This is a genomic window from Isoptericola nanjingensis, assembly GCF_050311635.1.
Lineage (GTDB): Bacteria > Actinomycetota > Actinomycetes > Actinomycetales > Cellulomonadaceae > Isoptericola > Isoptericola nanjingensis.
The window spans coordinates 275,302-330,259 of the sequence record NZ_JBNOZL010000003.1 but is presented as its reverse complement, the minus strand read 5'-3'; the positions used below and the strand labels follow the sequence as shown (position 1 = coordinate 330,259).

57 protein-coding genes and 1 pseudogene (2 of these 58 running past the window's edge) are annotated in these 54,958 nt (G+C 75.6%); 30 read left to right on the top strand and 28 right to left on the bottom strand.

Annotation, left to right across the window (positions count from 1 at the left end):
- From rpe to ACQP6G_RS07010, 4 genes are all read left to right on the top strand, one after another.
- On the top strand, positions 1-656 hold the 3' portion of the coding sequence (gene rpe, locus ACQP6G_RS07025) for a ribulose-phosphate 3-epimerase (RefSeq protein WP_429763525.1). It extends 7 nt beyond the left edge of the window; only the last 656 of its 663 coding nucleotides appear in the window; its start codon lies off the left edge, out of view; its stop codon occupies positions 654-656.
- Between the two features lie 136 nt (positions 657-792).
- Positions 793-1,056 (top strand): phosphoribosyl-ATP diphosphatase, encoded by a 264-nt coding sequence (locus tag ACQP6G_RS07020; protein WP_079575216.1) that lies wholly within the window; start codon positions 793-795, stop codon positions 1,054-1,056.
- Between the two features lie 101 nt (positions 1,057-1,157).
- Positions 1,158-2,006, top strand: a complete 849-nt coding sequence (gene hisG / locus ACQP6G_RS07015) for an ATP phosphoribosyltransferase (RefSeq protein ID WP_429763524.1) — start codon at positions 1,158-1,160, stop codon at positions 2,004-2,006.
- Between the two features lie 61 nt (positions 2,007-2,067).
- The gene (locus ACQP6G_RS07010; protein WP_429763523.1) at positions 2,068-2,514 is read left to right on the top strand and encodes a PH domain-containing protein; all 447 of its coding nucleotides are present in this window, start codon (positions 2,068-2,070) and stop codon (positions 2,512-2,514) included.
- 90 nt (positions 2,515-2,604) lie between these two features.
- On the opposite strand, the gene ACQP6G_RS07005 is transcribed toward ACQP6G_RS07010, so the two are convergent.
- Positions 2,605-4,491, bottom strand: coding sequence for a DEAD/DEAH box helicase (locus ACQP6G_RS07005; protein ID WP_429763522.1), 1,887 nt, complete (start codon positions 4,489-4,491; stop codon positions 2,605-2,607).
- Positions 4,492-4,726: 235 nt separating this feature from the next.
- Here ACQP6G_RS07005 and clsA point away from each other — a divergent pair, with 235 nt between their 5' ends.
- The 8 genes from clsA to ACQP6G_RS06965 all read left to right on the top strand — a co-directional run bounded on the left by clsA (position 4,727) and on the right by ACQP6G_RS06965 (position 10,890).
- Positions 4,727-5,338: a cardiolipin synthase ClsA gene (gene clsA / locus ACQP6G_RS07000; protein WP_429763521.1), complete on the top strand. Its 612-nt coding sequence runs from the start codon at positions 4,727-4,729 to the stop codon at positions 5,336-5,338.
- Positions 5,335-6,315, top strand: coding sequence for a DUF881 domain-containing protein (locus ACQP6G_RS06995; protein ID WP_429763520.1), 981 nt, complete (start codon positions 5,335-5,337; stop codon positions 6,313-6,315). Before clsA ends, ACQP6G_RS06995 begins: the two co-directional genes overlap by 4 nt.
- The gene (locus ACQP6G_RS06990) at positions 6,312-6,644 is read left to right on the top strand and encodes a small basic family protein (protein ID WP_079575212.1); all 333 of its coding nucleotides are present in this window, start codon (positions 6,312-6,314) and stop codon (positions 6,642-6,644) included. The genes ACQP6G_RS06995 and ACQP6G_RS06990 overlap by 4 nt, the downstream gene beginning before the upstream one ends.
- Before the next feature lie 7 nt (positions 6,645-6,651).
- On the top strand, positions 6,652-8,034 hold the full coding sequence (locus ACQP6G_RS06985; RefSeq protein ID WP_429763519.1) for a DUF881 domain-containing protein: 1,383 nt from the start codon (positions 6,652-6,654) through the stop codon (positions 8,032-8,034).
- A 185-nt stretch (positions 8,035-8,219) separates the two neighbouring features.
- Positions 8,220-8,696 (top strand): FHA domain-containing protein, encoded by a 477-nt coding sequence (locus ACQP6G_RS06980; RefSeq protein ID WP_429763518.1) that lies wholly within the window; start codon positions 8,220-8,222, stop codon positions 8,694-8,696.
- On the top strand, positions 8,693-9,436 hold the full coding sequence (ftsR, locus tag ACQP6G_RS06975) for a transcriptional regulator FtsR (RefSeq protein ID WP_429763517.1): 744 nt from the start codon (positions 8,693-8,695) through the stop codon (positions 9,434-9,436). The genes ACQP6G_RS06980 and ftsR overlap by 4 nt, the downstream gene beginning before the upstream one ends.
- A 117-nt stretch (positions 9,437-9,553) precedes the next feature.
- The gene (locus tag ACQP6G_RS06970; RefSeq protein WP_429763792.1) at positions 9,554-10,087 is read left to right on the top strand and encodes a bifunctional nuclease family protein; all 534 of its coding nucleotides are present in this window, start codon (positions 9,554-9,556) and stop codon (positions 10,085-10,087) included.
- A gap of 215 nt (positions 10,088-10,302) precedes the next feature.
- Complete coding sequence (locus ACQP6G_RS06965; protein WP_429763516.1) at positions 10,303-10,890, top strand: MerR family transcriptional regulator; 588 nt, start codon at positions 10,303-10,305, stop codon at positions 10,888-10,890.
- Between the two features lie 37 nt (positions 10,891-10,927).
- Here ACQP6G_RS06965 and ACQP6G_RS06960 read toward each other — a convergent pair whose 3' ends face one another.
- The 3 genes from ACQP6G_RS06960 to ACQP6G_RS06950 form a co-directional block, all read right to left on the bottom strand.
- The gene (locus ACQP6G_RS06960) at positions 10,928-12,205 is read right to left on the bottom strand and encodes a phospholipase D-like domain-containing protein (protein ID WP_429763515.1); all 1,278 of its coding nucleotides are present in this window, start codon (positions 12,203-12,205) and stop codon (positions 10,928-10,930) included.
- 14 nt (positions 12,206-12,219) lie between these two features.
- Positions 12,220-13,380 carry a tyrosine-type recombinase/integrase gene (locus ACQP6G_RS06955; RefSeq protein WP_429763514.1) on the bottom strand — a complete coding sequence of 387 codons (1,161 nt, stop codon included), beginning with the start codon at positions 13,378-13,380 and terminating at the stop codon, positions 12,220-12,222.
- A 248-nt stretch (positions 13,381-13,628) separates the two neighbouring features.
- A complete protein-coding gene (locus ACQP6G_RS06950; protein ID WP_429763513.1) occupies positions 13,629-14,186 on the bottom strand; it encodes a methylated-DNA--[protein]-cysteine S-methyltransferase in 558 nt (185 codons plus the stop codon).
- A gap of 1,228 nt (positions 14,187-15,414) precedes the next feature.
- Between ACQP6G_RS06950 and ACQP6G_RS06945 the strand changes: the two genes are divergently transcribed.
- Positions 15,415-17,244 carry a glycoside hydrolase family 3 protein gene (locus tag ACQP6G_RS06945; protein ID WP_429763512.1) on the top strand — a complete coding sequence of 610 codons (1,830 nt, stop codon included), beginning with the start codon at positions 15,415-15,417 and terminating at the stop codon, positions 17,242-17,244.
- Positions 17,245-17,310: 66 nt separating this feature from the next.
- On the opposite strand, the gene ACQP6G_RS06940 is transcribed toward ACQP6G_RS06945, so the two are convergent.
- From ACQP6G_RS06940 to ACQP6G_RS06930, 3 genes are read right to left on the bottom strand one after another with little or no spacing between them, the layout of a single operon-like run.
- The gene (locus ACQP6G_RS06940; protein WP_429763511.1) at positions 17,311-18,105 is read right to left on the bottom strand and encodes an SDR family NAD(P)-dependent oxidoreductase; all 795 of its coding nucleotides are present in this window, start codon (positions 18,103-18,105) and stop codon (positions 17,311-17,313) included.
- A 57-nt stretch (positions 18,106-18,162) separates the two neighbouring features.
- The gene (locus ACQP6G_RS06935) at positions 18,163-18,963 is read right to left on the bottom strand and encodes a hypothetical protein (RefSeq protein WP_429763510.1); all 801 of its coding nucleotides are present in this window, start codon (positions 18,961-18,963) and stop codon (positions 18,163-18,165) included.
- A gap of 52 nt (positions 18,964-19,015) precedes the next feature.
- The gene (locus ACQP6G_RS06930; protein ID WP_429763509.1) at positions 19,016-20,065 is read right to left on the bottom strand and encodes a nitronate monooxygenase; all 1,050 of its coding nucleotides are present in this window, start codon (positions 20,063-20,065) and stop codon (positions 19,016-19,018) included.
- Positions 20,066-20,208: 143 nt separating this feature from the next.
- Here ACQP6G_RS06930 and ACQP6G_RS06925 point away from each other — a divergent pair, with 143 nt between their 5' ends.
- From ACQP6G_RS06925 to ACQP6G_RS06915, 3 genes are read left to right on the top strand one after another with little or no spacing between them, the layout of a single operon-like run.
- Entirely contained in the window at positions 20,209-20,841 is a 633-nt protein-coding gene (locus tag ACQP6G_RS06925; protein WP_429763508.1) for an AAA family ATPase, read from the top strand.
- Between the two features lie 10 nt (positions 20,842-20,851).
- The gene (locus ACQP6G_RS06920; protein ID WP_429763507.1) at positions 20,852-21,304 is read left to right on the top strand and encodes a pyridoxamine 5'-phosphate oxidase family protein; all 453 of its coding nucleotides are present in this window, start codon (positions 20,852-20,854) and stop codon (positions 21,302-21,304) included.
- A 37-nt stretch (positions 21,305-21,341) separates the two neighbouring features.
- Positions 21,342-22,151, top strand: a complete 810-nt coding sequence (locus ACQP6G_RS06915) for an acyl-CoA thioester hydrolase/BAAT C-terminal domain-containing protein (protein WP_429763506.1) — start codon at positions 21,342-21,344, stop codon at positions 22,149-22,151.
- 43 nt (positions 22,152-22,194) lie between these two features.
- Here ACQP6G_RS06915 and ACQP6G_RS06910 read toward each other — a convergent pair whose 3' ends face one another.
- Positions 22,195-23,214 carry an LLM class flavin-dependent oxidoreductase gene (locus ACQP6G_RS06910; RefSeq protein WP_429763505.1) on the bottom strand — a complete coding sequence of 340 codons (1,020 nt, stop codon included), beginning with the start codon at positions 23,212-23,214 and terminating at the stop codon, positions 22,195-22,197.
- A gap of 113 nt (positions 23,215-23,327) precedes the next feature.
- Here ACQP6G_RS06910 and ACQP6G_RS06905 point away from each other — a divergent pair, with 113 nt between their 5' ends.
- On the top strand, positions 23,328-24,167 hold the full coding sequence (locus tag ACQP6G_RS06905; RefSeq protein ID WP_429763503.1) for an alpha/beta fold hydrolase: 840 nt from the start codon (positions 23,328-23,330) through the stop codon (positions 24,165-24,167).
- A 41-nt stretch (positions 24,168-24,208) separates the two neighbouring features.
- On the opposite strand, the gene ACQP6G_RS06900 is transcribed toward ACQP6G_RS06905, so the two are convergent.
- Positions 24,209-24,358 carry a hypothetical protein gene (locus ACQP6G_RS06900; protein ID WP_429763502.1) on the bottom strand — a complete coding sequence of 50 codons (150 nt, stop codon included), beginning with the start codon at positions 24,356-24,358 and terminating at the stop codon, positions 24,209-24,211.
- Between the two features lie 129 nt (positions 24,359-24,487).
- On the opposite strand from ACQP6G_RS06900, the gene ACQP6G_RS06895 reads away from it, so the two are divergent.
- Positions 24,488-25,003: a GNAT family N-acetyltransferase gene (locus ACQP6G_RS06895; protein ID WP_429763501.1), complete on the top strand. Its 516-nt coding sequence runs from the start codon at positions 24,488-24,490 to the stop codon at positions 25,001-25,003.
- Positions 25,004-25,012: 9 nt separating this feature from the next.
- Positions 25,013-25,936, top strand: a complete 924-nt coding sequence (locus ACQP6G_RS06890) for an alpha/beta fold hydrolase (protein ID WP_429763499.1) — start codon at positions 25,013-25,015, stop codon at positions 25,934-25,936.
- A 33-nt stretch (positions 25,937-25,969) separates the two neighbouring features.
- Here the strand turns inward: ACQP6G_RS06890 and ACQP6G_RS06885 are convergent, their stop codons facing one another.
- The gene (locus ACQP6G_RS06885) at positions 25,970-26,581 is read right to left on the bottom strand and encodes an Lrp/AsnC family transcriptional regulator (protein ID WP_429763498.1); all 612 of its coding nucleotides are present in this window, start codon (positions 26,579-26,581) and stop codon (positions 25,970-25,972) included.
- A 157-nt stretch (positions 26,582-26,738) separates the two neighbouring features.
- Between ACQP6G_RS06885 and ald the strand changes: the two genes are divergently transcribed.
- Complete coding sequence (ald, locus tag ACQP6G_RS06880) at positions 26,739-27,851, top strand: alanine dehydrogenase (protein ID WP_429763496.1); 1,113 nt, start codon at positions 26,739-26,741, stop codon at positions 27,849-27,851.
- Positions 27,852-27,890: 39 nt separating this feature from the next.
- Here the strand turns inward: ald and ACQP6G_RS06875 are convergent, their stop codons facing one another.
- The 6 genes from ACQP6G_RS06875 to ACQP6G_RS06850 all read right to left on the bottom strand — a co-directional run bounded on the left by ACQP6G_RS06875 (position 27,891) and on the right by ACQP6G_RS06850 (position 33,091).
- A complete protein-coding gene (locus tag ACQP6G_RS06875; protein WP_429763495.1) occupies positions 27,891-28,820 on the bottom strand; it encodes an alpha/beta fold hydrolase in 930 nt (309 codons plus the stop codon).
- A 9-nt stretch (positions 28,821-28,829) separates the two neighbouring features.
- On the bottom strand, positions 28,830-29,822 hold the full coding sequence (locus tag ACQP6G_RS06870) for a ribonuclease Z (RefSeq protein WP_429763494.1): 993 nt from the start codon (positions 29,820-29,822) through the stop codon (positions 28,830-28,832).
- 10 nt (positions 29,823-29,832) lie between these two features.
- Positions 29,833-30,099, bottom strand: a complete 267-nt coding sequence (locus ACQP6G_RS06865; protein WP_429763493.1) for a hypothetical protein — start codon at positions 30,097-30,099, stop codon at positions 29,833-29,835.
- A gap of 58 nt (positions 30,100-30,157) precedes the next feature.
- Entirely contained in the window at positions 30,158-31,180 is a 1,023-nt protein-coding gene (galE, locus tag ACQP6G_RS06860) for a UDP-glucose 4-epimerase GalE (protein WP_429763492.1), read from the bottom strand.
- 79 nt (positions 31,181-31,259) lie between these two features.
- Positions 31,260-31,910: an FMN reductase gene (locus tag ACQP6G_RS06855; RefSeq protein WP_429763491.1), complete on the bottom strand. Its 651-nt coding sequence runs from the start codon at positions 31,908-31,910 to the stop codon at positions 31,260-31,262.
- The gene (locus tag ACQP6G_RS06850) at positions 31,907-33,091 is read right to left on the bottom strand and encodes an LLM class flavin-dependent oxidoreductase (RefSeq protein WP_429763489.1); all 1,185 of its coding nucleotides are present in this window, start codon (positions 33,089-33,091) and stop codon (positions 31,907-31,909) included. Before ACQP6G_RS06850 ends, ACQP6G_RS06855 begins: the two co-directional genes overlap by 4 nt.
- A gap of 383 nt (positions 33,092-33,474) precedes the next feature.
- Between ACQP6G_RS06850 and ACQP6G_RS06845 the strand changes: the two genes are divergently transcribed.
- A complete protein-coding gene (locus tag ACQP6G_RS06845) occupies positions 33,475-33,819 on the top strand; it encodes an RNA polymerase-binding protein RbpA (protein ID WP_079575180.1) in 345 nt (114 codons plus the stop codon).
- A gap of 87 nt (positions 33,820-33,906) precedes the next feature.
- On the opposite strand, the gene lnt is transcribed toward ACQP6G_RS06845, so the two are convergent.
- From lnt to ACQP6G_RS06795, 10 genes are all read right to left on the bottom strand, one after another.
- Positions 33,907-35,739, bottom strand: a complete 1,833-nt coding sequence (lnt, locus tag ACQP6G_RS06840; RefSeq protein ID WP_429763488.1) for an apolipoprotein N-acyltransferase — start codon at positions 35,737-35,739, stop codon at positions 33,907-33,909.
- A gap of 126 nt (positions 35,740-35,865) precedes the next feature.
- Positions 35,866-37,530, bottom strand: a complete 1,665-nt coding sequence (locus tag ACQP6G_RS06835) for an amidohydrolase (protein ID WP_429763487.1) — start codon at positions 37,528-37,530, stop codon at positions 35,866-35,868.
- A gap of 114 nt (positions 37,531-37,644) precedes the next feature.
- On the bottom strand, positions 37,645-40,635 hold the full coding sequence (locus ACQP6G_RS06830; protein WP_429763486.1) for a DEAD/DEAH box helicase: 2,991 nt from the start codon (positions 40,633-40,635) through the stop codon (positions 37,645-37,647).
- Between the two features lie 135 nt (positions 40,636-40,770).
- On the bottom strand, positions 40,771-41,814 hold the full coding sequence (locus ACQP6G_RS06825) for a diacylglycerol/lipid kinase family protein (protein ID WP_429763485.1): 1,044 nt from the start codon (positions 41,812-41,814) through the stop codon (positions 40,771-40,773).
- 61 nt (positions 41,815-41,875) lie between these two features.
- Positions 41,876-42,616: a twin-arginine translocase subunit TatC gene (gene tatC / locus ACQP6G_RS06820; protein ID WP_429763484.1), complete on the bottom strand. Its 741-nt coding sequence runs from the start codon at positions 42,614-42,616 to the stop codon at positions 41,876-41,878.
- 36 nt (positions 42,617-42,652) lie between these two features.
- Positions 42,653-42,952 carry a Sec-independent protein translocase subunit TatA gene (tatA, locus tag ACQP6G_RS06815; RefSeq protein ID WP_429763483.1) on the bottom strand — a complete coding sequence of 100 codons (300 nt, stop codon included), beginning with the start codon at positions 42,950-42,952 and terminating at the stop codon, positions 42,653-42,655.
- Positions 42,953-43,085: 133 nt separating this feature from the next.
- Entirely contained in the window at positions 43,086-43,256 is a 171-nt protein-coding gene (locus ACQP6G_RS06810; protein WP_429763482.1) for a hypothetical protein, read from the bottom strand.
- A 117-nt stretch (positions 43,257-43,373) separates the two neighbouring features.
- Entirely contained in the window at positions 43,374-43,769 is a 396-nt protein-coding gene (locus tag ACQP6G_RS06805; protein ID WP_429763481.1) for a hypothetical protein, read from the bottom strand.
- Between the two features lie 5 nt (positions 43,770-43,774).
- The gene (locus tag ACQP6G_RS06800) at positions 43,775-44,818 is read right to left on the bottom strand and encodes a helix-turn-helix transcriptional regulator (RefSeq protein ID WP_429763480.1); all 1,044 of its coding nucleotides are present in this window, start codon (positions 44,816-44,818) and stop codon (positions 43,775-43,777) included.
- Entirely contained in the window at positions 44,811-45,956 is a 1,146-nt protein-coding gene (locus ACQP6G_RS06795) for a helix-turn-helix transcriptional regulator (RefSeq protein ID WP_429763479.1), read from the bottom strand. Before ACQP6G_RS06795 ends, ACQP6G_RS06800 begins: the two co-directional genes overlap by 8 nt.
- Before the next feature lie 34 nt (positions 45,957-45,990).
- On the opposite strand from ACQP6G_RS06795, the gene ACQP6G_RS06790 reads away from it, so the two are divergent.
- From ACQP6G_RS06790 to ACQP6G_RS06755, 8 genes and pseudogenes are all read left to right on the top strand, one after another.
- On the top strand, positions 45,991-47,283 hold the full coding sequence (locus tag ACQP6G_RS06790) for a DUF3866 family protein (RefSeq protein ID WP_429763478.1): 1,293 nt from the start codon (positions 45,991-45,993) through the stop codon (positions 47,281-47,283).
- Between the two features lie 9 nt (positions 47,284-47,292).
- Positions 47,293-48,030 carry a DUF4129 domain-containing protein gene (locus tag ACQP6G_RS06785; RefSeq protein ID WP_429763477.1) on the top strand — a complete coding sequence of 246 codons (738 nt, stop codon included), beginning with the start codon at positions 47,293-47,295 and terminating at the stop codon, positions 48,028-48,030.
- The gene (locus ACQP6G_RS06780; protein WP_429763476.1) at positions 48,027-48,581 is read left to right on the top strand and encodes a hypothetical protein; all 555 of its coding nucleotides are present in this window, start codon (positions 48,027-48,029) and stop codon (positions 48,579-48,581) included. Before ACQP6G_RS06785 ends, ACQP6G_RS06780 begins: the two co-directional genes overlap by 4 nt.
- Positions 48,578-49,591, top strand: coding sequence for an AAA family ATPase (locus tag ACQP6G_RS06775; RefSeq protein ID WP_429763474.1), 1,014 nt, complete (start codon positions 48,578-48,580; stop codon positions 49,589-49,591). The genes ACQP6G_RS06780 and ACQP6G_RS06775 overlap by 4 nt, the downstream gene beginning before the upstream one ends.
- A gap of 7 nt (positions 49,592-49,598) precedes the next feature.
- The gene (locus tag ACQP6G_RS06770) at positions 49,599-50,945 is read left to right on the top strand and encodes a DUF58 domain-containing protein (RefSeq protein ID WP_429763473.1); all 1,347 of its coding nucleotides are present in this window, start codon (positions 49,599-49,601) and stop codon (positions 50,943-50,945) included.
- The gene (locus tag ACQP6G_RS06765) at positions 50,942-51,529 is read left to right on the top strand and encodes a hypothetical protein (RefSeq protein WP_429763472.1); all 588 of its coding nucleotides are present in this window, start codon (positions 50,942-50,944) and stop codon (positions 51,527-51,529) included. The genes ACQP6G_RS06770 and ACQP6G_RS06765 overlap by 4 nt, the downstream gene beginning before the upstream one ends.
- 42 nt (positions 51,530-51,571) lie before the next feature.
- Positions 51,572-52,138: pseudogene (locus ACQP6G_RS06760) on the top strand (Dps family protein); the annotation flags it as partial.
- 204 nt (positions 52,139-52,342) lie between these two features.
- Entirely contained in the window at positions 52,343-53,041 is a 699-nt protein-coding gene (locus tag ACQP6G_RS06755) for a GNAT family N-acetyltransferase (RefSeq protein WP_429763791.1), read from the top strand.
- Positions 53,042-53,159: 118 nt separating this feature from the next.
- On the opposite strand, the gene ACQP6G_RS06750 is transcribed toward ACQP6G_RS06755, so the two are convergent.
- Positions 53,160-53,876, bottom strand: a complete 717-nt coding sequence (locus ACQP6G_RS06750; protein ID WP_429763471.1) for a tyrosine-type recombinase/integrase — start codon at positions 53,874-53,876, stop codon at positions 53,160-53,162.
- A 77-nt stretch (positions 53,877-53,953) separates the two neighbouring features.
- Here ACQP6G_RS06750 and ACQP6G_RS06745 point away from each other — a divergent pair, with 77 nt between their 5' ends.
- Complete coding sequence (locus tag ACQP6G_RS06745; protein ID WP_429763470.1) at positions 53,954-54,658, top strand: IMPACT family protein; 705 nt, start codon at positions 53,954-53,956, stop codon at positions 54,656-54,658.
- Between the two features lie 98 nt (positions 54,659-54,756).
- On the opposite strand, the gene ACQP6G_RS06740 is transcribed toward ACQP6G_RS06745, so the two are convergent.
- Positions 54,757-54,958, bottom strand: partial view of a UTP--glucose-1-phosphate uridylyltransferase gene (locus tag ACQP6G_RS06740; protein WP_429763469.1) — the final stretch only. The gene runs 1,214 nt beyond the window's last position; only the last 202 of its 1,416 coding nucleotides appear in the window; its start codon lies beyond the right edge, outside the window — the gene reads right to left on this strand; it ends in the stop codon at positions 54,757-54,759.

Sequence of the window (54,958 nt, the reverse complement as noted above, 5' to 3'; positions counted from 1 at the left end):
CGCTGATCAACCCGAGCATCCTGTCGGCCGACTTCGCGAACCTCGAGCGCGACCTGGGGGCCATCGCCACCGCCGACTACGCCCACGTGGACGTCATGGACAACCACTTCGTGCCGAACCTCACGCTGGGCCTGCCGGTCTTCGAGCGGCTCGCGCAGGTCTCGCCGGTGCCGCTCGACGCACACCTGATGATCGAGGACCCGGACCGCTGGGCGCCCGCGTACGCGGAGGCCGGGGCCGCCTCGGTGACGTTCCACGCGGAGGCCGCCACGGCTCCGGTCCGCCTCGCGCGGGAGCTGCGGCGCCTGGGGGCGAGGGCGGGCGTCGCGCTCCGGCCGGCGACGCCGGTGGAGCCGTTCCTCGACCTCCTGCCGGAGATCGACATGATCCTCGTCATGACCGTGGAACCCGGCTTCGGCGGGCAGTCGTTCATCGACGGCACGCTGCCGAAGATCCGGCGCGCCCGGCAGGCGGTGGGGGAGTCGGGGCTGGACGTGTGGATCCAGGTCGACGGGGGAGTGTCGCGCGACACGATCGAGCGCGCGGCGGACGCGGGGGCGAACGTCTTCGTCGCGGGCTCCGCCGTCTACGGGGCGGAGGACGTACCGGCGGAGATCGAGGCGCTGCGGGGTCTGGCGTCGGCGCACGCCCACTGATCCTCGGGGGGAGTGGTCCCGGGTCCGCTTCTCCTCACAAAAATAGTGTGCCAAGCGCCATGAACCACCAGAACTCACCGTCCCGAGGGACGAAACCGCGCCCAGAGCCCGGGGTCCCGGCGTCTAGGCTGAGCGGGTGAAGACGTTCGACTCCCTGTTCGCCGAGCTGACCGAGAAGGCCACGACCCGCCCCGCCGGGTCGGGGACCGTGGCCGAGCTGGACGCCGGCGTGCATGCGATCGGGAAGAAGATCGTGGAGGAGGCGGCCGAGGTCTGGATGGCCGCCGAGCACGAGACCGACGAGGCGGCCGCGGAGGAGATCTCGCAGCTGCTGTACCACCTGCAGGTGCTCATGCTGGCCAAGGGGCTGACGCTCGAGGACGTGTACGCGCATCTGTGAGCGCCCGGACCGGGGTCGCACCGTCACGGTGCGGCCCCGACGTCCGTCGCGCGCGCCCAGCCGCCCGACACGTCCCGACCTGATCAGAACGAGGTAACGCAGTGCTCCGTATCGCCGTCCCCAACAAGGGGTCCCTCTCCGTCCCGGCCTCCGACATGCTGCGCGAGGCGGGCTACCGCCAGCGCCGCGACACCCGCGAGCTCGTGCTCGCCGACCCGGACAACGGCGCCGAGTTCTTCTTCCTGCGCCCGCGCGACGTCGCGGTGTACGTGGGGTCCGGCACCGTCGACGTCGGCATCACCGGCCGCGACCTGCTGCTCGACTCGGGGGCGGACGCCGTCGAGCACCTGCCGCTGGGCTTCGCCGCATCGACGTTCCGGTTCGCCGCGCCGGCGGGCACCATCACCGACGTCGACCAGATCGCGGGACGCCGGGTGGCGTCCTCGTACGACACCCTGGTCCGGTCCTACCTGCGCGAGCGGGGGATCGAGCCGTCGGCGGTGGTGCACCTCGACGGCGCGGTGGAGAGCTCCGTGCGCCTGGGCGTCGCGGACGTCATCGCCGACGTCGTCGAGACGGGCACCACGCTGCGCGCGGCGGGCCTGGAGGTGTTCGGTGAGCCGATCCTGCGCTCCGAGGCGCTGCTCATCCGCCGCAGCGACGTCGCGGAGCCGGCCGGGCTGGACGTGCTCACCCGGCGCCTGCAGGGCGTCATCACCGCGCACGAGTACGTGCTCATGGACTACGACGTGCCGATGGAGCTCGTGGACGCCGCCGTGGCGGTGACCCCCGGCTTCGAGTCGCCCACCGTGTCGCCGCTGCACAACGGCGAGTCGGCGGCGGTGCGGTCGATGGTGAAGCGCTCGGAGACGAACCGCGTGATGGACGCGCTGTACGAGGTGGGGGCGCGCGGCATCATCGTGACCTCCATCCACGCCAGCCGCCTGTGACCTGGCGGGTCGGCGCCCGCCGGCCTGTCGAGCACGCGCGCGCGGTGGCAGCGTGGTCGGCATGAGCTCGTCACGCTTCCGCACGTTCCGCCCGCTGTGGGGCCAGGTCTCGGCCTGGTTCGTGTGGGTGGTCGCCGCGGTCGGGAGCGTCGTGGTCGGCCTCAGCTCGAACGGGCCGATGGGCGCGGCCGCGGTGAACAAGGTCTCCTTCATCGTCTTCGCGCTCGGCGTCACCTGGCTGCTGTGGCGGCTCGGCGGCGTGCATGCCGTCCCGTCGGAGGAGGGCCTGCGGGTCCGCAACCTCGTCCGCTCGCGGACGCTCGCGTGGGCGGAGATCGTCGAGGTGCGGCTCGGCCCCGACGACCCGTGGGTGCGGCTCGACCTCGCCGACGGCGGCACGATCGCCGTCATGGGCATCCAGCGCGCCGACGGCGAGCGGGGGATGGCGGAGGCGCGGCGGCTGAGGTCCCTCGTCGTGAGCCTCGGCGAGGCGCCGGACCGCACCTGACCGCCTTCGCCACCGCCGCGACACGACGAAGCCCCGCGAACCGCACGGCTCGCGGGGCTTCGTCGTGTCGCGGGCAGGCCGCCCGGTGCGTCAGGCCGTGCGGGCCGGACGACGGTCGGTGCGGGGCCGCTCCGTGCGCGGGGCGCGGCGCTCCGGCGCGCCCTTGTCGACGGAGATGCGGAGCGCCTTGCCGGCCACGTGGGCGCGGCCGATCCGGTTCATGTCGGCGTCGTCGAGCGGCCGCGTGATGTCGACCAGCGAGAAGTTGCCGAAGATGTCGATCTTGCCGATGTCGCTGCCCGACAGGCCGCCCTCGTGCGTGAGCGCCCCGACGATGCCGCGCGGCTGCGCGCCGTGCGTGTGGCCGACGGAGATGCGGTAGCGCGTGCCGGCGGCGGGACGGCGGATGCCGCGGCCGCGGTCGTCCCGGTCGCGGTCCGAGCGGGGGTGGCGGCCGGTGCGGTCGCCGTCGCGCTCGGTCCGCTCGGCGCGGTGCGTCTCGCGGGTGCGCCCGCCCTTGGCCTCGGCCCGCTCGCGCTCGTGCTCCTCCTGGGCTGCGCGCTGCTGGGGGCCGTCGTCCCCGACCGCGAGCGCCAGAAGGGCGGCCGCGACCTGCAGGGCGTCGTCGCCACCCTCGACGGGGGCCGGCGTGCCCTCGGCGTCCGCGGCGTCGGACGCGGAGCCGGCGCGCTCCTGGAGCATCCGGGTGTACAGGTCGAGGCGGCCGGCCTCGATGCGCGTGCCGACGGCGTCGAGGAGGCGACGGGCGCGGTGCTCCGAGACGTCGCGGGGCGAGGGGATCTCGACCTCGGCGAGCGTCGTGCGGATGGTCCGCTCGATGTGCTTGAGCTTGCCGCGCTCATGGGGCGTGACGAACGACAGGGCGCGGCCGGTGCGCCCGGCGCGGCCGGTGCGCCCGATGCGGTGCACGTAGGCCTCGGGCTCGCGGGGGATGTCGAAGTTGACGACGAGGCCGATGCGGTCGACGTCGAGGCCGCGGGCGGCGACGTCGGTGGCGACGAGCACGTCGAGGGCGCCGGACTTGAGGCGCTCGACGATCTTCTCGCGCTCCTTCTGGGCGACGTCGCCGGAGATGGTGGCGGCGGAGGTGCCGCGCTCCACGAGGGCGGCGCCGACCTCCTCGGCGTCCTTGCGGGTGCGGGTGAAGACGATGGTGGCGTCGGCGTCGGAGGTGGCGAGCACCCGGACGAGGGAGCCGATCTTGTGCCGGAAGGGCACGACGGCGTAGGTCTGCTCGACGGTCGACACGGTGGAGGACTGACGGGAGACGGCGATCGCGACGGGGTCGGTGAGGTGGGTCTCGGCGACGGCGCGGATCGCGGGAGGCATGGTCGCGGAGAACAGGGCGACCTGTCGCTTCGCGGGCGCCTGGCCGAAGATCGTCTCGACGTCCTCGGCGAAGCCCATGCGGAGCATCTCGTCGGCCTCGTCGAGGACGAGGAACTTGACGCCGTCGAGGGAGAGGGTGCCCCGCTCGAGGTGGTCCATGACGCGGCCGGGGGTGCCGACGACGACGTGCACGCCGTCGCGCAGGGCGCGCTGCTGCGGCTGGTAGGGGGAGCCGCCGTACACGGAGGTGACGCGCACCCCGGGCAGGTGGGTGGCGAACGACTCGACGGCCTCGGCGACCTGGAGCGCGAGCTCGCGGGTGGGGGCGAGGACGAGGGCCTGCACGTGCCCGCCGGCGACGGAGGCCTGCGGGTCGAGTGCGGCGAGCAGCGGGATGCCGAAGGCGGCGGTCTTGCCGGTGCCGGTCTGGGCGACGCCGGTGATGTCGCGGCCGGCGAGGAGCTCGGGGATGGCGCGCGCCTGGATGGGTGACGGCGTCGTGAACCCGAGGTCGTCGACGGCGGCCTGCAGCGGTGCGGGGAGGCCGAGGTCGGCGAACGTGGGGTCCTGCCCGGTGGTCTGCCCGGAGGTGGGCTCGGTGGGCAGGGTGGAGTCAGGGGTGCTCAAGAGGGGTCACCGTTCTGTGGGTGGTGGGGGAGGAGTCCTGTACCGCCGAGGAGGCGGCACGGTCGCTCGGTCCCGGACACACACCAGCCCCGCTCTGAGCGGGGCACAACGAACACGCGGGAGGCACGACGAACTCCGAAGGTGGTCCCAGTCTACCGGCCGGGGCCGGTGGTCGTCCGGCGGGTGCCGGTGAGTTCGGCCACTGGGCGCAGGCCGCGTGCGTAGGATGTGCCCCGTGCAGGAGGGCCAGGAGATCAGCAGCCGGGTCTTCACGATCCCGAACCTGGTGAGCTTGCTGCGCCTGGCCCTGGTGCCGGTGTTCGCGGTGCTGATCGTGGTGGGCGAGGACGTGTGGGCCCTCGCGGTCCTGGCCTTCTCCGGCTTCACGGACTGGCTGGACGGCGTGCTGGCGCGGCGGCTGCACCAGGTGACGCGGCTGGGGCAGATGCTCGACCCGGCGGCGGACCGCCTCTTCATCTTCGTCACCCTGATCGGCCTGACCTGGCGGGACGTGATCCCGCTGTGGATCCTCGTGGTGATCGTCGCCCGGGACGTGATGCTCGCGTGCCTGCTGCCGGTGCTCGCGCGGCACGGGTACGGGCCGCTGCCGGTGAGCTTCGTGGGCAAGGCCGGGACGTTCGCGCTCCTGTACGCGTTCCCGCTGCTCCTCCTGGCGACGGTGCCGGGTGGGGTCGGCGCGGCGGCGCACGTCGTGGGCTGGGCGTTCACGTGGTGGGGCGTCGGCCTGTACTGGGTGGCGGGCGTGCAGTACCTGCGGCAGGCGCGCGAGCTGCTGGTGGCCGCGAGCGCCGGGCCCGACGTCGAGGGCTCGGGGGGTGAGGCGTGACGGCGCCGGTGCGCGCGCCGGGGCGCCGTCGCCCGGACGAGTCGATGACCCTGCTGGTCGAGGTGATGGAGAAGCCTCTCGACCCGGGGTACGCGGAGGAGGCCGAGCGGCGCGCGGAGGCGGCGCGGGCCGGGCGCCCGACGGGACGCCGGGGGCTCTCCGTCGTGCTCCTGCTGCTGCTGGCCGCCCTGCTGGGTCTGCTGACCGTGTCCGCGGCGCGCCAGCTGCGAGCGCCCCAGGCCGAGGTGGCGGCGGCGCGCGAGGTGCTGGAGACGCAGATCGTGGACCGGCGCGACGAGGTGGACGCGCTGCAGGCCCGGTCGGTGGCGCTGAGCGACGAGATCGAGGCGTTGCAGCACACCGCTCTCGCCAGCGAGGACCCGGGCCTCCTGCAGACGCTCCAGCGCGACGGCGTGGTGAGTGGGTCGGCGGCGGTCAGCGGTCCGGGCCTGGTGGTCTCCCTGTCCGACGGTGACGCCGCGCAGTCCGAGTCCGACCCCGACGCGAGCGCCCGGGTGCGGGACGCGGACGTGCAGACCGTGGTGAACGCCCTGTGGGCTGCGGGCGCGGAGGCGATCTCGGTGGACGACCAGCGGCTGACGTCGCTGTCCGCGATCCGCAACGCCGGTGACGCCATCCTGGTGGACCTCGTGCCGCTCCCGGGGCCGACCTACACGATCCGGGCGATCGGTGACCCTGACGACATGCAGACCGCGTACGCTCGCTCCGGCGCCCCGGCGTACCTGCAGCTGCTGGGGTCGCGCTACGGGATCCAGTCGAGCGTGACCCCGCAGAGCGACCTGTCGCTGCCGGGCGTGGGGAACCAGACCCTGCGGTACGCGTCGCCGTCGGGTGCGGGGGAGTCCTCGCAGCCGGGCGACGACGCCCAGGGGGCACCGCAGAGCACACGTGAGAGCACATCGCCGGGGACGTCGCAGAGGACGTCGTCGTCCGACACCGAGGAGGAACGCTCATGATCGCCGCGATCGGGCTCGTGATCGGCGTGATCGCCGGGCTGGTGCTGCAGCCGACCGTGCCGGTGGCGTTGCAGCCCTATCTTCCGATCGCGGTCGTGGCCGCGCTGGACGCCTTGTTCGGGGGCCTCCGCGCCAAGCTCGACGGCCTGTTCGACGACAAGGTGTTCCTGGTGTCGTTCCTGTCGAACGTGGTCGTGGCGGCGTTCATCGTGTTCCTGGGCGACCAGCTGGGCGTGGGTGCGCAGCTGTCGACCGCGGTCGTGGTGGTGCTGGGCATCCGGATCTTCTCGAACGCGGCGGCCATCCGCCGCCACCTGTTCAAGGCGTGAGCGGCGGATGAGCGACCCGAAGGGCGACCGCCCCGACACCCCCGACGTCACCGACGTCGCCGGCACCGACGACGACGCCACCGCCGGGACCCCGTCGTCGGGCGCCGCGGATGGTGGCATCGACGACGGCGCGGGCACCGCCCCGAGCGCCGGGCCCTCCCAGGACCGCGACGCCCGCGAGACCCCCGGCGCGGAGGACGAGCAGTCCGACGTCGCGGAGGAAGCGGATCTCCCGGAGGAGGCCGCGCCCCTTGCCGTCCCTTCCGACGAGGCACCGGTCGACATCCCCTCCACGCAGGCCGACACCTCTGCGGAGGGCGCTGCCCTCGGTGCCGAGCCTGCGGACGACGAGGAACCGGTGACCAGCGCCGCGCCGCTCGTCGACGCGTCCGTGCCGCCTGCGGACGACGGCACGGACGACGAGACCGACGGGGCGCCGCCGCCCCCGATCGAGACTCCGGCCGTGATCGAGACTCCGGCCGTGACGGACGTCGGACCGGGGCACGACGAGCAGGGGCACCATGAGCCGGAGAGCGCGGACCTCGCCGACGAGAGCCCGGCCGGGGGCACCGAGGCGCCGGCTGGTGCGAGGCCCCTGACCGGGACTCCGACGAGCGAGCCGGCGACCGAGCCCACGGCCGACGGGACCGTCGGGACCGCGGACCCCGCACCGAGCGGCTGGCGCCGGCTCGGGGCGGCGCTGCGCCCCCGGGCGAGCCGGTCCCAGGTGCTGGCGGGCGTGCTGTGCGCCGCGCTGGGGTTCGCGCTGGTCGTGCAGGTGCAGCAGTCGGCGTCGGACCAGCTGTCGTCGGCCCGGCAGGAGGACCTGGTGCGCCTGCTCGACGAGGTCACGGACCGGGCGCAGCAGCTCGGTGACGAGGTCTCGGGGCTGGAGGCGACGCGCGACGAGCTGGAGTCCGGCTCCGGGCAGGCGCGGTCGGCCCTCGAGCTGGCGGAGCAGCGTGCGGAGTCCGAGGGCATCCTGTCGGGACGGCTGCCGGCGCAGGGCCCGGGCGTGCGGGTCACGATCCAGGACCCGGGCGCCGCGCTGAAGGCGTCACAGATGTTCAACGTGCTGGAGGAGCTGCGCAACGCGGGTGCGGAGGTCGTCGAGCTCAACGGGGTGCGCCTCGTCACGTCCACCTGGTTCGAGGACGACGGGAACGCGATCGTCGTCGACGGGACGTCCCTGTCCTCCCCGTACGAGTGGACCGTCATCGGCGACCCCGAGACGATGGACCGCGCGCTGGAGATCCCGGGCGGCGCGCTCGCGACGGTGCGCACGGCGGGCGCCGAGGCGTCGACGGCCCGCGAGGACGCGGTGAAGATCACGGCGGTCACGCCGCCGCAGGAGCCCGAGTACGCCCAGCCGGAGCGCGAGCGCGGCTGACGAGTCCGACGTGCGGTCGGGCGTGCCCTCCGGAGGTGGGCGGGCTTCCCGCCCGTGCCCCGGTCGGGGTAGGTTTGTCGGACGACGGCGCACGTCGGACGCACAGTCGGCCTTCCGGGGGCACCGGCCCTCGGGCCGGCCGGCAGCGTCGCCCGACCCACCGGCCCGACCTCACAGGAGGACTGATGACGGACCCCCGCTCTCTTCCGCCGCACCAAGCGGCCGCGGACACCACCGCGCACCTGGGGCGCGTGGGCGCGCCCGCGGAGGAGCAGGCGTTCCGGATCCCGCTCACCGCCGAGGAGGCCGCCGCCGTCGCGGCACTGCCGCGGCACTCGGCGCTCCTGGTGGTGCAGTACGGCTCCGGAGCGGTCGGGGAGCGTTTCCTGCTGGACTCCGACCGCGCGGTCACCGGCCGCAGCGAGCAGGCCGACATCTTCCTCGACGACGTGACGGTGTCGCGCAAGCACGCGGAGTTCGCCCGCGAGGGCGACCGCTTCGTCGTCCGGGACATCGGCTCGCTTAACGGCACGTACGTCAACCGGGAGCGCATCGACGCGGCGCCGCTGACCACGGGCGACGAGGTGCAGATCGGCAAGTTCCGCATGTCGTTCCACGCCAGCCCGCAGGCGCCGCGGGACCCGCAGGCGCCCGCGTCGTGACGGCGGCGCAGGCCGCGCAGGGCGAGGAGCCCGGCGGTGCGCCGGAACCCTGGCCGCGGGGGATCTCGCGCCAGGCGACGATGCGGATCTCCGACGTGCTCGCCCAGCTGGGCCCGGAGTTCCCGTCCGTCTCGCACTCCAAGCTGCGGTTCCTCGAGGACCAGGGACTGATCGACCCGGTGCGCACCCCGTCGGGCTACCGGCAGTACAGCCCCGCCGACGTCGAGCGCCTGCGGTTCGTGCTGACGGAGCAGCGGGACTCGTACCTGCCGCTGAAGGTCATCAAGGAGCGTCTCGCCGAGATGGACGCGGGGGAGCCCGCGCCCGGCCCGGCCCCCCGGCTCGCCGACGCGGGTGCCGCGACAGAGGTCGCCCGGCGGCGGTGGACGGTGGAGTCCGTCGCCGAGGCGACCGGCACGACGCCCCGTTTCGTGCAGGAGCTGGTGTCCGCGGGCGTGCTGCAGGCCCGGGCCGGCAGCCGGCTGGACGACGGCGCCCCCGACGTGGTGCGGATCGCGGCCCGGCTCGCGGAGCACGGCATCGAGCCGCGGCACCTGCGGTCGTTGCGCGCGTCGGCGGACCGGCACGTGGGCCTGGTCGACCAGCTGGTGGCGCCCTACCGCAGCCAGCAGACCCCGTCCGCACGCGCCCAGGGTGCGGAGCTGGCGGCCGAGGTGGGCGAGCTGCTCGCCCGCCTGCACTCGACATGGGTGCGCCAGGGGTCGAGCGACCTCGTCTGACCGGCCCGTCGGGGTCGCGGGCTGCGCCGTCGCGATCCGGCTCGCCCCCGGGCGACGTGCGGCACCGTGCGGACGTACCGTGGATCGGTGGAACCCGACGACGCGAGCGACGCCCCGATGGTCCCGGTGGAGGTCCTCGGGGTGCGGCAGCAGCAGCACGACCAGGAGATCGTCGTGCTGCTCCTGGACGCCGCCGCGAACCTCGCCGTCCCCATCGTCATCGGGGCGCGCGAGGCGTCGGCCATCGCGATGGCGCAGGCCGGGCTCGTGACCCCGCGCCCGATGACGCACGACCTGCTGCGGGACCTCCTCGGCGCGGTGGGCGTCGAGCTCGAGCGGGTCGAGATCGTCGCGCTCGACGGCGGGGTGTTCTTCGCCGAGCTCGTCCTGTCGAACGGCACCCGCCTCGACTCGCGCGCGTCGGACGCCATCGCCCTGGCGGTGCGGACGGGGAGCCCGGTGCTCTGCTCCGCCGAGGTGGTCGCCGTCGCCGGCGTCGAGGTGGTGGACGTCGAGCAGCAGCGCGAGGTGGAGAAGTTCCGCGACTTCCTGGACCACGCGACCGCGGCGGACTTCACGGCGCCCGGGGGACCGCACGAGCCGGGCACCCCACCGAACGGTGGGGAACGGCCTGACGACGCGCCCCCCTGACGTCGCCACGCCCGGACCGACCCTCGACCTCAGGTTGACGGTCGGACTCGGTTACCGTAGGAGCCGAACCCTCAAGTCGTGATCGACAGTTGAGGGACGGGCGCAGGCCCCGGCGCGGGGCGCACGGCAGCGCGACACGCGGTCCCGCTCGGCGCCGACGTCGTTGACGACCCCCCAGGGGCGTCCTAGCGTGGAGTCGAACACCAGGAGGCACAGTGAACAGCAGCGGTGAGGCAAGCGTCCCCACGGGTGCTTCGGTGCCGCACGGCGCCCAGGGGCTCCTCTTCGGCGAGGACCTCACGGAGCAGGACGCCGCGACCGGGTATCGCGGCACCACGGCGTGCCGGGTCGCCGGGATCACCTACCGCCAGCTCGACTACTGGGCCCGCACCGGGCTCGTGGAGCCGTCCATCCGGCCCGCGACCGGCTCGGGCACGCACCGTCTGTACAGCTTCCGCGACATCCTCGTGCTCAAGGTGGTCAAGCGACTCCTCGACACCGGGGTCTCGCTGCACCAGATCCGCAGCGCCGTCACGCACCTGCGCGAGCGCGGCGTCGAGGACCTGGCGCAGATCACGCTCATGAGCGACGGCGCGTCCGTCTACGAGTGCACGTCGCCCGACGAGGTCGTGGACCTCGTCCAGGGCGGCCAGGGCGTGTTCGGCATCGCCGTGGGCCGCGTGTGGCGCGACATCGAGGGCACCCTGTCCGAGATGCCGACCGAGTCCCTCGAGGACGAGGAGCCCGCCGCGCACGAGGGCGACGAGCTCGCCGCCCGGCGCCGCGCACGCACCGCGGGCTGACAGCGTCAGCGTCCGCCAGCCGCCCCCCTCAGCGGGATCAGAGGAAGGGGCGCAGCGGTGACATGAGCCGCTCGGCGACCTTCGAGAGCGGGTGCCGGCGCTGCCACTCCGCGAGGGTCAGCTCCCGCGAGTTCGACTGGTCCATGCGGAACGCGTCCTCGAGCTGCCCCGCGAGACCGTCGTCCACGACCTCGAGGTTGATCTCGTAGTTGCCCGTGAGGCTCAGCCGGTCGATGTTCGCGGTGCCGACCGTGGTCCAGCGCCCGTCGATCGTCGCGGTCTTCGCGTGGATCATCGCCCCCTGGTAGAGGAGGATCCGCACGCCGCCGCGCAGCAGCGTCGAGTAGTGGCCGCGGGCGAGCCAGTCGGCCACCACGTGGTTCGACCGTTCCGGCACGAGGACGCGCACGTCGACCCCGCGCGCCGCGGCCGCGAGCAGCCCCGCCTGGATGTCCTCGTCGGGGATGAAGTACGCCTGGGTGATGTACACGTGCGAGCAGGCGCGGTCGATCGCGTCGAGGTAGATGCCCCGGATGGGGAAGACGAGCTCCGAGGGCGCGTTGCGCGCCGCCCGCAGCTCGGGCAGCCACAGCGAGGAACCGACGTCCTGCAGGACCGGCAGGCGCGGCCCGCGCCACCGGTTCCAGAAGTCGACGAACGCGTTCCGCAGCTCCCACGCCGACGGGCCCGTGAGGCGCAGGTGCGTGTCGCGCCACTGCGTCGCGTAGAGGGAGCCGATGTTGTACCCGCCGACGAACGCGGTCTCGTCGTCGACGACGAGGATCTTGCGGTGGTCGCGGCCAGAGCGCCGCACGTCGAGCATCAGCAGCCCGGGCCGCATCGCAGGGAAGCGCAGCACGTGCACGCCGGGCAGGTCGTAGAAGCGCCGGGAGATCACGAGGTTCGCGAAGCCGTCGTAGACGACGTAGACCGCGACGCCGCGGGCCGCCGCCTCCACCAGCGCCTGCTTGAACTGGCGGCCGACCTCGTCGTCCTTCCAGATGTACGTCTCCAGGAAGATCTCCCGCTGCGCGCCGCGGATCGCCTCGAGCATCGCGTCGTAGAGGTCCGCGCCGTACGTGTAGAGCGTCGCGCTGGTGTCCTCGATCTCGGTCGACGACGGCGGGGCCGTGGGGAACGGCTCGTCGAGCGGGTACTGGTGGCGGCGGAACCGCTCCAGCCCCATCACCGTGGCCGCGGCCGCCACCGGGACCGCCGCGGCGAGCACCGCGCCGCGGGTCGCGTACCGGCGCAGGGCAGGCCAGTCGATCTGGACGCGGACGGGCTTGCGGAGGCGGCGGAAGCGAGGCGGCACGAGGCTCACCGTAGTCACGGGGCGTCGGCGCCGCGCGCCGAACTGTCGGGTACGTCGGTGATGTCACCCGCCGCCGCGGCGGTCGGTGCCTCTGCCGCGGTCGACGCGGGTGCGGCGAGGCCGGCCGAGAGCGGGTGCGACCGGATAGCCGCGGCGAGCTCGCCCTCGATCCGGTCGAGGTACACGCCGGTGGTGGCGATGGACCGGTGCCCGAGCAGCTCCGCGACGACCTTGACGTCCCAGCCCTCGGCCACCAGGAGGGTGGCCGTGGTGTGCCGCAGCGCGTGCGGCGTCGCGGGCCGGCGGTAGGGGGCGGGCATCCGCTCGACGGCGCGCGCGAGCAGGGCCCGCACCGTCTGCGTGTCGACGCGACGGCCGCGCCAGGTCAGCAGCAGGGCGCGCTGCGCGTCCGGGTCGTCGGCCCGTCGGGCCGCGAGCCGGGGCCGCAGCTCGTGCAGGTATTCCTCGAGCGCCGCGGCCAGGGGCGCGGAGAGCGCGACCGTCCGGATCGACCCGCCCTTGCCGACGATCCGCCACCGCGTCTCCTCGGGCTCGCGCGTGAAGTCCGCGACGTCCGCGCGGGCCAGCTCCGACACCCGCGGGCCGAGCACGAGGAGCAGCGCGACGACCAGGCGGTCGCGCAGCGCCAGCGCCTGGTCCGACCGCGCGGCGCGCGTCCCGGTCCCTGCCGCGGTCGCGGGCCGGTCGGGCACCGCTGACGCCTGCAGCAGGGCGCCCGCCGCCGACGCCGACAGCGCCGTCCGTTCCACCCGCAGGCGGTCGCGGGAGCGGGCGGGCGGCGCCGCCCACTGCATCGGGTCCGCCTGGACCCAGCACTGCCGGGCCGCGTGCGCGAAGAAGCGGCTCACCGACTGCCGGAACCGGTTGACCGTGGCGACCGAACGTCCGGGGGCACCCTTACGGCCCGGGTCGCTGTACCGGCCGTCGGGGCTGGCCTGGTAGCGCACGAGCGCGTCGTCGACGTCCTCGCCGGTCACGTCGTCGAGCACGCGGTCGTCGCCGACCAGGGCGGCGAACTCGCGCACGTCGCGCTCGTAGCTGCGTGCCGTGGCGGGCGAGAGGATCCCGCGCACGCTCTCCACCTGCACCGACGCGAGGTAACGGTCGGCGGCCGCGGCCACCGTGAGGCGGTTCAGACGGGGAGGGGCGACCACGGGACCAGGCTAGGCGGGCGCACCGACACGACCGTCGCACGGCGCCGAGCAGGGCCGCGAGCGCCGTGGGTCCCCGGGCAGGACGTCGCCGCGCCAGGCGACGTGCTGGTCCTGGCGTGCGACGCCGTACCGGGCGGCGGTGACCCAGTCCTCCACCCGGCGTCGTGCTGACCGGAGCGGCCCGGCCGCGACGAGTGTGTACCACGGGCCCAGCCGGCTCTCCTGGGCGTCGCGGGGGAGCGGCGGGCTCAGACGTCGAAGAGGGTGGGGTGCTCGAGGTGCACCCCCTCGGCCTCGAGCATGCGCAGCTTGGTGCGCCGCCCACCGCGCGCGGAGAACCCGCCGACCTGGCGGCCCGCGGCGAGCACGCGGTGGCACGGCACGATCGGCGGGAACGGGTTGCGCCCGAGGGCCTGGCCGACCGCCTGCGCCGCGCCGGGGGTGCCGAGCCGTGCCGCCACCTCGCCGTAGGTGAGGGTGTCGCCTGCCGGGATGGTGCGCACCACCTCGTACACGCGGCGGTCGAAGTCCGGGACGGCGGCGAGGTCGAGGTCGACGTCGGTCAGGTCGCCGGCGCCCGTCCCGAGCAGGCAGGCGACCTCGGCCACGACGCCGGCGATCGCGGGGTCCGGGTCGCTCTCGCGGGCGGCCGGGTACCACCGCGTGACGGCGGCGCGGGTGTTCTGCGCCGAGCCGTGGGGGAGTGCGGTGCCCACGACGGTGCCCGGCGCGCGCCACACGAGGGCGCAGTGCCCGATCGCGGTGGGGAAGACGCAGAAGGCGAGCCCGCCGGGGGGAGTGGCCATGTCGCTCACCGTAGTCACGCCGTCCGACACGACACCGGCGGGGAGCGGGAGGGCGATCCTGCGGGGGTGCGGGCAGCCGATGCCGTGATCCGCGCGAGACCACTGTGTTGTGTCATACACAATGGTTTGAGGTGTATGTCCGAATCATCCTACCGCGCACCATGGTGGATGGCGAGAGCCTTGCCGTCCGGTCGTCGTGAGCCCCGAGCGCACAAGGTCGGTGCGGCGCACCGTCTCGACGCCGCGGCGCGCCGCCGCCCGGGGGATCGGAGAGCGTTCGAGGACGAGGGGATCTCGTACGGCGTCGCCGGTGCGTATCGGACGCGCCGGACGAACGATCCGGACGGACGCGTCAGGAAGACTCTGTACGCGCCGACGACGTCGTCGATGTCGGCGTGCGACGTCGTCCATGCCGGCGAGCCGCCGGACCCGCGCCGTGCATCGCGGCGATGTCGTCATCGCGGTCGTCGCCGCGCGCCCTGCGTGCACCCGTGGCGCGAGCTGCTCGTGCAGCGGTGGTGGACCGCACGCAGACCTGCGGTGACGGGTGTCATGCGAGCCTTGTCCCACCGCCGCGAGGGAGGAGGTCCGGGCGGCTTCTTCTCGCGTAATGACATAATGTGCATTATCGGTTGACTGCATCGGGGCCTACGGACCCCGCTCGATCCCCAGAAACCGGCCCGGGACGGCGGCACCTCGACCGCGATGCGGGCGTCGGGACGCCGGCCGCTGTCGCGACTGTTCGGCGACTGAGGTCCAGACGTCCTGCGCGGGTTCGACGAGGATCGCCGCCGGCCTGATGAGCTTCGTTGCGGGACGGTCACCGTGACGCTCCAGCTGCGGCCGTCGTCGGCGTCAATGTCGCGAGGCTGGTCGTCAGGCCGCTCGGTACCCAGGCCACCGCCGATCCCCATGGCGGCCACGCCCCTCGTCGGTGCCTGATGCCCGGCTCTCATCGCGCCCCCTGACCCGCGTGCGACAGCCGCGTCGGCCCCCGGAGTGACTCCCCCACGAGGCGTCGTCGCAGGGCCTCTCCCCTGCCGTGCGGCCGTCGACTCCGCCTGCAGATCGGTGTGTGTTCCATATGAAAGTTCCTTCACCGCGCAGAGCAGACCGCGGCAACTCTTGACGCAGACCGGGGTCGGTCCTAGCGTCCAGCACAGGCGCACCTGGACAACGACGTCCAGCGGTCCCGCACCGTCGCGCCGTCCCCACCGAGGAGGACCTCGTGAAGGATCCACAAGAACGGCGCCTGGTGCGCGCCACGGCGGCGGTCGCGGGCGCGGGCCTGCTGCTCGCCGTCATGGCTCCCGCCCAGGCGGACACGACCGACACACCGGCGGGCACGTCGAGCGTCGACGTCGGCGCGATGGTCGACGCGATGACGCTCGATCAGAAGATCGGCCAGATGACGTGGACCCACGTCTACGGCTCGTCCGCCCACGACACCTCGATGGCGGCGAGCAACCGGGCCCGCTACGGCGTGGACACGCCGGCGCAGGTCGTCCAGAAGTACGACCTCGGCGGCGTGCTCTACTTCGCCTGGTCGGGCAACACGGCCAACCCGCAGCAGGTCAACGGCCTGTCGAACGGGCTCCAGGAGGCCGCAATGGACGACGGCGGACCCGGTGTCCCGCTGGCCGTCACGATCGACCAGGAGGGCGGGCTTGTGGCCCGCGTCGGGCCGCCGGCCACGGCGCTGCCCGGCAACATGGCCCTCGGCGCCACCTTCGACGCCGGGCTCGCCCGGGCGCAGGGCGACGTCCTCGGGTCCGAGCTGAAGGCGATGGGTGTCAACGTCGACTTCGCGCCGGTGCTCGACCTCAACACCAACCCGGACAACCCGGTCATCGGGATCCGCTCGATGGGCGCGGACCCCGACGCCGTGAGCAAGCTCGGCGTCGCGCAGATCGAGGGGATCCAGCGGCACATCGCGGCCACCGCGAAACACTTCCCCGGCCACGGCGACACCGAGACGGACTCGCACTTCGGCCTGCCCGAGGTCACCTACGACCGCGCCACCCTGAAGAAGCACCTGCAGCCGTTCCAGGCCGCGATCGACGCGGGGATCGACATGATCATGACGGCGCACATCGTCGTCGACGCGATCGACCCCGACCTGCCCGGCACCCTCTCCCCCAAGGTGCTCACCGGCCTGCTGCGGGAGGAGATGGGCTTCGACGGCATCATCACGACCGACGCGCTCGACATGGAGGCCATGACCGACAACTGGTCCCAGGAGGAGATGTCGGTCATGGCTATCCAGGCCGGCTCCGACATCCTGCTCAACTCCCCCGACGTCGACGCGTCGATCGCCGGGGTGAAGCAGGCCGTCGCGGACGGGACGATCACGGAGGCACGGCTCGACGAGTCCGTCACCCGCATCCTCGAGTGGAAGGCGGAGCGCGGCATCCTCGCCGACGCGTACGCCGACCCGGCCGAGGTCGGGACGGTCGTGGGGTCCGCGGACCACCTGGCCACGGCCGCGACCATCGCGGACCGGTCCATCACCATGGTGCGCAACGAGGACCGCCCGCTGCCGCTCCGCCCGGGCGAGGACTCGCTGCTGGTGGTGGGTGCCGGCGCGGCGTGGCCGGAGCGGCTCGCGCCGATGCTCGCCGACCGCGGGTTCGACGTCACGACGGAGCTCGAGAACGGCACCTCGCCGTCCGCTGCCTACCGGGCGCGGGCCGTGGCGGCCGCAGCGGGCGTCGACGCGGTCGTGTTCACGTCGTACAACGCGAGCGGCAACACGGCGCAGCAGGCGATGGTGGACGCGCTGGCGGCGACGGGCACGCCGGTGGTCGTGGTCGCGGCGCGCAACCCGTACGACGTCAACGTCTTCCCGACGGCCGACGCGGTGCTGAACAGCTACGGGTACGGCGTGGTCAACTACGCGGCGGTCGTGCGCGCGATCGCGGGCGACATCAACACGCTGGGCAAGCTGCCGGTGGCGGTGCCGACGGCGGACGGCGACGAGGTGCTGCTGTCGCTCCGGTTCGGGCACCGGTACCCGGGATGGCCGCACGTACCGGGGTCGGGCAAGCCGGGACGCTGAGGTGCTGAGCGCTCGCCGGTCGCCTCCTGCAGAGGCGATCGGCGGGCGCGGCCCAGCACGCTCGTCTCAGCGCTCTCCCCCGCCCCCGAGGGACTCGAAGCGTGCGAGCGGGCCGGCGAGGACGCCGCCGTCGACGGGCAGCGTGACACCGGTGATCCAGGCGGCGTCGTCGGAGCCGAGGAACGCGATGGCGGCAGCGACGTCCTCGGGCTCGCCGATCCGGCCGAGGGGGTAGAGCGCCGCGAGCCGGTCGGGGTCGGAGCGCTGGTCCCACGAGCGGGTGCGGACGGTCCCGGGCGCGACGACGTTGATCCGCACCCCCCTGCTCCCGAGCCGCACCGCGAGGTTCTGCGCGAGGGACACGAGCCCCGCCTTCGCGGCCGAGTAGTCCTCGTCCCCGAAGGCCTGCAGACCGTTGACGGAACCGACCAGCACGACCGATCCCCCCCGCGGCAGGTGCGGGGCCGCGGCCCGGACGCAGCGCGCCGGTCCGGCGAGGTTGAGGTCGACGCCGGCGGCCCAGGTGGCGTCGTCCATACCGTCCAGGAGGCCCGGGTGCACGCCCGTGCCGCCCGCCACGCCGACGAGCACGTCGAGGCGGTCGTGCCGGTCGAGCGTCGCGGCCACGGCGGCCTCCACCGACGCGGTGTCGGTGATGTCGCACGCGACGGCCGAGGCGGGCGGCCCGCCGGCGGGGAGGCCGTCCGCGGTCCGCTGCGCGGCGTCCGCGTCGAGATCGGCGACCACGACGGTGGCACCCTCCGCGTGCAGGCGTCGCACCGCGGCCGCGCCGATCCCGTGCGCGCCGCCGGTGACCAGCGCCACGCGGCCGTCGAAGCGTCCTGCCGAAGGTCCTGTCACGTCCGTCCTCCTCGTCGAGCCTGTGGTCGTCCCGGTCGCCGCCGCGTCAGAGCCGCGTCAGAGCGTGAGCCGGTAGTAGTTCTCCTCGCCGTACCGCTCGAACCCCGCCCGGCGCAGGAGCCGGGCGGAGGTGCTGACCCGGCCCTTGACGAGGGCGAGCGACGCGCCCGCGGCGGCCGAGAGGCGCAGTCGTTCCTCGAGCACGGCTCGGTAGGCGCCGCGGCCGCGACGGTCGGGCACGGTGCCCGCGCCCCACATCCGGGCGACGGTGCCCAGCTCGGGTCGGGGCGCCGGCGCCAGCGTGACCCCGGCGGACGCCACCGGCTCGCCGTCCTGGTAGGCCACGACACGGATCTCGCTGCTGTCGTCGGACAGCAGCGTTTGCGCGGCGGCGGCGAGCCGGTCGTCGTCCATGGGCTGCTGGTCCCACACCGCGGTGTCGACGCGGTCGGCGTCGCGCAGCCCGTCCACGTCGGTCACGCGTCGCACGACGAGGCGCCCGTCGCGTTCCGGCGGCTCGCGGAGCCCCTGGTCGAGGGCGCGTGCGAGCACGTCCACGGTGTCCTCGAGCAGGGCGCCGCGGGAGAGCAGCAGGTCGGTGAGGTCGGGGGTGCTGCTGGCCGAGACCCAGACGCCGAGGGTGTCGCTGCCCCAGGCGCGCGCTCGCTCGACGGCGTCGCGCAGGACGCCCTCCGGCGCGCGGGCGGACGCGAGCCCGGTGAGCACGACGCGGCCCTGCGCCCAGGCGGGCCACCGGGTGAGGGTGACGTCGGTGACGACACAGTCCGCGTCGGGCGGCACCCACGACCACTCGGCGGCGGCGCGCAGCACGGTCGGCGGGTCCCAGGCGTCGCTCATGACGGCAACCTAGCGAACCGGCGTGCGGCCGCGGCGGTGCCGCGCGCGGGCGTCACAGGTCGGCGGCGAGGGCGCGGACGACGTCGGCCGCGGGCCCGGTGGCGGCGCTGCGGTGGCCGGTCCCGGCCCACAGGTGCAACCGGTCGGCGTCCCCGGCGGCGGCCGCGCGTCGGCGCAGCTCGCGGGTGAGGTGGTGCACCTGCGGGTAGGCGACCGGGGCGTGCGCGTCGTGCCGGTCGAGGAAGCCGTTGCGCAGCGCCCGGGCGGGACGTCCCGTGAAGGCGCGCGTGACCGCCGTCGTCGTGAACCGGCGGTCGCCGAGGGCGTCCCGATGGGTCCGGGAGGTGCCGGCCTCGTCGGTGCGCAGCAGCAGCGTCCCGACGGCGACGGCCTGCGCCCCGGCCCACAGCAGCCGGGCGACGGCCGCGGGTCCGTCCACTCCCCCGGCGGCGACGACCGGGAGGCGCGAGCGCGCGACGACCGCGGCGACGGCGTCGTCGGTCGTGCCGTCGACGACGGTGCGGCCCGGGTCCCACGTGCCGCTGTGCCCGCCCGCGCGGGGCCCCTGGACCACGAGACCGTCGGCTCCGAGCGCCTCCGCGGCCGCGGCCTCCTGCGGCGTCGTGACCGTGACCAGGACGACGGACCCGGCGGCGCGCAGCGCCGCGACGTCGGCCGCCGGCGGGGGCCCGAACGTGCACGACACCACGGGCACGGGGTCGCGACGCAGCAGGTCGACCTTCGCCGCCCATCCGTCGTCGTCGATGGCCGGAACGGCGGCCAGCGCGGCGTCGAGGTCGACGCCGCGCGCCGCGGCGTCCGGCGCGATCCGTCGCGCGTAGGCCGCGAGCGCCGCGGGGTCGGGCGCGGGCGTGGTGGCGGGGACGAAGAGGTTGACGCCGAAGGGGTGTGCCCGCTGGTGGGCACGGTGGACCAGATCGGCGAGGGCGTCAGGTTCCTGGTAGCCCCCGGCGAGGAAGGCGAAGGCTCCGGCGTCGGTCGTGGCGGCGAGGAGGTCGAGCGTGGTGGCCCCGCCGGCCATGGGCGCGGCGGCGAGGGGCAGGTCGGTGCCGAGGAGCGTGGTGCGGGCCGTGTCTCGCATGTCTCGCATCGTCTCGCATCGTGCCACCGGCGGGCGCGGTCGTCGCGAGCCGGTCTCATCTGACGCTCATGCGGGCCTGGCACGCTGGGCGCCCCGCCGGACGGCGGTACGGGGATCGGTACGGAGAGGGGTGGGTGCGCCGCATGACGACGGTGGTACGCGAGCGCTCGGCGGTGCGGCCGGCGGGCGTGGCGACGTTCGTGCTGGTGGGCGGTGTGCCGGGGGCCGGCAAGAGCACGGCGCTCGCGCGGGTGGCGGGGTGCCGTTCCGGGGTGCGGGTGCTGGACAGCGAGGCGGCGCGTCGTGACCTGCGGGGGCGGGTGCCGCGCGGGGTGCCGTACGCGGTGTACCGGCCGGTGGTGCACGTGCGGCACCTGGCGGGGGTGGTGCGAGCGGTGCTGGGTGGCCCGCGGGACGGCGCGGGGGTGCTGGTGGTGCACGACCCGGCGACGTCACGGGTGCGGCGGTGGTGGTGGGCGTGCCTGGCGCGTCGGGCGGGGTGGCGTCCGGTGCTGGTGATGGTGGACGTGGGGCGCGGCGAGGCGTTGTCGGGGCAGGAGGCGCGGGGGCGGGTGGTGCGGGGACGGGCGTTCGCGCGGCACTGGCGGCGGTGGGCAGCGCAGCGTGCGGGCCTGGTGGCGGCGTCGCGCGGGTCGAGGGAGTGCACGGCCGACGGGTGGTCGCAGGTGCGCGTGGTGGGCCGGGGTGAGGCCGTGTCGGTGCTGGTGGGGCTGGTGGACGCGGCCTCGCCGGTCGGGGTGCGCGGTGCCCGCTAGGGTCGCGGTCATGACGTCGTCTGGGCTGTCGGGTGGTGCGCTGGAGCGGGTGGTCGCGCAGGTGCGTGCGGTGGGCGACGGCGTGGTGTCGTCGCTGGGCCCGGGCGGCGCCCCGCAGGCCGCGTACCTGACGCTGGCGGTCACGGAGCGGGGCGAGCTGGTCTTCGACGCGCGGGAGGGGTCGCGCAAGGTGGCCAACCTGCGCCGCGACCCGCGGGTGGCGGTGGTGGTGGGCGGCCCGGGCGGGACGACCCTGCAGGTCGAGGGCGTGGCGGACGTCCCGGACGGCGCGGACCGGGAGCGGTGCGCGGAGGCCTACCGGTCGGCGTTCCCGCACTTCGCGGCCTCGTTGGACGACCCGGGGATCGTGGTGGTGCGAGTGGTGGTGCGGTGGGCGCGCTGGGGCGACCACCGCACGTCTCCCCCGGTGGTCGTGGAGCTCGTGGGCGGTGGGCGTGCCTGAGCCGCCCCGGGTCGTGCGGTGGGTGGACCCTGAGGGGGTGCGGGTCCTGCCTCGGCGTCCGGTGGGGACGGGGGCGTTGGTGCTCGCCGGGTCGAGCGGCCGGGTCGACGAGGGTCGGGCACGCCTGCTGGCCGGACGCGGGGTGCTCGCGGAGTCGGTGCGATGGTTCGGTGGCCCCGGTCAGCCTGCGGGGCCGTGGGACGTCCCCGTGGAGACGTTCGTGCGCCGCGTCGAGGCGCTCGCGGCGGAGTGCGACCGCGTGGTGCTGGTGGGGACGCCGTTCGGGGCCGAGGCCGCGCCCGTCACGGGGGCGCTGGCCGCGGGGACGGGCGTGCCGGTGGACGCCGTGGTGGCCTTCGCACCGTCGGACGTGGTGTGGGCGGGGGTGGCACCGGGTGGTCGGGAGACGTCGCACTGGACATGGGGCGGGCGGCCGCTCCCGTTCGTCCCGTTCGTGCCGGGGTGGGCTCCGGTCGACGACCCGCCGGCGTTCCGTGACCTGTACCTGCGGTCGCGGGAGGCGGACGCGGCCCGCACGACGGCGGCAGGTATCGCGGTCGAGCGGATCGCGGAGGTGGTCCTCGTGGCGGGCGGGGACGACCAGGTGTGGCCCGCGGTGCGGCACGCGGAGGAGATCGTCCGGCGCCGGGAGGCGCACGGGCTGGCGACGACCCTGGTGACGGACCCGGAGGCCGGCCACCGCGCGACGCTGCCCGGGGAGCCGCGGGTGTCGGCGGGCATGGCGATGCGTCGTGGCGGCAGCGAGGCCGCCGACCGCCGTCTGGGCGAGGCGGCGTGGGCGGCGCTGTGCCGGGCGCTGCGCCTGCCGGACGACGCCGCCCCGTGACGTCCCTCGTGACGTCCCTCGTGCCGGCAGGCGGTGAGTGCGCTCAGCGCCAGCCGAGGGCCGGCGCGACGTGCCGGACGACGTTCTCGACGAGGTGCGCGTTGTACTCGACGCCGAGCTGGTTGGGCACGGTGAGCAGGAGGGTGTCGGCCGCGGCGACGGCCTCGTCCTCGGCGAGGTCGGCGACGACGTCGTCGACCTCGCCGGCGTAGGTCTTGCCGAAGCGGGCGCGGACGCCCTCGAGGACGCCGACCTGGTCGGTGCTGGCGGTCTCCAGGCCGAAGTAGGCGCGGTCGCGGTCGTCGGTGATCGGGAAGATGCTGCGCGACACGGACACGCGCGGCTCCCACCCGTGGCCGGCGTCCGCCCAGGCGTCGCGGAAGCGCTGGATCTGCTCCGCCTGCAGGCGGTGGAACGGGACGCCCGTGTCCTCGGACAGGAGGGTGGAGCTCATGAGGTTCATGCCCTGCGCGGCGGTCCACTCCGCGGTGGCGCGGGTGCCGGCGCCCCACCAGATGCGCTCGCGCAGGCCCTCGGAGTGGGGCTCGACGCGCAGCAGCCCGGGCGGGTTGGGGAACATGGGGCGCGGGTTCGGCTCGGCGAAGCCGTCGCCGTCGAGCACCTCGAGGAAGCGGGCGGTGTGCCGGCGGGCCATGTCGGCGTCGGACTCCCCCGCCCGCGGCTCGTGCCCGAAGTGGCGGAACCCGTCGATCACCTGCTCGGGCGACCCGCGGCTGATGCCGAGCTGCAGGCGGCCGCCGGCGATGAGGTCCGCGGCGCCGGCGTCCTCCGCGAGGTAGAGGGGGTTCTCGTAGCGCATGTCGATGACGGCGGTGCCGATCTCGATGCGGCTCGTGCGCGCGCCGACGGCGGCGAGCAGCGGGAACGGGGACGCGAGCTGGCGCGCGAAGTGGTGCACGCGGAAGTACGCACCGTCGGCGCCGAGCTCCTCCGCCGCGACGGCGAGGTCGATCGACTGCAGCAGGGCGTCGGACGCCGAGCGGGTGGCGGACTGCGGGTGCGGCGTCCAGTGGCCGAAGGACAGAAACCCGAGGTGCTTCACCTGCTCAGTCAAGCCCACGCGGCGAGGTCACGCGCGGTCGACCGGCAGGGGGGTCGGTCGGGGTCCCGGACCACCCGGGGTGGAGCAGGGCGACCGCCTGCAAGAATGGCCCCGTGAACGACACCGTCGGGGACTCCCCGCGCCCGCTGCCGTCCCTGGCCCACGACGTCGCCGGCGACGCTGGCGCCCCCGCCGTCGTCCTCCTGCACGCCGGGGTGGCCGACCGCCGCATGTGGGACGCCGTCGCCCCCGCCCTGGCGCACCGGTTCCGCGTGGTGCGGCCCGACCTGCGCGGCTACGGCGACTCCCCGCTGCCCACCGGCGGCGGCCCGTACACGAACGCGGGCGACGTCGCCGCGCTGCTCGACCAGCTCGGAGTCGCCGACGCCGCCGTCGTCGGGTCCTCGTTCGGCGGGAAGGTCGCGCTCGAGCTCACGACCGCGCACCCCGAGCGGGTGCGGGAGCTCGTGCTGCTGTGCCCCGCCGCCCCCGGCGTGCCCGACACGGAGACGTCCGACGCGTTCGACGCCGAGGAGGCCCGCCTCCTGGCCGCCGGCGACGTCGACGGCGCGGTGCGGCTCAACGTCACGACGTGGCTCGGCCCGGACGCCGACGACACCGCCGCGCAGGCGCTCGCCGTCATGCAGCGCCGCGCGTTCGAGGTGCAGCTCGCCGCCGACGCGGCCGCGAGCGCCGCCGGACTGCCCGAGCCCGGCCCGGAGGGCGTCGAGGTGGACCTCGCCGGCATCCGCGTGCCGACGTTCGTCGTCGAGGGGGCGCACGACATGGACGCGCTGCGGGCGTGCGCGCAGCACGTGGCGGCGTCGGTGCCGGGGGCCGAGCTGTCCCTGCTGGCGTGGGCGGGTCACCTGCCGGTGCTGGAGCGGCCCGACGCGATCCTGGCGCTGCTGCTGGACGTGCTGCGCGACGACCCCACCGTGCACACGCCCTGACCCGGGGCCGACCGTGCCCGGCGCGGGTCGCCCGGCCTAGGTCAGGCGGCGAGCAGCCACAGCACGTGCCCGAGCGCCCCGAACAGGGCGAGCGCGCCGAGGTCGCTGCCGATGCCGACGACCTTGGCCATCACGGATCCGCGCAGGAAGTCGGTGCCGAGCGCGCTGACGAACAGCGCGACCAGCAGCACGCCCGCGTGGAGCCGACCTCGTCCGGCCCCGCGCGGGCGCGGGTCCTCGAAGTGCTGGACACGAGCCGTCGAACGAGTGGCTCGGGTGCGTGACACGTGCGCGAAACACCGGGGCGCGAGGATGCCGGGGTGATCATCGCCCCGGAGTCCCCGGCCGCCGCCGACGTGCGCGCCCTGCTGGCCGAGCACCTCGCCGACATGTACGCCACGTCGCCCGCCGAGTCGGTGCACGCCCTCGACCTCACGGCGCTGCTCGCCCCGGCCGTGACCTTCCTGACGGCGCGCGACGACGACGGGACGCTGCTCGGCTGCGGCGCCCTCAGCGAGCTGCGGCCCACCACCGTGGCGTCCGCCGGGCAGGGCGAGGTGAAGTCGATGCGCACGGCGGGCCCCGCGCGCGGACGCGGCGTGGCGGGCGCCGTCCTGGACCGGCTGGTCGCCCTGGCCCGCGAGCGCCGGTACGCCTCCGTGAGCCTGGAGACGGGGCCGCAGGAGTACTTCGCGGCCGCGCGGCGCCTGTACGCGCGGCACGGGTTCGTGCCCTGCGGCCCGTTCGGCTCGTACTCCCCCGACCCGTGCAGCGTGTTCCGCACCCTCGACCTGACGGACGACCGCACGGACGCGGCTGTCGGCCCGGCCGCCTAGCCTCGCGGGATGACCGACACCCCGGCCCGGGACGCGCCGGAGACGGCGCCCCTGCTGGACCGGCGGTTCGCCTGGCGGGGCCGCGAGGTCGCGTGGACGGCGTTCGGCTCCGGCCCGCCGCTGGTGTTCTGCCACGGCACGCCGTGGTCGTCGTGGCTGTGGGAGCCGTACGCACGCGCCCTGGCCGGCGGGTTCACCGTGCACCTGTGGGACATGCCGGGCTACGGGGCGTCGTCGAAGGACCCCGCGCACGACGTCGACCTCGGGACGCAGGGCGAGCTGTTCGCCGACCTGCTGGAGCACTGGCGGCCCGCCTGGGCCACGACCGGACCCACCGGACCCACCGGGCCCGACGGCGAGGGCGACGGCGGCACGCCGCCGCTGCCGCACGTCGTCGCGCACGACTTCGGGGGCGCGGTGAGCCTGCGCGCCGCGGTCCTGCACGGCGCCCGGTACGCGTCCCTGTGCCTCGTGGACGTGGTGGCGCTGCGCCCGTGGGGCTCGCCGTACTTCGCCCTGGTGCGCGAGCACGCCGACGTCTTCGCGGCCACGCCCGCGGCCGTGCACCGGGGCGCGCTGGAGGCGTACGTGCACACGGCCGCGCACCGGCCGCTGCGTGAGGAGCACCTGGCCGCGCTCGTCGCCCCGTGGACGGGCGAGGCAGGGCAGGCCGCGTTCTACCGGCAGATCGCCCAGGCCGACGAGCGGTACACCGCCGAGCTCGAGCCGCTGCTCGGCGACCTCGACGTCCCGGTGCGCGTGCTGTGGGGCGAGGAGGACGCGTGGATCCCGCCGGACCGCGCGCGGCGGCTGGCGGAGGCGCTCCCGGACGCCGACGTGCGGCTGCTCCCGGGCGCCGGGCACCTGGTGCAGCTCGACGCACCCGTCGCGCTCGCCGTCGAGCTGCAGCGCTGGTTGTCCGCGACCCGCTGACGGTCGGTACCGGCCAATACCAGTCAGTACCGCTCAGTACCAGCTCGCCCGCGCGTGCTGGAAGATGAGGTTGGTCTCGGTGAGCGCCACGTCCGGGTCGGTCGACAGGTGCTCGATGACGAACTCGTTCAGGGCGTCGGAGTCCGCCGCGGCCACGTGCACGAAGAAGTCGTGCGCCCCGCCCAGCAGGAAGACGTTCAGCACGCCGGGCAGCTCGGCGAGGCGCTGCAGGTAGCCGCTGAGGCGGGTGCGCGCCGCGCCGCGCATCTGCACCGCGATCATCGCCTGCAGGGGGTGCCCCGTCCGCGCCGGGTCGACGTCCGCGTGGAAGCCGCGGATCACGCCGCGCTCGCGCAGCTGCCGCACCCGCGTCAGGCAGGTGGACGGCGCGATCCCCGCTCGCGCCGCGAGCGCGTTGTTCGGCAGCCGCGCGTCGTCGGCGAGCGCCGCGAGGATCCGCTGGTCGACGTCGTCCAGCCGTGCGGGAGCGGGGCCTCGCCGTTCGAGCCCCCACGACGGGTCCGGCCGGGCGTCCGCGGGCCGGACCTCCTGCGTGCGGACGTCCTGCCCACGCCTCTCCCCGGATCGAACATCCTTCGCGCGGGGCTGACGTGGCACGGGCTGAGCCGGGCGTCGTGTCGACATCCTGGCAATCTACCGAAGGATGTGCGGATTCGTGGCGTAGTGCCGAATCGGCCCGTCAGACTGGGACGTGAGCGGGGTCACATGCCCCGCGCCACGCACCCGCCGTCCCCCGGCCACGAGTCGGGGCCGGCGCCGAGCCACGAAGGCGGACTCACCCATGCGCATCGGCGTCCCGAAGGAAGTCAAGAACCACGAGTACCGGGTGGCGATCACGCCGGCCGGCGTGCACGAGCTCGTCGCCCGCGGGCACGACGTCGCCGTGGAGGCGGGCGCCGGGGCGGGGTCCGCGATCACCGACGACGAGTACCGCGCCGCCGGGGCGGAGCTCGTCGCCGACGCGGACGAGGTGTGGGCCGGCGCCGAGACGGTGCTCAAGGTCAAGGAGCCGGTCGAGCAGGAGTACCACCGGCTGCGGCCGGGGCTGGTGCTGTTCACCTACCTGCACCTCGCGGCCGACAAGGCGCTCACCGAGGAGCTGCTGGCCCGCGACGTGACCGCCGTCGCGTACGAGACGGTGCAGACCCCCGACGGGCGGCTCCCGCTGCTGGCCCCCATGTCGGAGGTCGCGGGGCGGCTCGCGCCGCAGGTCGGGGCCGCCACCCTGCTGCGCGCCGCGGGCGGTCGCGGGGTCCTGCTCGGCGGGGTGCCCGGCGTGCCCGCCGGGCACGTGGTGGTCATCGGGGCGGGCGTCTCGGGCATGAACGCCGCCCGGATCGCCGTCGGGCTGGGCGCCCGCGTCACCCTCCTGGACACGAGCGCCGACGCGCTCAAGGCCGCCGACCGGGAGTTCGGCGGCCGCGTGCAGACCCTCGCCTCGAACCGGCTCACCCTCACCGAGGCGGTGCTCGAGGCCGACCTGGTGGTCGGGGCCGTCCTGGTCCCCGGCGCCAAGGCGCCCGTGCTGGTGGCGAACGACGTCGTGGCGCGCATGCGGCCGGGCGCCGTCCTCGTGGACATCGCGATCGACCAGGGCGGCTGCTTCGAGGACTCCCGCCCCACGACGCACGCCGACCCCACGTTCCCCGTGCACGACACGGTCTTCTACTGCGTGGCGAACATGCCCGGCGCCGTGCCCCGCACCTCCACGTACGCGCTGACGAACGTGACGCTGCCGTACGCCGTGGCGCTCGCGGACCACGGCTGGCGCGAGGCCCTGCGCCGCGACCCGGCGCTGGCCCGCGGCCTCAACGTGCACGACGGTCGCGTCACCAACGCGGGCGTGGCCGAGGCGCACTCCCTCGACCACGTGGACGTCGCCGCCGTCCTCTGACACGCGCAGGAGGGTCGGTCGCGCCGCGAGGCGGCACGCTCAGCGGGCGAGGGCGGCGATCGCCCGCTCGAGCGCAGCGACCGACTCCGGGCCGCCGTGGCCCTCGTCGAGGACGACCAGCTCGCTGCCGGGCCACGCGCGGTGCAGCTCCCAGGCGGTGCGGGCGGGGCTCGAGACGTCCCTGCGGCCGTGGACGAGGACGCCCGGGACGCCGTGGAGGCGGTCCATCCGCCCGAGGATCTCGTCGCCGCCGAAGCCCGAGTGCGACCAGTAGTGGGTGACGAGGGTGGCCAGCACGTCGCGGGACGGGGAGGTGTGCCAGCGCGGGTCCGACCGCCAGCCGGGCCCGAGGGAGACGTGCACGTCCTCCCAGCGACCCCAGGCCGCCGCGGCGCGCGCCCGCACGCGCGCATCGGGGTCGCGCAGCGCCCGGGCGTAGGCGTCCACGACGCGCTCGCCCGGCGCGCGGTCCACGGCCGCGGCGAAGACCTCCCACTCCTCCGGGAACACGCGCCCCATGTCCTCGGTGACCCACTCCACCTCCGACGTCGACGTGGTCACGACGGCGAACAGGGCCAGCCCCGTGACGCGCTCGGGGTACGCCTGCGCGTACGCCAGCGCCAGGGTGCTGCCCCAGGACGCGCCGGTCACCAGCCAGCGGTCGACGCCCAGGTGGCGGCGCAGGGCCTCGACGTCCTCGATCTGCGCGGCCGTCGTGTTCTCGTCCAGCAGGTCGAGGCGTTCGGTGACCAGCGGGCGGCTGCGGCCGCAGCCGCGCTGGTCGAACGTGATCGCCTGCTGCCGTGCCGGATCGATGCGGCGGCGGTGGCCGGTCCCGGCGCCGCTCCCGGGCCCGCCGTGCAGCCAGAGCACGGCCGGGCCGTCGGGGTCTCCCACGGCCTCGTAGTACAGCTCGTTCCCGTCCGCCACGCGCAGGCGCCCCGTACGGGGCGGGGGCTCAGGAGGCATCCCGCGAGCCTACCGAGGCCGGGTGCGCGGCGGCACGGGCACCCGGTCGAGGTCTGCCGCGACGGTGAGGCCGCCGTCGAACACCTCGCGTGCCTCGCGCTCGAACTCGTCGGGCAGCTCGTCGGGCACGCGGTAGCGCTGGGAGAAGTGCGTGAGCACGAGGTGGCGCACGCCGGCGCGCGCGGCGACGATCGCGGCCTGCCGGCACGTGAGGTGCGCCCACCGGGCGGCCAGCTCGGCGTCGCGGTGCAGGAACGTCGACTCGACGACGAGCAGGTCGACGCCGTCGGCGAGCTCGAGGACGGCGTCGCACAGGCGGGTGTCCATGACGAACGCGACCGACTGCCCGGGCCGCGCCACGGAGACGGCGTCGCGGCGCACGGTGCGGCCGTCGTCGAGGACGAGGACGCCGTCGCGCAGCAGCCGCCCCACCGCCGGGCCGGCGGGGACGCCCGCGGCCGCGAGCGCCGCCGGGTCCAGGGACACGCCGTCCGGCTCGTCGAGGCGGTAGCCGACGGCGTCGACGCGGTGGTCCAGCGGCCGCGCGGTGAGGACCGGCGCGCCGTTCGTGTCACTGCCGGCGCCGCGCTCGCCGTCCACGCGGGGCAGCGTCACCACGGGCGACGCCGCGACGGGGAAGGCCACGGGCTGCAGCGCGACCCGCTCGTGGTGGTCGTAGGCGCTGGCGTCGAGCAGGTGGCGCACCCAGGGCTCGCCGGAGGCGGGGAACGAGATCGGCACGGTGTGGCGCACCTGGTCCCCCGACAGGCGCTGCACGACGCCCGCGAGGCCGAGGGAGTGGTCGCCGTGCAGGTGGGTGATCGCGATGCGGGTGAGGTCGGTGGCGGACACCCCCGCGAGCGTCATCTGTCGCTGCGTGCCCTCCCCCGGGTCGAACAGGATCGCCGCGTCGTCGAAGAACAGCACGTACCCGTTGTGGTTGCGGGTGCGCGTGGGCACCATGCTCGCGGTGCCGAGCACGACGAGCTCGCGTCGTGACACGCCGCCGCGCTCAGCGGCCGAGCGCGCGCCCGACGACGCGCACCAGCCCCGTGGTCACGTGCTGCACGGGGTGCCACAGGTCGCGGTCGAACACCGCCGTGCGGGTGGCGGGGCCGCGGCGCAGCCGCCCCGCGAGGCGGCTCGTGGCGGGCGCCGGCGCGGAGGGCGCGGGCCTCAGGGACGGCAGGCCGGCGAGCACGGACGGCCGGTAGCGGGCGCCCGGGTCCCACCGCGGGTGGGGGCGCTGCCTCGCGTCGTCGGGGGTCGGGGCCTGCATGAGGTCATCGTGGCGCGGCGGCGTGGCCGCCGCAAGGCCGGGGACTTCCCCGGGACGCTCAGGCGCCGGGGTAGCCCTGCGGGTTCTCGGACTGCCAGCGCCAGGTGTCCGCGCACATGTCGTCGATCGTCTTGACGGCGCGCCAGCCGAGCTCGGTCTGCGCGCGCGTGGGGTCGGCCCAGAAAGCCGCGAGGTCGCCCGCGCGGCGCGGCCCGACCTCGTAGGGCAGCTCGCGGCCCACGGCCCGCTCGAACGCGCGCAGCATCTGCAGCACGGACGTGCCGGTGCCCGTGCCGAGGTTGAAGGCGCGCACGGGCTCGGCCATCGCGTCCAGGTGGTTCAGCGCGGCCACGTGCCCGGCGGCGAGGTCCTCGACGTGCAGGTAGTCGCGCTCGCACGTGCCGTCCGCGGTCGGGTAGTCGTCGCCGAACACCACGAGCTTGTCCCGCTTGCCGACGGCAACCTGCGCCAGGAACGGCATGAGGTTGTTCGGGATCCCCTGCGGGTCCTCCCCGATCCGGCCCGACGGGTGCGCGCCCACCGGGTTGAAGTAGCGCAGCAAGGCGACCTTGAGCCCGCCGACCGCGACCGCCGCGTCGGCCGCGATGCGCTCGATCATCACCTTCGTCTGCCCGTACGGGGACGACGACGACAGGTACTCGTAGTCCTCGCGGTAGGGCACGGGCGCCTTCTCCCCGTACACGGTGGCCGAGGAGGAGAACACCAGGCGCGGCACGTCGTGGCGGCGCATCGCCTCCAGCAGCGACAGCGTCGAGTCGAGGTTGTTGCGGTAGTACTCCAGCGGCTTGGCCACCGACTCGCCCACGGCCTTGAAGCCGGCGAAGTGCACGACGGCGTCGAACCTCTCGTGCGCGAACAGCCGGTCGGTCTTCTCCGCGTCGGTGAGGTCGATCGCGTGCACCGGCACGTGCGCCCCGGACAGGGACTCCAGACGGCCCATCACCGTGGGCTTGCTGTTGGAGAAGTCGTCCACCACGACGACGTCGTGCCCGGAGGCGACGAGGGACAGGACGGTGTGGGAGCCGATGTACCCGGCGCCGCCGGAGACGAGAACGCGCATGGGCCCAGCCTAGGGCGTGGTCACGCCGTCCTTCGACGGCGTCCGCACCCCGGGCCGGGCCCGCGCGCGCCGGGTCGTGTCAGCTGCCGCCGAGGAGCTCCGTGAAGCTCGGCGTCGCGGCGAACGGGTCGACCGGGCCGTCGTTCTCGCGGCGCGCCACCCGCTGCGCCAGGTCGCGCCCGGCGCGGGCGATCCGCCTCGGCAGGCCGGCGCCCGGGTCGTCGGCGCTCGCGGCCCAGTCGTCGGTGGCGGCGAACACGCTGGTCGGCACGACGTCGGCGCGCAGGTACGTGAACAGCGGCCGCATCGTGTACTCCAGCGCCAGGGAGTGGCGGGCGGTGCCGCCGGTCGCCCCGAGCAGGACCGGCATGCCGGTCACCGAGTCGGGGTCGACGACGTCCCAGAACGACTTGAACAGCCCCGAGTAGCTCGTCGTGAACACGGGCGAGACCGCGATGAGCCCGTCCGCGCCCGTCACGGTCTCCAGCGCCCGGGCCAGGTCGCCGGTCGGGAACCGGGTGAGCATCGCGTCGACGACGGCGTGCGCGAGGTCGCGCAGCTCGATCGTCTCCACCCGCACGGTGTGGCCGGCGTCCTCCAGCTCCCGCACGGTGGCGTCCGCGAGCCGGTCGGCCAGCAGGCGCGTCGACGACGGCTGGGACAGTCCCGCCGACACGACGGCGAGGGTGCGGGTGGGGTGGATGCCCGAGGGCCCCGAGGACATGGTCATGCGCGTGCCTCCTGCGATGCGGCGGGCTGGGTGCCCTCGGCAACGGTACCGGTGTACGGGTCGGCGGTGTCGCCGACGTGGGTGGCGCCCGCCTCGCCCGCGGCCCGGGCGGCGGCGACGCGCTCGGCGTGCGTCGGCGGGTTCAGCGGGACGTCGTCCGCGGGGCGCTTGGCCTCGACGATCTTGCGCAGCTCGGGCACGACCTCCTCGCCGAGCAGGTCGATCTGCTCGAGCACGGACTTCAGCGGCAGGCCCGCGTGGTCCACGAGGAACAGCTGGCGCTGGTAGTAGCCCACCTCGTCGACGAACGACGCGTACCGGTCGATGACCTGCTGCGGCGAGCCGACCGTCAGCGGCGTCTCGCGCGTGAAGTCCTCCATCGACGGGCCGTGCCCGTACACGGGCGCCTCGTCGAAGTAGGGCCGGAACTCGTTCCACGCGTCCTGCGACCGCTTGCGCATGAACACCTGGCCGCCGAGGCCGACGATCGCCTGGTCCGCGCGCCCGTGACCGTAGTGCTCGAAGCGCTGCCGGTAGAACCGCACCATCTGCCGGGTGTGGTGCATGGGCCAGAAGATGTTGTTGTGCAGGAAGCCGTCGCCGTAGAACGCGGCCTGCTCGGCGATCTCGGGGCTGCGGATGGAGCCGTGCCACACGAACGGCGGCACGCCGTCCAGCGGGCGCGGCGTGGACGTGAAGCCCTGCAGCGCGGTGCGGAACTTGCCCTCCCAGTCCACGACGTCCTCGGTCCACAGCCGGCGCAGCAGCGCGTAGTTCTCGATCGCGAGCGGGATGCCCTGGCGGATGTCCTGCCCGAACCACGGGTACACGGGGCCGGTGTTGCCGCGGCCCATCATGAGGTCCATGCGCCCGTCGGAGATGACCTGGAGCATCGCGTACTCCTCGGCGAGGCGCACCGGGTCGTTGGTCGTGATGAGCGTGGTCGCCGTCGACAGGGTGATGTGCTTCGTGACGCCGGCCAGGTAGCCCAGCATCGTCGTGGGGGACGACGCCACGAACGGCGGGTTGTGGTGCTCGCCCGTGGCGAAGACGTCCAGGCCCGCCTCGTCGGCGTGCCGCGCGATGGTGAGCATGTTGCGCACCCGCTCGGTGTCGTCCGGGGTGTGGCCCGTCGTGGGGTCGGTGGTGACGTCGCTGACGGAGAAGATTCCGAACTGCACGGCTGCGCTCCCTGTTCGTGGTCTCTTGCTGCTGGGCTCTGACGTGAGGCCCAGGTTCATGCGTTTGCATGTACATGGCGGTGAACCGTGCACCACTCCCGGTTGTTCCCGGTTGTTCCCGGCTGTTCCCGGCCCTCACGCGGGCCGGCGGGTGACGTCGCGCACAAAGGGTGCCCGCAGGGCGGTCTCGAGTTGCGCACGGCGCGCCGACTGGCCAGCCTGGGTGCAACCGTCACGTCCCGCCACAGTGCCCGACCGCTCTCCCGGTCGGTGGCTCCGGTGTGGACCGTGCTTCACGGGACCTTCACGGACCGCCGGAACAACCCCCGGCAGGGCCGCGTTGGAACCTCAGGCCCCTTCCCACCGACCTCCAGGAGGACGACATGCCCGACCGGTCCCTGCGCGGCATGAGCATCGGCAGCAAGAGCATGGAGTCCGACGAGGGCGTCGACTTCGCCCCCCGGTTCCAGGCGCACTACGACTGCCCCAACGGCCACACCATCATCCTGCCCTTCTCCACCGAGGCCGAGGTGCCGCCGGTGTGGGAGTGCCGGTGCGGCGAGGAGGCGCTCCTGCGCGACGCCGAGCGCCCCGAGGTGAAGCCCGGCAAGCCGCAGCGCACCCACTGGGACATGCTGCTCGAGCGCCGCACCGTCGCCGAGCTGGAGGAGCTCCTCGACGAGCGCCTCGAGCTGCTGCGCGCCGGCAAGCTGCGCCGCAGCGCCTGACACGCGACACGCTCAGACCGCACGAAGGGCGGGCACCCCACCGGGTGCCCGCCCTTCGTCGTCCCCGTCGTGCCTGCTCGGCGGGTGTCAGCGCCGCCGGGCGCGCACCGCGGACACAATCCCGCCGACGACGAGCACGACCGCCGCCGCGCCGACCCCCCAGCCGGGCCAGTAGCCGGCCCGCACGGCCGGAGTCAGCTCCGTGCGCAGCGGCAGGTCCGCCACCCAGTGGTCGGCCGTGAAGAGCTGCGTGCGCGCCACCAGGGTCCCGTCCGGGGCGACGACGCCGCTCACGCCCACCGTCGAGACCTGCACCGCCGCCCGGCCCGTCGTGATCGCCTGCAGCCGCGTCATCGCGAGCTGCTGCGTCGACTCCGCCGTGTACCCGAACGACGCGTTGTTCGTCGGCACCACCAGCACCTGCGCGCCACGCCGCACGGCGTCGCGGATGATCTCGTCGTACGCCACCTCGAAGCAGATCACCGTCGCCATCGGCACCGTCGTCGGCCCGGCGCCGCGCCCGATCGCCGCGCCGTCCACCGGCAGGTCGACCACCGCGGGCTCGGTGCCGGGGATCATGTCCGTCGTCACCCGGTCCACCTGGGCGCTGAACAGCCGCACGAAGGAGCGGATCGGGATGTACTCACCGAACGGCGCCGGGTGCTGCTTCGCGTACCGCTGGGTCACGCCCTTCCCCGGCTCCCACAGCAGGGCCACGTTGTACCGCCCGCCCGTGTCCGGCCACTCCTGGGCGCCCACGAGGATCGGCGCGCCCACCGCCTGCGCCGCGTCGTCGATCGCCACGCCCACCTCCGGCGTCGTCTGCGGGTCCAGGTCCGAGCCGTTCTCCGGCCACAGCACCACGTCGACCGCGTCGCCCGGCTGGTCGCCGAACGCGCCGGACGCCTGCTCGTCCGCGATCGCGTACGTGCCCTCCAGGTGGTTGTTCAGCACCTCCGCCCGGTTCGCGAACGACCCCTCCCCCGGCTCCGACACGTTGCCCTGCACCGCCCCGGCGCGCAGCACGCCCGCCTCCGCGGTGCCCGTGCCCGCGTCCACCACCGTCCCTGCGCGGCCCGGGTCCTCCGCGTCCGTCACCTCGCGCGTGCCCGGGTCGTGCGCCAGGGGCAGCAGCAGCGGCGCGGTCACCAGGACGGCCGCGGCCAGGACGAGCACGGCGGCGCTCGCGGCCGAGCGCGCCCGGCGTCGGGCGTCGCGCCACGGCGTGCGCAGCAGGCGCCCGACGGCGAGCGCGAGCAGCACGCCCGCCGCAGCCACCAGCAGGGACACCAGCGTGGTGCCGCCGAGCCAGGCGGCGCGTCCGGTCGGCGCGCCCGCCATCGCCCACGCGAGGCGGCCCCAGGGGAACCCGCCGAACGGGATCTCGGAGCGCCACTGCTCCACCGCGACGAACACGACGGCGAACACGGCGGCCTGGGCGCCGGCGTGCCGCCGCACCCAGCCCCAGCGGCGCGCCCACGTCCACAGCGACCCGAACGCGGCGAGGAACAGCGTCTCCAGCACGGACAGCGCCACCCACGGCACGGTGTCCGTGGCGAAGTTCGCCCACCAGATGTGCGGCAGCCAGAACGTCAGCCCGGCGACGAGGCCGACGAGGAAGTTCCAGCCGGCGGCCCGGCGCCCGTCGCGGCGCAGCGCGGCGAACAGCAGCGCGACGCCGACGAACGCCAGCGGCCACGCCCCGACGTCCGGGAACGAGGCCCACAGCGCGGCCCCGGCCGCGACGGCGAGCAGCAGGGTCGCGGGACGGCTCGCCCACCGGTCGGCGGGCGACGTCCGGCGCGGGGTGGAACCCTCGTCACGGCTGACGTCACGGGTGACGTGATGGCTGTCGTCGACGCCGGGGGCGGCTGACCCGTCGGAGGGCTCCTCGACCGGGCCCGGGCTCACGTGCAACACCCCCGCAGGGTACGTGACCCGGCGCCGCGGCCGGGCTGCCGGGAGCCCGTCGAGCAGGCGATCCGACGCGGGAGCCGGGTGGTCGCCGCGCCGGGTCGCTTCCTCGAGGGCATGGGACGGCCGGGGTCAGTCGAAGGTGTCGTGCAGGACGACGCCGTCGCGCACGGTCTGCAGGCACACGGGGTCGGGCTCGCCCTCCGACAGGTCGGGCAGCAGCGGCTGGCCGGCGCGCGCCTCGGGGTTCCACGCCGACAGGCGGTCCCCCGGGGCCTGGACGGACAGGGTGTCCGCACGCCAGACGGCCAGGTGCGCGGGCGCGCCGACGCGCAGCTCGCCCGCGCCGGTGTGGTCCATCCCGGCGAGCCGCCACCCGCCGCGGGTGTGGGCGCGGAACGCGGCCCGCGCGGAGATGCGCTGCATGGTGTCCTCGTGGGTGAGGGTGGCGCGCACCGCCTGCCACGGGTCGAGCGGCGTCACCGGGGTGTCTGAGCCGAACGCGAGCGGCACGCCCGCCCCGGCGAGGTCGGCGAACGGGGACAGGGTCGACGCGCGGCCCGGCCCGAGCCGGGCCGCGTACATGCCGAGGCTGCCGCCCCAGGCGGCGTCGAACGCGGGCTGCACGGACAGCGCCACCCCGTACAGCAGCAGCGCGGCCAGGGCGGACGCGTCCACGAACAGGGCGTGCTCGAGGCGGTGGTGGCCCGAGCGCAGCAGGCTCGTGCCGTGCTCGGTGGCGGCGAGCTCCAGCCCGCGCACCACCTCGTCCATCGCGCGGTCGCCGATGACGTGAAACCCGCCCTGGGTGCCGGCGGTCGAGCAGGCGGCCAGGTGCGCGGCGATGTCCTCGCCCGTGAGGAAGAGGCGGCCCGTGGGCTCGGCGCCGCCCGGTGCGGCGAGCAGGTCGCTGTAGGGGTGGCGCAGCGCCGCGGTGCGGGAGCCGATCGACCCGTCCGCGCACAGGTCGCCGGCGATGCCGGTGAGGAACGGCAGCTCGGCGAGCATCTGCCGCGCGTCGTCCGCCGTCGCGCACAGCTCGCCCCGGTAGGCGACGACGTGCGGCAGCCCGCCCGCCGGGTCCGCGGTGAGCCCGACCAGCTCGGCCAGGCCCTCGCGGGTGTCCATGGTGGGCTCGCTCATCTCGTGCACGCCCACGATGCCGCGGGCGGCGGCGTCGGCGAGGGCGCGCCGGTAGGCGCGCGTCCGGCGCGCGGGCGAGACCTGGCGGACCGCGGCCGCCGCCGCGTGGTGGGCGTCCGACGTCACCATCCCCGACGCCTCCCAGCCGGGCGCGCGGTCGATGCCCACCGCGCGGGCGAAGGACCCGGACACGACGGCGGAGTGACCGTCGACCCGCGCCGCGTACACGCGCCGCCCGCCGCAGGCCGCGTCGAGCTCGTCCGCCGTGGGGGCACGCCGCTCCGGCCAGGTCTGCTCGTCCCACCCGAACGCGAGCAGCACCTCCTCGCCGCCCGGGTCCGCGGCGTCGAGCTCGCGAGCGCCGCGGGCGAGGGCGTCGAGCGCCGCCGCGAGCGACGTCGCCCCGCCCGACGCGGTGAGGTCGACCGACTCGGCCGCGAGGCCGGTCTCCAGCAGGTGGACGTGCGCGTCGACGAACCCGGGCGCCACGAGCGCGCCGTCCAGGTCGATGACGCGGTCGGCGCGGGCCGCGAGCCCGGCGGCGGTGTCCTCCGCGCCGAGCCAGGTCACGACGCCGTCGTCGACGAGCAGGGCCTCGGCGAACGGGTCCGCGGGCGAGTGGACGACTCCGTTGCGATACAGGGTGGACGTCACGGCCTGCACTCTATGGCACCGCTGCCCACCGCACCCCCACACCTGCCGCACGGATTCCTCACACCTGGCCTCACACCTGGCCCCGCACCCGGCGACGCGCGCGACCGCCGCCCGTCACACGCTGGAGTAGGCGACGACGCCGCGCAGCACGGCGGTCTGCGCCTTGCGAGCCGTGGCCCGCAAGGCGGGACGCGGAGCCGCCTTGGCCAGCTGGTCCAGCACGTCGAGCACCTGCTTGCACCAGCGCACGAAGTCCCCCGCCGCCACGTCCGTGCCGCGCAGCACCGCGTCGAGGTTCTTCCCCGACGCCCACCGGTGCACCGGTGCCACCAGGCCCAGGTCCAGGGGGCCCGTCGCCTCCAGGCGGTGCGCCGCCTCGAGGTCGGTGACCTCGGACCAGGCCCGCGTGGTGGCGTCCAGAGCGCGGGCGAGCCGCCCGTGCGGCCCGCCCGGCACGAACGGCTCGGACGCCTCCTCACGGCGCCCCGAGTACACGACCGTCGACACCGCCGCCGCCAGGCCGGGCGCGTCCAGGTCGTCCCAGATCCCGCGGCGCAGGCACTCCGCGAGCAGCAGGTCGTCCTCCGCGTACAGGCGACCCAGCCACCGCCCGTCGTCCGTGACCGCCAGGGTGCCCGGCGTCCCGCCGTCGGGGGGTGTCGAGGTGGCGTCGTCGGCGCGTGCCAGGTAGCCGAGCCGCTCGAGGACGTCGCAGGTGCGGTCGAACGTGCGCGCGATCGACCCGGTGCGCCCCTCGACCCGGCGCACCAGCTGCTCGTGCTCGGCGCGCAGCCGCTCCCACCGCTCCGCCCAGCGGGCGTGGTCGTCGCGCTCCGGGCAGCCGTGGCACGGGTGCGCGCGCAGCGCGTCGCGCAGGCGCTGCAGCTCGGCGTCGGACGCCGCGTCCGAGCGCCGCCCGCCGTGCCCGCCCCGGTGCCCGCCCGTGCGACCGTCCTGGTGCCCGCCCGCCGACGCGCCGCGCCGGGCGCCCGGGTGCCGGCCGGTCCCGCCGTCGCCCGAGAACGCCCCGAGCGCGTTGCGCAGGCTCGAGGCCAGGTCGCGCCGCTGGTCGGGGCGGCGCGGGTTGAACCCCTTCGGGATGCGCACGGTCGTCACCACCTGCACGCCGCCCGGCGCGTCCGCGAGGGTGAGCTTCTTGACCTGCTTCTCCTGGGTGAGCACGGTCGGCCGCGGCCCGTCGAAGCCGCGGTCGTCGCGGCCCGGGTCCAGGATGACGACGTACCCGCGCCGCCGCCCCGACGGCACCTCGACGACGTCCCCGCGCCGCAGCTTCTCGAACGACGCGACCGCGTCGGCCCGCCGGGCCCCGGACACCGCGCGCGACAGCTCCTTCTCCCGGTCCTTGATGGCCCGCCGCAGGCCCATGTACTCGGCGAAGTCGCCCCGGTCGCACGCCATCGCCTCGGCGTACCCCTCCATCGCCTCCGCGTGCGCCTGCGCCTGCTTCGCCAGACCCACCACGCCGCGGTCGGCCTGGAACTGCGCGAAGCTCGTCTCCAGCACGTCGCGGGCCCGCTCGCGACCCACCTGGCCCACCAGGTTGACCGCCATGTTGTACGTGGGCCGGAAGCTGGAGCGCAGCGGGTACAGCCGCTTGGACGCGAGCCCCGCCAGGGCCACCGGGTCCAGGCCCGTGTGGTCGACGACGACGGCGTGCCCCTCGACGTCGATCCCGCGCCGGCCGGCGCGGCCGGTGAGCTGGGTGTACTCCCCCGGCGTCACCGGCTGGTGGGCGGTGCCGTCCCACTTCACCAGCTTCTCCAGCACCACCGAGCGGGCGGGCATGTTGATGCCCAGCGCCAGCGTCTCGGTGGCGAAGACGACCTTCACCAGGCCGCGGGAGAACAGCTCCTCCACGGTCTCCTTGAACACCGGCAGCATGCCCGCGTGGTGCGCAGCGATCCCGCGCGACAGGGACTCGGCCCACGACCAGTACCCGAGCACGTCGAGGTCCTCGGTGGGGATCGTGGCGGTGCGCTCCTCCACCACCCGCCGGATCTGCGCCTCCTCCTCCCCGTTCGTCAGCCGCAGGCCGGCGCGCAGGCACTGCTGCACCGCCCCGTCGCACCCGGCGCGGGAGAAGATGAAGTAGATCGCGGGCAGCAGGGCGTCCGCGTCGAGGGAGTCCACGACGGCGAACCGCGGCGGCGTGCGGCGGTGCGCCACCGGCCCGCCGGCGCCCGGCCGGTTGCCGCCGCGACCCCGGTAGCCGCGGTCGCCCCGGCCCCGGTGCCCGTGCCGGCCGTGCGAGGACTCCGCCCGCGCCGCGACGCGGAACATCGCCTGCAGGTCGGGGTTGATCGGCGGGTTCGTGCCCGGGTCCGTCGGGTCGACGTGCCCCGCGTACAGGTCCATGAGGCGCGGCACGCCGCGCGGCTCGGGGGCCGAGACGACCACGTGCTGCCACAGCGGCACCGGCCGGCGCTCGCTGACCACCACGGCCGTGTCGCCGCGGACGGTGGCGAGCCAGTCGCCGAACTCCTCCGCGTTCGACACCGTCGCGGAGAGGGACACGAGCTGCACGTGGTCGGGCAGGTGGATGATGACCTCCTCCCACACCGGGCCGCGGAACCGGTCGGCGAGGTAGTGCACCTCGTCCATGACGACGTACGCCAGCCCGTCGAGGGCGGACGACCCCGCGTAGAGCATGTTGCGCAGCACCTCGGTGGTCATGACGACCACGGGCGCGCCCGCGTTGATGGACGTGTCCCCGGTGAGCAGGCCGACGTTCGCGACCCCGTGCCGGGCGACCAGGTCGGTGTACTTCTGGTTGCTCAGCGCCTTGATCGGCGTCGTGTAGAACGCCTTGCCGCCGCGCGCGAGCGCGAGGTGGACGGCGAACTCCCCCACGACCGTCTTGCCCGCACCCGTGGGGGCGGCGACCAGGACGCCGCGGCCCTCCTCGAGCGCGACGCAGGCGTCCACCTGGAACGGGTCGAGCTCGAACCCGACCACCTGACGGAACAGTCGCAGCTCACCCTCGGCGTCGGCCTTGTCGCGGGCGCTGCGGGACCGGGAGGCGGCGTACCGCTCGGCCGGGCTGAGGACGTCCTGGCCGGCGTCGGGGCGGGGGTGGGCGGTCATACCGTCAGCCTAGGCGCCGGAACCGACCCCTCGTCCTGCGGTGCCGGCCGCGTCCCGGGCCGGGTGCTGTCCGACGCACGGGGCACTCCGGCGACGCCTGTGCCCGACAGCTCGGCACACAGCTCGGCACACGCGTCAGCGGGGCTCGACCAGGACCTGCAGTGCGCGGGCCCGCACCTCGACGCGCAGCGGCAGGGCCCCGAGGCGCTCGCCGTCCGCGTGCGCGACCGGCAGGGGTCGCTCGCCCGCGACCCAGGCCTCCGGCCCGGGCTCGATCGTCACGGCGCGCGCCCGCACGACGTGCACCTTGCGGCGGCGCACGTGGCCGCCGGTGAACATGCTCGGGAAGACGGCGAGGGCGCCCGCCCTCGACAGGTCGGTGGCGACCAGCACGTCCAGCAGGCCGTCGTCGAGGGACGCCGACGGGGCGACGCGGATGCCGCCGCCGATCTGCGGGCCGTTGGCCGCGGTGACGAGCGCCGCACGGCCCGTCCACGTCGCGGTGCCGGCCGGGCCGGGCCGCAGCCGCAGCCCGGTACCGGCGTCGGTCGCCGCGCTCTCGGTCGCCGCTGCACCGGTCGTCACCCGGTCCACGGCGCCGTCGAAGGTGAGCCGGTACGACCAGGGCCGGTAGCGCACCAGCTCGAGCGCCGCGGCCACGGTGTACCGGGCGCTGCCGCGCGGGTGCCGCAGCAGGTTGGCGCGCGCGTTCACCGCGGCGTCGAGCCCGGCCGAGACGGCGCCGGCCACCCAGCGGGGGCCGGCGCCGGTGCCCGGGGCGAGGCCGGGGCCGGTGACGAGCGCCGCGTCGACGGGGCGACGTCCGGCGGGGCCGGCGTCCAGCGCCCGGCAGAGTGCGGCGCCCGCCGCCGCGGGGTCGCGCACGGGCAGCCCGAGCGTTGCCGCGAAGTCGTTGCCGGTGCCCACGGGCACGATCCCGAGCGGGACCTCGGTCCCTGCGACGGCCTGCGCCCCGAGGTGCACCATCCCGTCGCCGCCCACGACGACGAGCGCGTCGACGGGCCTGCCGGGCGCGTCCACGGCGGCGCGCGCCCGCGCGAGCGCGGCGTCCGCGTGCCGGCCGGACAGGTCGACGACGTCGTGCCCCGCCCGGCGAAGCCCGGCGAGCACGCCCTCGCCGGCGTACGCGGCCCGCCCCTTGCCCGCGGTGGGGTTCACGACCACGCCGAGGCGCAGCGGACGGCTCGCCCCGGCCGGACCTCGCCGCGACCGGTCCCGCTCAGACAGTGGGGGCGACCCTGCGCTTGTCGACGCGCCGGTCGTGCAGCACGCACAGCCCGAGGGCGCCGAAGTACAGCACGCAGATCGGCAGGGCCACGAAGATCATCGTCAGCGCGTCGGGCGTCGGCGTCATCACGGCCGCGAACACGAACGCGACGAGCACCGCCCACCGCCAGCCCTTGGCGAGGACCTCGTGCCGCAGCACGCCGGCCATGTTCAGGCCGACGAGGAACACGGGCGACACGAACGCGATGCCGAACGCCAGCACGAGGCGCATGACGAAGCTGAGGTACCCCTGCGCGTCGGTGAAGTTCACCGCCCCGTCGGGGACGAAACCCGCGAGGATGTCCACGGCGTGCGGGAGCACCCACCAGGCGAGCGCGGCGCCGCCGAGGAAGAGAGGCACCGCGGCGCCGAGGAACCCGTAGGCGTACCCCTTCTCCCGCCTCGTCAGCCCCGGGGTCACGAAGGCCCACAGCTGGTAGAGCCACCACGGGCACGTCACGATGACGCCGAGGAAGAGCGAGACCTTGATCTTCATGTCGAGCGCCGACGCCATGCCCGTGAAGTTGAGCGCGATCGTCTTGCCCTGCTCGAGCGCGGCGACCTTCAGGGGCGCCTGGAGCGCGGCGAGCAGCGGTTCGTACAGGACCCATCCGGCGGCCGCACCCACGACGAGGCCGCACGCGGCGAGGAAGAGCCGCTTGCGCAGCTCCAGCAGGTGCTCGCGCAGGGGCATGCGCCCCTCAGGGTCCCGGGTGTCTCCGGGCACCGACTACGCCCGCGGCTGCTTCGGGTCGATGAGACCCGGGATCTGCTCGCCGTCGCCCGTGCTCGTCGCGGTCGACGACGTCGTCGAGGAGGACGCGGTGCCGGTGGACGGCGACGTGGTGTCGGCCGGCGGCTCGTTCGAGTCGTTGAGCTTGCCGTCGTCCGTGAGGTCCTTGACCTCCTTCTTGAAGATCTTCAGCGACTGGCCGACGCTGCGCGCCAGGTCAGGGAGCCTGCGCGCCCCGAACAGCAGCAGGATCACGACCACCAGCACGATGATGTGCCAGGGCTTGAGCATGCCCATGAGAATGGCTCCTCGTTCTCGTCCGCCCGTGAGCGGGGGTGTGTCGGGGTCAACCCTAGTGGGTCCCCGGGGTCGCGGAGGTGACGTTCGGGTGACGACACGGCCCGATCGGCGCTCCGACCGGCGGATCCGGTCAGAACGGAGAGCCCTGCACCCGGGGCTGCACCATCACCCACTGCGTCTCGGTGAGGGCCTCCACGTCGGCGTCGTGGCCGCCGAACCGGGCGCCGGTGCCCGGGGCGCCGACCCCGAGCACCCCGGCCGGCAGGCCCGCCTCGTCCAGCACGGCCGCCCGCCGCAGCACGGCGGCCCGCTCCTCGGCGGGTCGCCCCGCCCAGTCGGCCTGGGCCGCGCGGGCCGTCCCGGCCGCCCGGTCGATGTCCGCCGGGGACGCCGGCGAGCGTAGCCCCCGTGGCCGGGGCTAGCGCCTCCGCGCCCGGGTGCGGGACCTCAGGTCGGCGTGCGCGGCCTTGTCGGCGGTGCGGGCGGCGAGCCAGCTCTCGTCCTGCCACCGGCGCCACGTCGCGGCCCGGCGCTCGCGGCGTGCCGCGGCCCGCTCGGCCGTGAGGCGGCGGCGCTCGGCCACGCGCTCGCGCAGCACGACCGGGTCGTCGAAGAGCGTGGGCGACGTGTCGACGCGGTGCGCCTCCGCCTCGGCGACGGCGGCGGAGATGCGGTCGGCGGCGGACCCGAGCACCTCCCCGGCGCGGGACGCCTCGCGCAGGGCGCGCACACCGGTGCGCCACAGGTGGCGTCCGAGGAAGAAAGCGCCCACGAGGGTCGCGACGACGAGCCCCGCCCAGATCCAGCCCCACATGCCGGTCAGCCTACGGTCTCGTCGGAGCTGGTCTCGTCGGTGCCGGACACGCTGCCGCCGGGCCCGTCCGCGGTGGTCGCGGCGTACGCGGCGAGCGCGGCCCGGGCGGACTGCGCGACGTCGTGCGCCACGTCGGGCGGGTCGACGGCGACGACGTCGGGCGCGTTGGCCAGCAGGAGCCGCCGCAGCCATGCGGGGTTCGTGACCCGCAGCCGCACCTCGACCGTGCCGTCGGGCAGGTCGCGGACCGACTCGGCGGGCACCTCCTCCGCGACCCACCGGGCCGCGGACGCGAGCCGCAGCGTCGCGGCCGGGGCGCCCCGGTGCGCGACGGACGCCCACACGTCGGCGCCCAGGTCGCCCGCGACGGCGACGTCGCGCTCGGCGACCGGCTCCTCCAGCACCTGGGCGTCGAGGATGCGGTCCACCCGGAACGTGCGGCGCCCGTCCACCCGCAGGCACCAGCCCACGAGGTACATGGCGCCGTCCTGGGTGAGCAGGCGCAGCGGGTCGACGTCGCGCTTCGTGGTGACGTCGGCGGCGTTGACGTAGCGCAGGTGCAGGCGGCGGCCCTCGGCGAGCGCGGTCGTGACGGCGGCGACCACCTGCGGGTCCCCGTCGCCCTCGAGCTGGACGTCGACGGCCCCCGCGGCCTCGCCGGTCGCGGCGGTCAGCTTGTCCAGGGCGGAGGCGACGACGGCGGCCCGCCGCCGGTCCGCCTGCACCGCGGGCGAGGCGTGCATCGCGCGCAGCGCGGCGACGAGCGCCACGGCCTCCCGGGTGCCGAGCCGCAGCGGGCGGGTCATGCCGCGCGCCTGCGTGAGGGTCACGACGCCGTCCTCCAGCGAGAACGCGTCGAAGTCGATGAGGTCGTCCGGCATGTACCCGGGGGTGCCGGACACCCACAGCGCGTCCACGTCCTCGCGCACCTGGCGCGGCGTCACGCCGAAGCGGTCCGCGAGCTCCTCCACCCGCACCGGCCCCGCACCGTCGAGGAACGCCACCAGCCCCAGCAGCCGCACCAGCCGGTCGTCCGCCCGCTCAGCCATCCGTCGTCTCCCCCGCCGTGTCCGTCACCCCGCCGGCCGAGCCCGAGACGCCCGCGGCGTCGAGCCCCGCGGCCGCCTCCAGGCGGCGCAGCACGTCCGCGCGCAGCTGCGGCGGCTCCAGCACCACGACCGCAGGCCCGTACCCCGCCACCTCGTCCGCGAACGCCGACAGGCTGCGGAACTCGACCTCCAGCAGGTCCCGCCCGTCGCGGCGGCCGCCCCGCCGCCCGCCGTCGCCACCGTTCTCATGGTCGGCAGCGTCACCGCCGTCGGTCGCGGGCACCGCGCGCGCCCGCAGCGCCTGCGCCCGCTCCGGCACCACGGCCAGCCGCGCCCGCTGCAGCGCCCCGACCCGCTCCCCGAGCATGGCGTCCACGTCCACCGCGTCGGGCACGTCGAACGCGCCCGCCTGCGACCCCACGCGCACCTTGCCCGAGATCCGCGACAGCCGGAACACCCGCGCCGCGCCGCGCGCCCGGTCGAAGCCCACCAGGTACCAGCCGCTGCCCCGCGCCGCGATCCGCCACGGCTCCACGTGCCGCGTCAGCTCCTGCCCCGTGCTCGCGGCCCGGTACCGGAACGACACGTCCCGCCGCTCCGAGACCGCCTCCAGCAGCGGCACGTACGCGTCGCCCGCCGCCCGCACCCGCGGCGCCAGCCCGGCCACCGCGTCCCCCGCGACCTCTCCCGCGCCCGCCGCCCGCAGCTTCGTCATCGCGCGCGACATGTCCGTGCGCAGCGTCTTGTCCGACCACAGCTGCGCCGCCAGCGCCACCACGCCCAGCTCCGCCGGCGTCAGGTCCACCGCGCCCAGCGCGTACGCGTCGTTGTCGATCCGGTACCCGACCTCGTCGCTGTGCCCGCCCGCGTCCACCGTGACGATCGGGATGCCGAGCGCCCGCAGCGTGTCCTTGTCGCGCTCGAACATCCGCTCGAACGCCTCCGTCGACGGCGCGTCGCCGTACCCCGCCACCCCCGCGCGCACCTGCTGCTTGGTCATCGACGCGCTCGTGTTCACCAGCGCGATGACGAGGTTCAGCAGACGCTCGGCCGGCGGGGTGCCCCGCGACGACGGCGCAGGGTCGGACGGCGCGGCGACGGGCGGGCCGGAGGCCGGTTCCACGGGGTTCGCAGGCATCGGCACCAACCTAGTCGCCGGTAGCCTCTCGTGGGTGACGACAGCGCCGAACCAGCCCCAGCCCCGCACGCCCCGCGACGCCCGGGACGACGCGCCCACCGGGCACGTCACCTGGCGCACCGGCACCGTCACGGCCCGCGGCGCCGGCTGGACCGGTGCCCGCGAGGTCACCCTCCGCCTCGACACCCCCCTGCCCTCGCGCGACCTCACCACCGCGCCCTGGGAGGTCCGCGGCCTCGCCTACACGACCCTCGTCGGAGACCCGGACGTCGGCGACCGCCTGCTCCTCAACGTCTCCGCGCTCGCCCGCGGCCTCGGCACCGGCGGGTACGCCCTCGTCGTCGGCCCCGCCGGGGACGCCACCGCCCTGCCCGCCGACCCCCACGCCGGCCCCGGCCACCTCGTCAAGGCGCGCTACACCCCCCTGCAGGCCATGGTCCTCGGCGTCGACGAGCAGGAGTCCGCCCACCACGACACCCTCCGCGACGCCGACGACCTCGCAGGCCTCCCCGTCGTCGTCGCCGACCTGCACTCCGCCCTGCCCGCCGTCGTCGCCGGCGCCCGCCACGCCGCCGACCTCGCCGGCCGGCCCCACCCCCGCGTCGCCTACGTGATGACCGACGGCGGCGCCCTGCCCGCCGCGTTCTCCCGCACCGTCGCCACCCTCCGCGACGCCGGCTGGCTCCACACCACCGTCACCGTCGGGCAGGCCTTCGGCGGCGACCTCGAGGCCGTCACCGTGCACACCGGCCTCCTCGCCGCCCGCCACGTCACGGGCGCCGACCTCGTCGTCCTCGCCCAAGGCCCCGGCAACCTCGGCACCGGCACCCGGTGGGGCTTCTCGGGCGTCGCCGCCGGAGAGGCCGTCAACGCCGCCGCCACCCTCGGCGGCCGCCCCGTCGCCTCCCTGCGCGTCTCCGGCGCCGACCCCCGCGACCGCCACCGCGGCGTCTCCCACCACAGCCTCACCGCCTACGGGCGCGTGGCGCTCGCGGCCGCCGACGTCCCCGTCCCCGACCCCACCGGCGACCTCGAGTCCCTGGCCCCGTGGGGCACCGAGCTCACCCGCCAGGTCCGCGACCAGGCCGGCACCCTCGCCCCCCGGCACCGCCTCGTCGACGTCCCCGCCGACACCGCCCTCCTCGACGCCCTGCGCGGCTCCCCCGCCCGCCTGTCCACCATGGGCCGCTCCCTCGACGGCGACCCCGCCGCCTTCGTCGCCGCCGCCGTCGCCGGCATGCACGCCGAGCACCTCACCCACGAGCACCTCACCCACGAGCACCTCACCCACGAGCACCTCACCCACGAGGACCCCGCCACCCGATAGCGTCGGCGCATGGCCCCACCGACGCGGACCCGGCACGCGGCACGCCGCGCCCTCGCACCCCTCGCCGGGGCCGCGCTCGCCCTCCTCGTCGTGCTCGGCGCCGCCACCGCCACCCCCTGGCGCTTCCGGCTCCCCGACGTCGCCCTCCCTCAGCCCGCGGCCTCCGACCCCGTCCAGCCCCAGATGCCCGGCGAGATCGTCCCCGGCGACCAACCCCCGCCCTCCTACGACGTCATCACCTGGATCGTCGTCGCCCTCTCCGTCGCCGGCGCCCTCCTCGTCGCCGTCCTCCTGTGGCTCCTCGCCCGCCGCGTCGTCCGCGCCCTCGCCACCCCCGAGGACGACGACGCCGACGGCCTCGCACCCGGCCACGCCACCACCGCCACCATGGCCGACCTCTCCCTGCCCGAGCTCCAGGACGCCGTCGCGACCGCCCTCGCCCGCATCGACGACGCCGCCACCCCGCACGACGCCGTCGTCGCCGCCTGGGTCGCCCTGGAGGACGCCGCCGCCCGCCACGGCACCCGGCGCGACCCCGCGCAGACCGCCACCGAGTTCACCGCACGGCTCCTCACCACCCGCCGCCAGGACGGCCGCGCCGTCCCCGCCCCCGACGTGGACACCCTCCGCCGCCTCTACCAGCACGCCCGGTTCACCGACCGGCCCGTGCACCCCGACGACGTCCACGCCGCCCGCACCGCCCTCTCCCGCATCGCTCGCGCCCTCGACCCCGCCCCGCACGCATGACCCCCACCCGACCGCCGCGTCCCACGCCGCTGCGCGCCCTCCTCGTCGTCGGCCTCCCGGCGCTCGCGGCCTGCGCGGCGCTCATCCTCTCTGGCGTGCTCGACCCGCTGCACGCCGCGCTGCTCGTCGTCGTGGCCGCGACGGCCGTCGCGCTGTGGCGACGCCTCGACGACGGCGACGAGGCCCCGTGGCCGGACGTCATCCAGGACCGCCGCGAGGGCGCGCGGAACGACGTCAGCGAGCTGGGCTGGGCCACGTTCACCCGCAGCGGCGCCGTCGGCGACCGCGTGCTGCGCCGGGTCCGGGACCTCGCGGCGGCACGGCTCGCCGAGCGTGGCGTCGACCTCGCCGCGCCCGGCGGCCCCGAGGCGGCCGCGCAGCTCCTCGGCACCGACGTCGTCGACGGGCTGGTCGCCCGCCGCGCGGTGAGCAGGGTCGACGTGCACCGCTGGCTCGACGCGATCGACACGGTGCCGGCGACCACCGCTCCCGCCACCGCTCCGTCACCCTCCCCGTCCCCCGACCGTCCCGCAGGAAGGCCCCCGAGATGACCGTCGACCCGCCCGACGCCCCCACGCCGAGGACTCCGGTGCACCCCCTCCCCGTCGCCGAGGTCGCGGCCCAGGGCCGGCGCGTCCTGGACGAGGTCGGGACGGCCGTCGTCGGCATGCGCGGCACCCTCGAGCTCGCCCTGGCCACCGTGCTCGCGGGCGGGCACGTGCTCTTCGAGGACGTGCCCGGGCTCGGCAAGACGCTCGCCGCACGCTCGCTGGCCACCGCCCTCGGCCTCGACTTCGCGCGGCTCCAGTGCACCCCTGACCTACTGCCCAGCGACATCACGGGCTCGTCGGTGTTCGACCCCGCGAGCCGCGAGTTCGTCTTCCGCCCCGGCCCGGTGTTCACCGGGCTCTTCCTCGCGGACGAGGTCAACCGCACGCCGCCGAAGACGCAGTCCGCGCTGCTCGAGGCGATGGCGGAGCGGCAGGTGTCGGTCGACGGCGCCAGCCGGCCCCTGCCGCGCCCGTTCCACGTCATGGCCACCTCCAACCCCGTGGAGTACGAGGGCACCTACCCGCTCCCGGAGGCGCAGCTCGACCGGTTCATGGTCCGGCTCGAGGTCGGCTACCCGGACCGGGCCCAGGAGCGGGACGTGCTGCTGCGCCGCGTCGCGCGGCGCGAGGAGGCGGCCCCCGTGCGACCCGTCGTCGACGCCGCGACCGTCCTCGCCATGCAGGCCGGCGTCGAGACGACCGAGGTGGACCCCGACGTCGCGGGCTACTGCGTCGACATCGCCACCGCCACGCGCACCCACGGGGCGCTCGAGGTGGGCGCCTCGCCCCGCGGCTCGCAGAACCTCCTGCTCCTGGCCCGCGCGGTCGCCGTCCTCGACGGCCGCGACTTCGTGCTGCCCGAGGACGTCAAGCGGGTCGCGGTCCCGGTGCTCGCGCACCGCCTCACCCTCACGCCGACCGCGTGGGCGTCGGCGGTCCGCGCCCAGGACGTCGTCTCCGAGCTCCTCGGCTCCGTGCCCGGGCCCGCCACGGTGGGCCGGCGGGGGTGACGAGCGCATGAGCGGGCCCACCACCACGAGGGCGGCCGCGGCCGTCTGGCGACGCAGCCCTCAGGCCGCCGCCGGGCTCGGCACCGGGGTGCTCGTGCTCGGCCTGGGACTGCTGGCGGGCCGGGCCGACGTCGCCCTGCTCGGCGTGGCCCCGCTCCTCGGCGCGCTGTGGGCCGGCCGACCCGGGTCATGGCGCTCGGGCGCACCGCGACGGGGCACCGGTGCCGTGATCGTCCCGACCTCGGCCGCCGCCGCGCCCGGGGAGCTCACCGCCGTCCTGCGCCTCGACCCGGCACCCGGGACGGAGCTGGTGCACGCGCGGGTCTCCGCGCCCGGGCACCGCACGGCCGGGGTCGTGGTCGCCGCCGGCCCGCGGGACCTGTCCCTCACCCTGAGCACCGTGCGCACCGGCCCGCAGCGCACCTTCCACGTCGACGCACGCGGCTACGGCGCCGGCGGAGCGAGGACCGAGGACCCCGTCTCCGTCACCGCGCCCGACCGGCTCGTGCTCCCCACGGCGATGCCGCTCGGTCGCGTGCCCGTGCCCCGCCGCCTGCGAGGGCTCACCGGTCCGCACACCTCCCGGCGGCTCGGCGACGGCGACGAGCTGCGCGACGTGCACCCCTTCGCGCCCGGCGACCGGCTGCGTCGCATCGACTGGCACACCAGCGCGCGGCGCTCGCCCGACCTGTCCACCCTGTACGTCCGGCGCACCTACGCCACGGCCGAGGCGACCGCGGTGCTCGTCGTCGACTCGCGCGACGACGTCGGCCCCGACCTGCGCACCTGGCGCGGCACCGGCCCGCAGCGCGTCGACGAGCCGACGTCCCTCGACCTCGCCCGGCACGCCGCCGCGTCCGTGGCCGGCGCGCTCGTCGCCGCCGGCGACCGCGTCGGGGTGGACGACCTCGGCCGGCGCCGTCGCCCGCTCCTGCCCGCCGCGGGCCGCCGACAGCTGCGCCGCGTCCTGCACGCGCTCGCACTGAGCAGCCCGGTCGGGTCCCCCGCCCGGCGGCTGCGCGCGCCGCAGGTCCCCGCGGATGCCGTCGTGTACCTGTTCAGCACCGCGCTCGACGACGAGCCGCTCGCGCTCGTGCGGGCGTGGCGCGCCGTCGGGCACCCCGTCGTCCTGGTCGACACGCTGCCCGACGTCCGGGGGGCGCACGAGGAGCACATGCGGCTCGCGTGGCGGGTCACCCGGGCCGAGCGGGACGACCGGCTGCGCCGCATGGCGGCCGAGGGCGTGCCGATCGTGCGCTGGGCAGGCGACGCCCGCCAGGACGCCGCCCTCCGCTTCGAGGCCCTGGTCCGCGCCGACGAGCGCCACCGGCGGGGCGCGGTGGGGGCGCGATGAGACGCTCCCTGCCCGCCCGGGTCCGGGCCTGGTGGCGGTCGCGGTACGAGACGGGGCGCCCGCTGCCCGTGGTCGGCGTCGAGCTGGGACGCCGGCTGCCCGGCGTGGTGCTCCGGGTCGCCTTCGTCGTCGCCGTGGCCGCCCTCGTGGTCGCGGCGGGCGCGCGGACGGACCTGATCGCCGAGGTGGTCGTCCTTCTCGCAGGCGTCGTCACCGTCTGGGCCGCGGTCCGCCCGGGACCGGCCCCCGCGCACGTCGCCCTCGTGACGGCGGCCCTCGAGCTGCTCGGCTCCGGCGCCGCGCCGTTCGACCCGGCCGTGCTGTGGCTCGCCCCGCTCGGGTACGTCGTGACGCGCCTCGGGTGGTGGGCGTCGCACGTGACCGCGACGGACCGCGTGGAGCTCGCGGCGCTGCGGCACGGCCTGGCGCGCGACGGCGTCGTCGTCGCGGCCGCGCTCGCCGTCGGGGGCGCGGCGTGGGCGCTGGCGGGGCGCCAGGTGTCCTGGCTCGTGGCCCTCGGGGTCGTGGCTCTCGCCGCGCTCGCGTGGATCGCCGTCCGGCGTGACGATGACGAGGCGCGCTGACCTCCCGGCCGCGCCGACCCCGACGAGGACGGAGACCTCCCGATGGCTGACCGCAACACCCCGCGCTACACGGTGCCCTCGCTCACGCCGCAGCAGGGCGCGAAGGTGGCCGCCATCCTGCAGGAGCGGCTGAACTCCCTGACCGACCTCCACCTGACCCTCAAGCACGTGCACTGGAACGTGGTGGGTCCGCACTTCATCGCGGTGCACGAGATGCTCGACCCGCAGGTCGACGCCGTGCGCGCCATGACCGACGCCATCGCTGAGCGCATCGCGACGCTCGGCACCTCGCCCGTCGGCACCCCCGGCGCGCTCGTCGCCGCCCGCACCTGGGACGACTACTCGCTCCGCCGTGCGTCCGCGATCGAGCACCTCGGCGCGCTCGACGAGGTCTACGAGGGCGTGATCACCGCGCACCGGAAGGCGGCGAAGGACACCGAGTCGCTCGACGACGTGACGAACGACCTCCTCATCGGTCATCTGCACGAGCTCGAGCTGTTCCACTGGTTCGTCCGCGCCCACCTGGAGAGCGCCGGCGGCGAACTCTCGACCGCGGGTGCCACCACGGAGAAGGGCGCCGCGCAGAAGGCGGCAGCCGGCGCCCGGGCGACCTCGACCCGCAGCGCGGGCGCGAAGGCCGCACCGAAGACGGCGCCGAAGACCGCATCGAAGGCGCCGGCGAAGACGGCAGCGGCCAGGACGTCGTCCGCCAAGACCACGACCGCGCGGAAGAAGAAGTAGGCGCAGCACCCGCCGCGTGCCCGTCCCCGCAGGGGTGTCGTCCGCTCCGGTGGACGACACCCCTGCGGCATGATGACCCCCGTGATCCGCCTCTACCGCGACACCGACCGGGCCGCCGTCGCCGAGATCTGCGTCCGCACCGCCGCCGCCGGCTCCGACGCCCGCGGCCTCTACTCCGACGACCTCCTCATGCCCGAGGTGTTCGCGCTCCCGTACCTGGAGTACGCGCCCGAGCTCGCGTTCGTCGTCGTGCGCCCCGACGAGGAGCCGGCGCGCGACGCCGCCCCCGCAGACCCCGCGGACGACGTCCTGCGCGTCGACGACGGCCGCCTCACCGGGTACGTCATCGGCGTCGCCGACACCCGCGACTTCGTGGCGTGGTGGGAGCGGGCCTGGGGCCCCGGGTTCGCCGAGCGCCACCCGGGGGCCGGCGCCTCGCCGTCCGGGCGCCAGCCCGGGTTCTCGGAGGCCGCCCTGCTCGACGCCGGGAAGGACCCCGGCCGCATGGTGCGCGGCATCACCGCCGGCGAGCTCGACCGGTACCCCGTGCACCTGCACATCGACCTGCTGCCCGAGAACCAGGGTCGCGGGCTCGGTCGCGCGCTCATGGACACGCTGCGCGCGGCGCTCGCCGCGCGCGGGGTGCCCGGCGTGCACCTCGGCATGGACCCGAGCAACACCCGCGCCCGCGCGTTCTACGACCGGTACGGCTTCCAGGAGCTGCCGTCGCACTCCCCCGGTACGCCGCTGCTGGGCATCGCCACCGCCTGACGCACGGCCCGCGTCCTCGCGCCCACGGGCCGGCCTCGTACGCCGCGGGGCCGGCCCGCTCGCCCCTGCCCCGTGAGGTCTTCGCGGCCGCATCTCCTGTTTCGAGACGCCTGGCACACTATTTTTCAGAAGAGTCCGTGGATTCCGGAGGGTCCGAGGCCGGCGCCAGGTCCCGACCGAGGTCCGGCACGCCCGCGTCCACCCACGCCCGACGCACCTGCTCGAACCGCGTGGGCAGCGGCGCCCGCACCGCCCCGTAGCGCGCGTTGGTGCGATGGACGAAGCGCCGCCAGGACAGCACCAGCCCCTGCCGCGTGATCGGCAGCCCGCTGGAGACCGTCGTGCCGTGGTCGTGCGTGTGGTGCACCGTGAGCAGCAGTGCGCGCGGCACGGAGCCCTCGAGCTCGGCGGCCAGCTCCTCACGCACCACCATCCAGTGCCGCAGCAGCAGCACCACCTCCGGCGGCAGGCGGTGCTCCCGGAGGGTCCGGTGCTTGCCGTGCCGCAGCAGCACCCTCCCCTCCCCCGGGTCCCGCGTACCCCCGACCCGCCCGCGACGCGCGGCGGCGTCCGGCTCCGGACCCAGGTCGAGGTCCTCCGCCCGCACGCGCAACAGGTCGCCGTAGCGCGCCCCGGTCGCCCGCGTCAGCCCGGCGATCACGGCCAGGCGCACGACCTCCGGCTTCCCGCCCGGGCGCAGCGCCTCCACGGACAGCTCGCGCCACACCCACTCCGCCTCGTCCAGCGTGACCGTCGGCCGTGGGTACCTGGCGACCGGCGTGGCGTCGGCGCCGTCAGCCTCTGGGGCGGGGGGCTCCCCCGTGCTCTGGGTCATGGGCCCATCCTGGCGCTTGGCACACTTTTTCTTCGGAGGGGCGCTCGGCGTGTCGGCGGGCGTCGTAGCCTCGTGCGGTGAGCCGAACCGCCAGCCCCGCCCCCACGACGCCGCAGGGTGGGCCCCGGGGCGGGCTCCCCGGCACGCTCGCCGCCCCCGTCGACCACGAGCTCGTGGTGAAGAAGTCGCGCTTCCTCGCGCACCTGGCCCCTGCGCCGTCGGTCGAGGCGGCGGACGCCGTCGTCGCCCGCCTCCGCAAGGAGCACTGGGACGCCCGCCACCACTGCCTGGCGCTGGTCGTCGGCACGCACGCCGACCAGCAGCGCTCCTCGGACGACGGCGAGCCCTCCGGCACCGCGGGCGTGCCCATGCTGGAGGTGCTGCGCCGCCGCGAGCTCACTGACGTCGTGGCGGTCGTGACGCGGTACTTCGGCGGCGTCCTGCTCGGCGCCGGCGGCCTGGTGCGCGCCTACTCCGGCGCCGTCGCCGAGGCCCTGGACGTCGCCGCGGCCGACGGGCTGCTACGCCGGCGCGAGGTGCTCACGGAGGTCACCGTCGACGTGCCGCACGCCGACGCCGGCCGCGTCGACCACCTGCTGCGCGACTGGGCGCAGTCCCACGACGCCGTCCTCGAGGAGCCGACGTACGCCGCCGTCGCCCGACTGGCGCTGCTCGTGCCGCCGGCCCAGCTCCCCCACCTGCGCGACGACCTGGCCGCGGCGTCCGCCGGCACGCTCACACCCGTCCCCGGCGCCGACCGCGTCGTCGACCTGCCGAGATAGAGAACCCGGACCCGCGAGATAGAGAGGCCGGGACGGCACCGCAGGTGGTGGCGTCTCGGGTTCTCTATCTCGCGGGTCCGGGTTCTCTATCTCGGCGGTCAGGGCTGGACGCCGTCCGCGGTGACGGTCGCGCCGTCGGGCACGGTGGCGGCCTCACCGGCGTCGGCGAGCACCGCGTCGCCCTCGGCGCGCACGCGGGCGCCGAAGGTCCAGTCCCCCTCGACCGTGAGCGACGACGCCGCCCGCAGCGACGGCGCGCCCTGGGCGAACCGCGCGTCGAAGCCTGCGATCTGCTTGTAG

Coding starts and splice junctions, on each gene's coding strand:
- ACQP6G_RS07010 (WP_429763523.1), top strand. CDS start 2,068: ATGAGCTCGTCACGCTTCCGCACGTTCCGCCCGCTGTGGGGCCAGGTC.
- ACQP6G_RS06990 (WP_079575212.1), top strand. CDS start 6,312: ATGATCGCCGCGATCGGGCTCGTGATCGGCGTGATCGCCGGGCTGGTG.
- ACQP6G_RS06985 (WP_429763519.1), top strand. CDS start 6,652: ATGAGCGACCCGAAGGGCGACCGCCCCGACACCCCCGACGTCACCGAC.
- ACQP6G_RS06980 (WP_429763518.1), top strand. CDS start 8,220: ATGACGGACCCCCGCTCTCTTCCGCCGCACCAAGCGGCCGCGGACACC.
- ACQP6G_RS06970 (WP_429763792.1), top strand. CDS start 9,554: ATGGTCCCGGTGGAGGTCCTCGGGGTGCGGCAGCAGCAGCACGACCAG.
- ACQP6G_RS06950 (WP_429763513.1), bottom strand. CDS start 14,186: ATGGCCACTCCCCCCGGCGGGCTCGCCTTCTGCGTCTTCCCCACCGCG.
- ACQP6G_RS06935 (WP_429763510.1), bottom strand. CDS start 18,963: ATGAGCGACGCCTGGGACCCGCCGACCGTGCTGCGCGCCGCCGCCGAG.
- ACQP6G_RS06930 (WP_429763509.1), bottom strand. CDS start 20,065: ATGCGAGACACGGCCCGCACCACGCTCCTCGGCACCGACCTGCCCCTC.
- ACQP6G_RS06925 (WP_429763508.1), top strand. CDS start 20,209: ATGACGACGGTGGTACGCGAGCGCTCGGCGGTGCGGCCGGCGGGCGTG.
- ACQP6G_RS06920 (WP_429763507.1), top strand. CDS start 20,852: ATGACGTCGTCTGGGCTGTCGGGTGGTGCGCTGGAGCGGGTGGTCGCG.
- ACQP6G_RS06890 (WP_429763499.1), top strand. CDS start 25,013: ATGACCGACACCCCGGCCCGGGACGCGCCGGAGACGGCGCCCCTGCTG.
- ACQP6G_RS06885 (WP_429763498.1), bottom strand. CDS start 26,581: ATGTCGACACGACGCCCGGCTCAGCCCGTGCCACGTCAGCCCCGCGCG.
- ald (WP_429763496.1), top strand. CDS start 26,739: ATGCGCATCGGCGTCCCGAAGGAAGTCAAGAACCACGAGTACCGGGTG.
- ACQP6G_RS06875 (WP_429763495.1), bottom strand. CDS start 28,820: ATGCCTCCTGAGCCCCCGCCCCGTACGGGGCGCCTGCGCGTGGCGGAC.
- ACQP6G_RS06865 (WP_429763493.1), bottom strand. CDS start 30,099: ATGCAGGCCCCGACCCCCGACGACGCGAGGCAGCGCCCCCACCCGCGG.
- galE (WP_429763492.1), bottom strand. CDS start 31,180: ATGCGCGTTCTCGTCTCCGGCGGCGCCGGGTACATCGGCTCCCACACC.
- ACQP6G_RS06855 (WP_429763491.1), bottom strand. CDS start 31,910: ATGACCATGTCCTCGGGGCCCTCGGGCATCCACCCCACCCGCACCCTC.
- ACQP6G_RS06845 (WP_079575180.1), top strand. CDS start 33,475: ATGCCCGACCGGTCCCTGCGCGGCATGAGCATCGGCAGCAAGAGCATG.
- ACQP6G_RS06830 (WP_429763486.1), bottom strand. CDS start 40,635: ATGACCGCCCACCCCCGCCCCGACGCCGGCCAGGACGTCCTCAGCCCG.
- tatC (WP_429763484.1), bottom strand. CDS start 42,616: ATGCCCCTGCGCGAGCACCTGCTGGAGCTGCGCAAGCGGCTCTTCCTC.
- tatA (WP_429763483.1), bottom strand. CDS start 42,952: ATGGGCATGCTCAAGCCCTGGCACATCATCGTGCTGGTGGTCGTGATC.
- ACQP6G_RS06805 (WP_429763481.1), bottom strand. CDS start 43,769: ATGTGGGGCTGGATCTGGGCGGGGCTCGTCGTCGCGACCCTCGTGGGC.
- ACQP6G_RS06800 (WP_429763480.1), bottom strand. CDS start 44,818: ATGGCTGAGCGGGCGGACGACCGGCTGGTGCGGCTGCTGGGGCTGGTG.
- ACQP6G_RS06795 (WP_429763479.1), bottom strand. CDS start 45,956: ATGCCTGCGAACCCCGTGGAACCGGCCTCCGGCCCGCCCGTCGCCGCG.
- ACQP6G_RS06785 (WP_429763477.1), top strand. CDS start 47,293: ATGGCCCCACCGACGCGGACCCGGCACGCGGCACGCCGCGCCCTCGCA.
- ACQP6G_RS06780 (WP_429763476.1), top strand. CDS start 48,027: ATGACCCCCACCCGACCGCCGCGTCCCACGCCGCTGCGCGCCCTCCTC.
- ACQP6G_RS06775 (WP_429763474.1), top strand. CDS start 48,578: ATGACCGTCGACCCGCCCGACGCCCCCACGCCGAGGACTCCGGTGCAC.
- ACQP6G_RS06770 (WP_429763473.1), top strand. CDS start 49,599: ATGAGCGGGCCCACCACCACGAGGGCGGCCGCGGCCGTCTGGCGACGC.
- ACQP6G_RS06765 (WP_429763472.1), top strand. CDS start 50,942: ATGAGACGCTCCCTGCCCGCCCGGGTCCGGGCCTGGTGGCGGTCGCGG.
- ACQP6G_RS06755 (WP_429763791.1), top strand. CDS start 52,343: ATGACCCCCGTGATCCGCCTCTACCGCGACACCGACCGGGCCGCCGTC.
- ACQP6G_RS06750 (WP_429763471.1), bottom strand. CDS start 53,876: ATGACCCAGAGCACGGGGGAGCCCCCCGCCCCAGAGGCTGACGGCGCC.